Raw genomic sequence first — 57,671 nt, 5'->3', positions numbered from 1 at the left:
ATGCTTCGCGTCGTCGTCCTGGGCGCCGCCGCCGGCGGCGGAGTTCCCCAGTGGAATTGCGGCTGCGAGGGCTGCCGGGCGGCCCGCAAAGGCGGGCCCGAGCTGCACCGGACGCAGGCCTCGGTCGCCTTCAGCGGCGACGGCGAGAGCTGGTTCCTGATCAACGCCTCCCCCGACCTGCGCCAGCAATTGAATGCCACGCCGCAACTGCACCCCAGGGCTGGGGCGCTGCGCCATAGCCCGATTGCGGGCGTGATCCTGACCAACAGCGAAGTGGATGCGGTGGCGGGCCTGCTCTCGATGCGCGAGAGCTCGCCGTTCACGATCTATGCGCATGACAAGGTGCTGGCGATCCTCGCCAGCAACAGCATCTTCAACGTGCTGAACGAGAAGCACGTGCGGCGCCAGCCGATTTCGATCCGCGAGCCGTTCGAGCCGTGCCTCACGCACGGCGCACGTTCCGGACTGGAAGTGCTGCCTTTCGCGGTCTCAGGCAAGTCGGCCTGGTATCTGGAAGGCAAGGCGCATCCCGGCGGGACCAGCGGCGACGGCGATACGCTGGGCCTGAAGATCACCGACAAGGCGACCGGCAAATATTTCTACTTCATCGCGGCCTGTGCCGACGTGACCGACGCGCTCAAGGCCGAGATCGACGGCGCCTCGCTCGTTTTCTTCGACGGCACGGTCTGGCGGGACGACGAGATGATCAGGGCTGGCCTCGGCCACAAGACCGGCAAGAGCATGGGACATGTCGCGATGTCCGGCGACGACGGCGCCATCGCGCGGCTGGCCGATCTCGATATCGACAGGAAGATATTTCTGCATATCAATAACTCGAACCCGGCGCTGCTGCCTGCCTCACCCGAGCGCAAGGCCGCTGAGGCGGCGGGCTGGCAGATACCGGCGGATGGAACGGAGATCGTGCTGTGAATGCGGCATCAATGACTGGAATGACTGCGCTCTCGATCGGCAGGGATATCAGGCTCAACTCGGCCGAGGAGCTCGAGGCGACGCTGCGCCATATCGGGGCGACGCGCTATCACAGCCTGCATCCGTTCCATAAGCTGCTGCATGGCGGCAAGCTGAACAAGGGCCAGGTGCAGGCCTGGGCGCTCAACCGCTACTATTACCAGAGCACGATACCGATCAAGGACGCGGTGGTGATCTCGCGCTTCCGCGACCGCGCCACGCGCCTGGAATGGCGCCACCGCATCGAGGACCATGACGGCGATGTCGGCGCCGAAGGCGGCATCGAGCGCTGGATCAAGCTGACCGAGGGTCTCGGCCTCGACACCGCCTACGTGGAATCCACCGAGGGCATCTTGCCGGCGACGCGCTTCGCGGTGGAGGCCTACGTGCACTATTGCCGCGAGAAGAGCCCGCTGGAGGCGATCGCCTCCTCGCTCACCGAGCTGTTCGCGCCGAGCATCCACGAGGAGCGCATCGCGGGCATGCTGCAGCACTACGATTTCGTCAATCCTGACACCATGAGCTACTTCAAGCGCCGCCTGACGCAGGCGCCGCGCGATGCCAATTTCGCGCTCGACTATGTCAAGACGCACGCCACGACGCCGGAGCAGCGCGCGCAGGTTTGCAACGCGCTTATCTTCAAGACCAACGTGCTGTGGGTGCAGCTCGACGCGCTCCAGCACGCCTATGTCGAGGGCCATATTCCGCCGGGCGCGTTCGTGCCCAAAGCGGGCTGAGAGGAAGATCGATGGCCGGGCCGCGGAACATCAGCGTCAGCGAGGCAAGCCGCCCCGTGCTGCCGCGGCATGCCAAGCTGAAATATGACGAGACCCGAAAGGTCTGGGTGATCCTGGCGCCGGAGCGGGTGCTGGCGCCTGACGAGATCGCGGTCGAGGTGCTGCAGCTCTGCGACGGCAAGCGCAGCGTCGGCGACGTCTCCGATCAGCTCGCGGCGAAATACGCCGCTCCCCGCGAGGCGATCCTGGCCGACGTCATCGTCATGCTGCAGGATCTCGCCGACAAGGGCTTTCTCACCGAGATCAGGGAGAAGACGTCATGAGCGACGTGACCATCCCAGCCAGCGACAGCCTGGCGGTGCTGGAGAAGCAGCGCTCGACCGCGGAGACGTTCGGCATTCCGCTGGCGGTGCTGCTCGAGATCACGCATCGCTGCCCGCTGCAATGTCCCTATTGCTCCAACCCGGTCGAGCTCGACCGCTCGGGCAAGGAGCTGACCACCGAGGAATGGAAGAAGGTCTTGAGCGAGCTCGCCGAGATCGGCGTGCTCCAGGTGCATTTCTCCGGCGGCGAGCCGACCGCGCGGAAAGATCTCGTCGAGCTGGTGAAGCACGCCAGCGAGGTCGGGCTCTACAGCAATCTGATCACCTCGGCCGTGCTGTTGACGCGCGAGCGTTTGCGTGAGCTTGCCGATGCCGGGCTCTGCCATGTGCAGATCTCGTTCCAGGGCATCGAAGAGGGCCTCGCCGACCGCGTCGCCGGCTACAAGGGCGGGCATCGCAAGAAGCTCGAAGTGGCGAAATGGACGCGCGAGCTCGATTTGCCGCTCACCGTGAACGCGGTGATGCATCGGCAGAACCTGCACCAGCTGCCTGACATCATCCAGATGTCGCTCGATCTCGACGCCGACCGGCTCGAGGTCGCCAATGTCCAGTATTACGGCTGGGCGCTGAAGAACCGCGCCGCCTTGATGCCGACAGTGGCGCAGCTGGACGAGTGCACTGAAATCGTCGAGGCGGCGCGCGAGCGGCTGAAGGGTCGGCTGACGATCGACTATGTCGTTCCGGATTATTACGCGCTGCGGCCGAAGAAATGCATGGGCGGCTGGGGCCGGCAGTTCTTCAACATCTCGCCCGCCGGCAAGGTGCTGCCCTGCCACGCCGCCGAGAGCATCACCGGGCTCGAGTTCGAATCCGTCCGCTCCAATCATTCGATCGCCTGGATCTGGCAGAATTCCGAGGCCTTCAACCGCTATCGCGGCACCGGCTGGATGAAGGAGCCGTGCAAGTCTTGCGAGTTCCGCGAGATCGATTTCGGCGGCTGCCGCTGCCAGGCCTTTGCGCTGACCGGGGACGCCGCCAACACCGATCCGGCCTGCGCGCTGTCGCCACTGCACGAGACCATCTTCAAGCAGGCCGAGCGCGAGGCCGAGGGCGAGACCAGCCGCTTCCTCTATCGCAATTTCGCCGGCGGCACCCTGGAATCCGAGAATGGGACCTGACGCCGACGCAGGCTCCGCAGCGAGACGCGCCGATCCGTTTGCGCCGCTGACGTCCGAAATGCTCGACGTCGGCGACGGCCATGAGCTCTACGTCGAGAGCGTCGGCCGCAGCGACGGCATTCCCGCGATCTACCTGCACGGCGGACCCGGCAGCGGCTGCCAGCCGGATCATCGCCGGCTGTTCGATCCTGATCGTTTCTGCGCCGTGCTGTTCGACCAGCGCGGCTGCGGCCGCAGCCGGCCCAAGGGATCGCGCGCCCACAACACCACCGCCGATCTGGTCGCGGACATCGAGACAATCCGCGCGAAGTTCAGCTTTGAGCGCTGGATCGTGGTCGGCGGCTCCTGGGGGGCGACGTTGGCGCTGGCGTATGCAGAGGCGCATCCCGATCGCGTCTCGGGCATTGCCCTGCGCGCGACGTTCCTCGGCACGCGGGCCGAGGTCGAGACCGCGTTCACGGTGCGCCTGCCGCAATTCTACCCCGCCCTCTCCGAGGATTTTCTGAGCGTGCTGCCGCCGGAAGAGCGCGACCGGCCCGTGGACGCCTATTGGCGCCGCATCCTCGACGCCGATCCGGCCGTGCACGGACCTGCGGCGCGGGCCTGGCACGACACCGAGCGCGCCTTGTCCGAGCACAAGGCGGCCAAGAATCGGCTCGACCTTGCCTCACTGAACGTCTGGCGCACGTTGCCGGCGACGCCGTTCATGGAGGCGCATTATTTCATCAACGATTCCTTCATGAGCGAAGGCCAGCTGTTGCGGAACGTGGGCCGGCTCGAAGGCATTCCCGGCATTATCGTGCAGGGCCGCTACGACCTGCTCTGTCCGCCGCAGACCTCTCAGGCGCTGGCGAAAGTCTGGCCGGGTTCCGAGCTTCGCGTCGTGGAAGAAGCCGGACATTCGCTCTATGATGCCGGCGTGAGGGATGCGGTGATGAAGTCGATCGCAGACCTCGCATCGAAGATCGCTCGCTAGGGTCTATCTCCTCATCCTGAGGAGCGCTCGGAGAGCGCGTCTCGAAAGATGGAAGGCCCGGTGCGACAGCGGGGCCTTCATGGTTCGAGACGGCGCTTTCGCGCCTCCTCACCATGAGGGTCTGGAAGCAAGGACAAGAAGAATGCCGCTCGCCGGGAAGGGCATGCTGCTGACGTCGATGAATATCGACGTTTCAGATGAAGCCGATTTCAACCGCTGGTACGATCGCGAGCATCTGGAAGAGCGGGTCGCGATCGACGGATTTCTCGAAGCGCGGCGCTATGTCGCGCATGCCGCCAATCCCAAATACCTCTGCCTGTACTCGACCGCGACGCTCGAGGTGCTCGACAGCCCAGCCTACAAGGCGCGGCTGGCGAACCCGACCGAATGGTCGCGGCAGACCATGGCGCGCTTCAAGGACATGCTCCGCGTGGTCGCGCGGATCACCGTCAGCAACGGCACCGGACGCGGGGCAGCTCTCGGCCTGGTGCGGCTGCGGCCGACGCCGGACAATGCCGCGGCATGGCGTGATGCGCTGCAAGAAAAGCTGACGCCCGAGCGGCGCGACGGCATCGCCTCGATGCACCTGCTCGAAAGCGAGCCGGAATTGTCCGGCGCGACGGCGGACATTCCGGCGGTGCGCAACGAAGGCGCGCGCGACTGGTTCGTCCTGATCGACGGCACGCATGTCGGCGCGGTCTCCGCCGTGATCGCCGAGCGCTTCACCGGCCCGGCAGCGGCGCCCCTCCCGCTCCCGGTCTCGGTCGGCACCTACTGCCTGATGTGGGATCTCGCGAAGAGCGATCTCGCGCGCCGCTGATGCTGCTCGCACGCATCGCAACATGCTGCACCGCACGCGCGCCCTTAATGCTGTGAACGCGTAGCTCCCATGAAGGCGCGCGCGAAACTTTGCCGTTGTACTTGGGAACGGTTCTAATAAGCTAACCCAATGACGTCATTCAGAAACCAGATCGACGCGCGTTAAGCGTTCGCCAAGCTCAGAAGAGGCCGCCGGGTCTTTGAGCCTGCGCGGACAGGGTAGGAATGAAACCGACCGATATTGCGGCCCCCGACTACTTTCACAAAGTGGTCGATTGCCAATGGGCCTGTCCTGCGCACACCCCGGTTCCCGAATACATCCGACTGATCGCCCAAGGCCGCTACAGCGACGCCTACATGATCAATTGGAAGTCGAACGTGTTTCCCGGAATTCTGGGACGCACCTGCGATCGTCCGTGCGAGCCGGCGTGCCGGCGTGGGCGCGTCGAGGAAACCCCTGTCGCGATCTGCCGCCTCAAGCGCGTCGCCGCCGATTTCAAGGACGACATCAGGCAGCGCCTGCCGCGGCCCGCGCCGAACAACGGCAAGCGCGTTGCGCTGGTCGGCGGCGGGCCCGCTTCGCTGACGGTGGCGCGCGATCTGGCGCCGCTCGGCTATCACTGCACCGTGTTCGATGCCGATCCGGAAGCCGGCGGCATGATGCGCACGCAGATCCCGAAATTCCGCCTGCCCAATTCGGTGATCGACGAGGAGACCGGCTACATCCTGGGTCTCGGCGTCGAATTCAAAGGCGGTCACCGCATCGAGAGCATGAAGGCGCTGCTCGCGGAGAAGTACGACGCGATCTTCGTCGGCTCCGGCGCACCGCGCGGCCGCGAGCTCGACATTCCCGGCCGCAAGGACGCAGCGGCCAATATCCATATCGGCATCGAATGGCTGGCCTCGGTCTCGTTCGGCCATACCGACAAGATCGGCAAGCGCGTGGTCGTGCTCGGCGGCGGCAACACCGCGATGGATTGCTGCCGCACCGCGCGCCGGCTCGGCGGCGAGGACGTCAAGGTCGTCGTCCGCTCCGGCTTCGAGGAGATGAAGGCCTCGCCCTGGGAGAAGGAGGATGCGCTCCACGAGGACATTCCGATCCTCAATTTCCTGGTCCCCGTCGCCTTCATCCATGACAACGGCAAGCTCACCGGCATCACCTTCCAGAAGGTGAAGGCCGAGTACGATGCCAAGGGACGCCGCAACCTCGTGCCCTCGGGTGAGCCGGACCAGACCATCGCATGCGACGACGTGCTGGTCGCGGTCGGCCAGGAGAACGCCTTCCCCTGGATCGAGCGGGATTGCGGCATCGAGTTCGACAAATGGCACATGCCCAAGGTCGATCCCAAGACCTTCGTCTCGACCAATCCAAAGGTGTTCTTCGGCGGCGACGCCGCGTTCGGGCCGAAGAACATCATCTGGGCGGTCGCGCACGGCCACGACGCCGCGCTGTCGATCCACAGGATGCTCTCGGGCGAGGACATCACCGAGCGGCCGCTGCCCGACGTGCAGGTCTCGTCGCAGAAAATGGGCATCCACGAATGGAGCTATGACAACGACATCTCCGTCGACAAGCGCTACAAGGTGCCGCATCGCGACAAGGTGATCGCGCTGAAGGACATCCGCGCCGAGGTCGAGCTCGGCTACGACGTCAAGCTCGCGCTCGGCGAAGCGCATCGCTGCCTGAACTGCGACGTGCAGACCGTGTTCTCGACCTCGCTCTGCATCGAGTGCGATGCGTGCGTCGACATCTGCCCGATGGATTGCATCACCTTCACCGCCAATGGTGAGGAAAGCGATCTGCGCCAGCGCTTGAAGGCACCCTCGCTGCATCCCGACCAGGACCTCTACGTCTCCTCCGATCTCAAGACCGGGCGGGTGATGGTGAAGGACGAGGACGTCTGCCTGCATTGCGGGCTGTGCGCCGAGCGCTGTCCCACCGGCGCCTGGGACATGCAGAAATATTACATCGAGATGACCCACGCAGGTTCGACATGTCCGACAAAAAGCCGATCAGCAGCGTAAACGACTTCGTCGTCCGCTTCGCCAACGTCAACGGCTCGGGCTCGGCCAGCGCCAACGAGATGTTCGCGCGCGCGATCCTGCGCCACGGCGTTCCGGTCTCCCCGCGCAACATCTTCCCCTCCAACATCCAGGGCCTGCCGACCTGGTACGAGGTGCGGGTGACGGAAGCCGGCCATCTCGGCGCCCGCGGCGGCGTCGACATGATGGTGGCGATGAACCCGCAGACCTGGGACAAGGACGTCGCCGGCATCGAGCCCGGCGGCTACCTGTTCTACGATTCGACCAAGCCGATGCCGTCGACCAAGTTCCGTGACGACATCACCGTGATCGGCGTCCCCTTAACCGCTATCACCAACTCGACCTACACCGATCCGCGCCAGCGCCAGCTGTTCAAGAACATCATCTATCTGGGCGCGCTCTCGGCCCTGCTCGACATGGACCCGAAGCTGATCGAGCAGCTGATCGGCGAGCAGTACAAGGGCAAGGAGAAGCTGTTGTCCTCCAACGTCCACGCGCTGCATCTCGGCCGCGACTGGGCGCTGCAGAACCTGAAATGCCCGATCGGACTTCGCGTGAAGAAATCCGACAAGGTCGGCGACCGCATCTTCATCGAAGGCAACAGCGCCGCCGCGCTCGGCGCCGTCTACGGCGGCGCCACGGTGTGCGCCTGGTATCCGATCACGCCGTCCTCGTCGGTGGCGGAGGCCTTCACCGCTCATTGCACGAAGTACCGGCACGATCCTGAGACCGGCAAGGCGAAATACGCGATCGTGCAGGGCGAGGACGAGCTGGCCTCGATCGGCATCGTGATCGGCGCGTCCTGGAACGGCGCCCGCGCCTTCACCGCGACCTCAGGTCCCGGCATCTCGCTGATGACCGAGTTCATCGGCCTTTCGTATTTTGCCGAGATCCCGGCCGTGATCATGAACATCCAGCGTGCCGGCCCCTCGACGGGCATGCCGACCCGCACCCAGCAATGCGACATCATCGCCTGCGCCTATGCCTCGCACGGCGACACCAAGCATGTGCTGCTGTTCCCGGAAGACCCGGCCGAGGCGTTCGAGTTCGCGGCCGCCGCCTTCGATCTCGCCGAGCGGCTGCAGACCACGATCTTCCTGATGCTCGACCTCGACATCGGCATGAACCACCGGCTCTGCCGTCCGCTGAAATGGGACGATGCCAGGCAGTATGATCGCGGCAAGGTGATGACCGCGGAGATGCTGGAAGAAGGCCGCGACTTCGGCCGCTATCTCGACGTTGATGGCGACGGCATTCCCTACCGCACCTATCCCGGCACGCATCCGACCAAGGGCTCCTATTTCACCCGCGGCACCTCGCGCGACCGCTATGCGCGCTATTCCGAGGAAGGCTCGGTCTACGCCGACAACATGCAGCGCCTGATGCGCAAGTTCGAGACCGCGCAGGATCTGGTGCCGCGGCCGTTGCAGGCCAATGCGGAACGGCCGACCAAATATGGCGTGATCTATTTCGGCTCGACCTCGCCGGCCATGGACGAGGCGATCGGCCTGTTGGAAGCGCGCGGGCATCAGCTCGACCGGCTGCGCATTCGCGCCTTCCCGTTCCATTCGAGCGTGGCGAGCTTCCTCGCCGAGCACGACTTCGTCTACGTGGTCGAGCAGAACCGCGACAGCCAGCTGCGTCAGCTCATCGTCAACGAGAACGGCATCGATCCCGTGCGCCTCGTGCCGATCGTGCACTACGACGGCACCCCGATCACCGCCCGCTTCATCGCCAAAGCCATCGGCGACCACCAGGATCACCTCAAGGTGACCCCGCTCCGCAAGGCCGTGTCATGACCGTCGCCTTGCTATCTCTTCCGTCATGCCCGCGCTTGTCGCGGGCATCCACGCCTTTCTTCCGTGCCGCCAAGACGTGGATGGCCGGGACAAGCCCGGCCATGACGCTGCGGAAGCTCCAGGTGCTCTCATGACCTACATCGCCAAACCGAAATTCCATCATCCGGGGCTGAAGCCGAACGAGCTCGGCTACACCCGCCGCGATTACGAAGGCAAGATCTCGACGCTGTGCGCCGGCTGCGGCCACGATTCGATCACGGCTTCGATCATCGAGGCGTGCTACGAGCTGTCGATCGAGCCGCACCGGGTGGCGAAGATCTCCGGCATCGGCTGCTCCTCGAAGACGCCGGACTATTTCCTCGGCAATTCGCACGGCTTCAACTCCGTGCATGGCCGCATGCCATCAGTGCTGACCGGCGCCAACCTCGCCAACCGCGACCTGATCTATCTCGGCGTTTCCGGCGACGGCGATTCCGCCTCGATCGGCTTCGGCCAGTTCGCGCATTCGATCCGGCGCGGCGTCAACATGACCTATATCGTCGAGAACAACGGCGTCTACGGCCTGACCAAGGGCCAGTTCTCCGCCACCGCCGATCGTGGCTCCAAGAGCAAGAAAGGCGTCACCAACACCGACAACGCCATCGACCTCGTCGCGATCGCGTTGCAGCTGGGGGCCACCTTCGTGGCACGCAGCTTCTCCGGCGACAAGACCCAGCTGGTGCCGCTGATCGCGGCCGCGATCCGGCACAAGGGCGCGTCCTTCATCGACGTGATCAGCCCCTGCATCGCCTTCAACAACCACGCCGGCTCGACCAAGAGTTTCGATTATGTCCGCGAGCACAATGACGCGGTGAACCGGCTCGACGTGCTGGTCGGCCGCGACCCGATCGCGGTCGATTACGCCCCCGGCACGGTCCAGGTGGTCGAGCAGCACGACGGCAGCAAGATCGCCCTGCGCAAGATCGACGCGGACTACGATCCGCACGACCGGCTGGGAGCCCAGACCTTCCTGGCAAGGCACGCCGCCAGGGGGCAGATCGTCACCGGGCTTCTGTACGTCGACCCCGAGGCGGAAGACCTGCACGAGCACCTCAACACGGTCGAGACGCCGCTCAACACGCTGGAAGCGGACACGCTGTGCCCGGGCTCGGCCGTGCTGGACAAGATCAACGCCAGCCTGCGGTGATCATTTGCTCCGCGCTGAAGCCGACGACCTGACGCGGATCGTAATCTTCTCCGACACGATCGGCGGTGCAAACGGATAGTGCTTGGCATCGCCGAGCACCAGCTGGAGCGTGTGCGTGCCCGGCGCAAGCTCAAGCATGGTTTCGGTCTGCCCTGCGCCGAAATGCAGGTGCGACTTGTCTTGCGGGATCGGCTCATTCGGATCGATGGGGTCTTTGACGTCGACCAGCAGATGATGATGGCCGGCGTTCGGGTAGTCGTCGCCAGCATGCGTCACGCCCATGTTACGCAAGCCGAACCGGACCAAAAACCCACCGCGAACCTTCTGCCCATCATGCGGCGTGATGAAATAGAGCTTGGCGTCCTTGGGCGCGGCCCTGCCCTGCGAACAGGCCGAGCCCGGTAGCAATGCGATCGCGACGACCAGCGCGACACCGGCAATGATCTTCATCAAACTTACTCCAGCACTTACGGACTGAGTGCGACACGGAATCCATGTGTGGGGTAACGGACATTGGTGTCGTAACCATCGCGGTTCGACGGCCGCACATATCTCGAATCGTTTTTCCAGGACCCCGAGCGCAGGACATGAGAGCTGCAGTCGCCGCTGCTCCATGCCGAGCCGTCACCCGGCGCGCCCTGATAGTTCTTGTGCCAGCAGTCCTCGACCCACTGATCGATGCCGCCGCCCATGTCATAAAGCCCGAATGGATTGGGCCTGAAGCTGCCGACCTTGGCCGGCTGCTCGGCCGCAAGATCACCGCAATCCTTGCACCCGGCCAGGCCCGGCTGGAGCTTGTCGCCCCACCAGTATTTGGTCTGCGTTCCGCCGCGCGCCGCATATTCCCATTCGGCTTCGCTCGGAAGGCGGTAAGGCTTCTTCGTCGTCTGCGCGAGCCAGGCGGCATATTGTTGCGCGTCGGCCCAGCTCACATTGCTGACGGGAGCATCGTCCTTGCCGGTGGCCGTGAATCCGCATGCCCTGGCGGCGGCGCATTCGTTCCACTCCTGCACTGTCACCGGATATTTTCCGATCGAGAACGGCTTGATCGCGACCTGGTGGACAGGCCGTTCGGTCGGGTCGTCATTGCTTCCCATCGCGAAGCTTCCGCCGCGAATGGCGACCATCTCGGGTTCGCGAGGCGGCGTCGCCGATGGGCTGGGCGCCGGCGACGGCGACGGCGAGGGAGGGGCAGAAGCCAATGATGGGGAGGGTTGTGGCGTCTGCGTCGCTGCCTCTTGCGGCGACGCGGCCGGGGCAGCGGTGGGCGTGGCGGCCTGCTCGTTGATCCTGCCGGGCTGCGCCAGCAAATACCAGAGCACGCCGGTCGCGATAATCAGCAGCGTGATGGCCAAAAGGAAGATAAGGGTATTTTCGCGCCGGCCTCGCGTGCTGCCGACCGCATCTGCATCCGGCAGCACGCGATACACACGCACCGGATCGGTGATGTTCTTGACTTTGCGGTCTCCGAGCGACTCATAGCCGCACACCACCTTGTGCTTGATCTGCTCGTAGATCGCGCCTGAGATAAAGACCTGACCAGGCTGCGCAATGCCTTCGATACGGCTGGCGATATTGACGCCGTCGCCGTAGATATCGTCCGGCTCTACGATCACGTCGCCGAGATTGACGCCAATCCGGTATTCGAGCCGCGAATGCTTTGGAAGCGAAGCATTGCGGCCGATGAGGTTCTGCTGGATCACGATGCTGCAGCGAACGGCCTCAACAGGGCTATCGAAAATAGCGATGAAGCCATCGCCCGTGGTCTTCACCAGACTTCCATGGTGCTCGATGATGCTGGGCTGGATGATATCGCGCTCGATCCGCTTGACGCGGACATGCGTTCCCTCCTCGTCCGCTTGCATGATGCGGCTGTAGGAAGCGATGTCACCGACAATGATCGCGGCGAGACGGCGAGGCATGGGGCCGTGTGGCGGCGGCTCATCTTGATTGCCGGATCTGAAGTTGCGAATTTCGCCCATGCGGGGGACTCCACAAGCTTACAAGGCAGCCCCAGCTTACGACTGCCAAAGGCGGTCGTCTGTGAACGCTACCACATTGACGAACCGAGACAATGTCGCCGCCATCGCCGACATCGAGTTCCGGAGAAACCAAGGAATGCGCCAGTTGAACCTTCTTGGTCCCATCAAGGACTAAGGCCCGGCGTGAGAGGACGGCCCCGAGTTCGTGCCGGGATAGTCGCAGGGGTGACCGTGCCGAAGGCTTGAACGCCGTGCGCTGGCGCCGCGACTAATGGCAGGCCAGCGCCGCCCTGCCGCGGCGGGCCATTGCCGCCAGGCGCCCGGTGCGATCATGAAGCTTGCTCTTATTGTTCCGCTTGCCCTTGCCGCATTCATCGGCGCCGCCCAGGCCGAGGAAGGCGACGACATCCGCGAGGCCAGCAAGGCTGAAGCCGAGGCCTTCAATGCGCGCATGTATGCGGTCACCCCCGGCGACAAGGCCTATGCCTGCTTCGTCCGCCGCTACGATGCCGACCATCTTGCGCGGCATCCGAAGCAGAAGGTCGCCGCGATGAAGCTGCTGATCTCGGCGGAACTGGACAAGGAGGACAAGGAGCTGCACAACTCCTTCCGGCTCGGCTTCAGGTATCGGCATCGCTCCGGCGACTTCGACTCGAGCGGCTCGTGCAACCACGCTGTGTTCACCAAGAGCGGCAACGAAGTCCGCTTGGGGTGCGGCGTCGACTGCGACGGCGGCGGCATCGGCGTTGCACTCTCGAAGGACGACAGGTCGGCGATCGTGCGGCTCGAGCGCGTCAGGGTCTGGCAGAACAACAAGCCGGACGACGATGCCGAGCGATCGCTCGTCGGCGGCGCCGACGACAGGATTTTCCGGCTCGATCGCACCGATACCAACGAATGCGCATCACTGGTGACCGACCGCAAGGAACTCGCGGCACTGCGCCACAAGTGATACTTTGTCTGGCATCGTCGCTTTCGGGGAGTTCGCCATGAATCGCCGCAACATCTTGTGGAGCGCCGCCTCGGCACTTGGCGCCGCGTTCGGCGCCTCACGTGCGCAAGCTGCTACCGAAGCCGGCCCGGGCAACAAGCTCAAGGTGGTCTATCACCTCAGCGACGCCGAGAAGGTCAATTTCGTGCTCGGCAACATCCAGAACCACATCGACGGGGTCGGCGGCCCCGAACATGTCACGATCGCGCTGGTGATCCACGGACCGGCGCTGAAGGCGTTTCATTCGGCGCAGGCCAATCCCGATATCAGCAGGCGCGTCAGTGATTTCTCCAAGGACGGCGTCGAGCTCGCCGCCTGCGGCAACACGATGAAGGCACAGAACGTCACGCTGGCGGATCTGTTGCCCGGCTTCGTCAACCTGGAGAACGGCGGCGTGGTCCGCATCGCCGAGCTGCAGTCGCAGGGGTACCTGTATTTGCGGCCGTAGGAGTGCGCGCGGCACTGAATCTCCCCGTCATTGCGAGCGCAGCGAAGCAATCCAGAATCTTTCCGCGGAGGGATTCTGGATTGCTTCGTCGCAAGGGGTCCTCGCAATGACTGTGGAGGCTGCGTGCCCCTAGCTTTTCCTCCGTGCGCGCTCTTGACTGACCCATAACCTTACGGTTATGAATAAACCCATAACTTCCTGGTTATGGATCGCCATGTCCCCCGCCCCCGATATCCTGTTCAGGACGCTCGCCGACCCCACGAGGCGGGCGATCTTCGAGCGGCTGTGCCGTGAGGGCGAGCAGACGGTCGGGGCGCTGACGGTGCGATCCGGCGTTTCGCAGCCGGCGGTCTCGAAGCATCTCGGCGCGCTCAAGCAGGCAGGCCTCGTGCGCGACCGCCATGAGGGACGCCAGACCCATTACAGCGCGCAGCCCGGCGCGCTCAATCCGCTGATCGACTGGACCAGCCAGATGTCGTCGTTCTGGCAGCGGCGGCTCGACGCACTCGACGATCTCCTGAAGAGGATGGACCAATGACTGAACCGGCGACCGAAACACGCTCCGTGATCGTCGAGCGCGAATTTGCCTTTCCCGCCGAGCGGCTCTGGCGCGCGCTGACGCAGCCGCACCTGATCGAGGAATGGCTGATGAAGAACGACTTCAAGCCGATCGTCGGCCATCGCTTCAATCTGCGCGGCGAATGGGGCGGCGTGCTGGACTGCGAGGTGCTCACTATCGAGCCGCAGAAGACGCTCGCCTATACCTGGAATTTCTCGCATGAGGACGCCGCCTTCGACCTCAGAAGCGTCGTGACCTTCACGCTGACGCCGACCAGCGCGGGCACGCATCTGCGCGTCGAGCAGGCAGGATTCAGCCCGACGCAGAAGCAGGCCTTCGGCGGCGCGCATGCCGGCTGGAAGCAGTTCTTGGCAAAACTGGACGAGGTGCTGGCGCGAGGAGACTAGTTCGTCCGCCGCGTCTATTTCCTGACATTCGCAAGAGAGGACCCAATGAGCACGCAGATGTGGATTCGGCAAATTCATCGTTGGCTGTCGATGGCGTTCACGCTTGCTGTCATCGCCAACATCGTCGCCATGATCATGCAGCTCCAGGCCGTGTGGATCGGCGTCCTGGCGCTCGTGCCATTGATTCCGCTGCTCGCGACGGGGCTGTATCTGTTCGCGCTGCCCTATCTCAGCCGCAGCAACGCGTGAGGCGAGAGGATGAAGAAGCCCGTGACTGGAAAGAAGACCGGTGCGAAGGAAACGAATGAAGCCTCGCCCTCCAAGCTGATCGACGGCAGGATCAAGGAGCTCGGCGACTGGCGCGGGGACATGCTGAAGCGGATCCGCGCACTGATCAGGGAAGCCGACCCCGAGGTCGCGGAAGCGTGGAAATGGCGCGGCGTTCCCGTGTGGGAGCACGACGGCATCATCTGCACCGGCGAGACCTACAAGGAAGTGGTGAAGCTGACCTTTGCCAAGGGCGCGGCACTCGATGACCCTTCAGGCCTGTTCAATTCCAGCCTCGACGGCAACGTGCGGCGCGCGATCGACATTCGCGAAGGCGAGAAGATCAACGACAAGGCGCTGAAGGCGCTGATCCGCGCGGCGCTGGAGCTGAACATGTCGAAGAAGAAACGGGCGAAGCGACCGGGATAAAGGTGCCCGTTGTGCGGCCACGCCGACGCCTCTCTCCGTTCCCTCCCCCCTTGTGGGGGAGGGTCAGGGAGGGGGGTGCCACACGGGGATTCTGTCTGTCGGCACCGCCTCCCGACGCATCGTCAGCAACCGGCACCTTTTGCTGGGCTACCCCTCTCCCTAGCCCTCCCCCACAAGGGGGGAGGGAACGCACCGTCGTCGGAGCGCTAGTCGAGTTTCACCTCAGAGGAAAATTCCCTCACGCCACCGCGGCGGCGATCGGGCGCGGGCTCACGACGTATTCGCGCAGGACCTTGTCGTTGGCGTCGACCTCGATCAGCGCGACGTCGTAGGTCCAGAGATCGGCGAGATGCTGCAGCACCCGTTTGGCGTCGGTCTCGTTGAGCTGCGAGCCCTTGATGACGTGGTGATGCAGGATCAGGCGGCGGTCGCCTGAGAGATCGACGTCGACCACCTCGATATTGGCGTCGATGTAGCCGACATCATGCTGCCGTGCCAGCTCGCGGCGGACGCGGCGGAAGCCGCGCTCGTCGTGGATGGCGTCGACCCTGATGCCGGCGCGCTCCTCGGGATCGTCGTGCAGGTGGAACATGCGGAAGTGCCGCATCAATTTCGGGCTCAGGAACTGCGCGATGAAGCTCTCATCGCGGTAGTTGGCCCAGACGTCGCGCAGCACGCCCATCACGTCGTTCTTGCCGGCGATGTCGGGGAACCATTCGCGGTCCTCGTCCTCCGGCCTGGTGACGATACGCTCGATGTCCTGCATCACGGCAAAGCCGAGCGCGTAAGGGTTGAAGCCGGAGAAGCGCGGATCGTCGAACTCGGGCTGGAACACCACATTGGTGTGCGAGCCCAGGAATTCGAGGAAATTGCCGTCGGTGATGCGGCCCTGCTGGTGCAGCTGGGTCATGATGCGATAATGGACGTAGGTTGCCGTCCCCTCGTTCATCACCTTGGTCTGGCTCTGCGGATAGAAATACTGCGCGATGTGACGGACGATGCGGAGCAGCTCGCGCTGCCAGGGCGCCAGGCGCGGCGCGCTCTTCTCCAGGAAGTAGAGCAAATTCTCCTGCGGCAGGCCGAGCAGCTTGCGGCGGCGCTCGATGCTGAGCGCAGAGCGGGTCTTGCTCTTGCCGGCCGGCACGGTGCGCCAGAGATCATTGAAGACCTCCTCCTCGTGCTGACGGCGGCGCCCGGCCCGCTTCTCCTCGGCGCGCAGGTCGAGCTTCTTCTTGCCGGGATAGCGGTCGATGCCGTGCGACATCAGCGCGTGCGCGGCGTCCAGGGTACGTTCGACCTCGATGCGGCCGTAACGCTCCTCGCATTGCATGACGTAGTTCTTGGCGAAGTCGAGATAGTCCAGGATGCCGTCGGCGTCGGTCCACTGCTTGAACAGATAATTGTTCTTGAAGAAGTGGTTGTGGCCGAAGGCGGCGTGCGCGATCACCAGGGTCTGCATCGTCGCCGTGTTCTCCTCCATCAGATAGGAGATACAGGGCGAGGAGTTGATCACGATCTCGTAGGCGAGGCCCATCAGGCCCTTGCGATAGGACGCCTCGTGGAAGGCGAAATGCTTTCCGAACGACCAGTGCTTGTAGAACAAGGGCATGCCGACCGACGAATAGGCGTCCAGCATCTGCTCGGCGGTGATCACCTCGATCTGGTTCGGATAGACGTCGAGCCCAAGATCCTTCAGCGCCACCTCCTCGCAGGCATCGGTGATGCGCTGCAAGGTGTGGAAATCCCAATCCGCGCCTTCGAACAATCGTTCCGTCATGGAGCGGCCTTCTCCTGGGAAGTTTCGCGGCGCTGAAACAGATCGTGGAACACCGGAAAGATCTCGCTGCGCTCCGAGACCTTGCGCATCGAGAGCGGTGCACCGCTGTTGCGCAGGCGCTCATAGAGGCTCCAGAGCGAGGAGTCGGAGAGATCGAAGGCGCTGCCGCCGGACTCCCCGACCTCGAGATAGGCAAAGAACTGGCAGACCGGCAGGATCTTGTCGGTCAGCAGCATGCCGGTGAGCTCGCCGTCGGAATAGGAATTGTCGCCGTCGGAGGCTTGCGCGGCATAGATGTTCCAGTCCGACGGGTTGAAGCGCTCGCGCACGATCTCGTGCATCGCCTGCAGGGCGCTGGAAACCAGCGTGCCGCCCGAAGCCGGGCCGTAGAAGAAGGTCTGCTCGTCGACCTCCTCGGCGCGGTCGGTGTGGCGGATGAAGACGATCTCGACGTGCTTGTAGCGGCGCTTCAGGAACACGTAGAGCAGCATGTAGAAGCGCTTGGCGAGATCCTTCATGTGCTCGGACATCGAGCCCGAGACGTCCATCAGGCAGAACATCACCGCCTGCGCCACCGGCCGCGGCACCGTCTCGAAGCGGCGGTAGCGGATGTCGATCGGATCGATGAAGGGAATGCGCTTGGATTTCGCCTTGAGCTTTTCGAGCTGGGCGAGCAGCACCTCACGCTCGTCCTCGTCGGTGCAGGCCGCGATCGCAGCTTCCAGCTCTTCGATCTCGTCCTTGCGGGGACGCTTGAGCGCGATGCGGCGGGCCAGCGCGAGCTTCACCGTCCGGCTCACCGAGATGTTGGCGGGCGAGCCCGACGTGGTGTAGCCGGCACGCTGGATGCCCTCGCTCTCGGTCTGCGCGATCTTGCGCTTGGCGAGATCGGGCAGCTCGAGATCGTCCAGGAACAGATCGACGAACTCGTCGCGGGAGAGCACGAAGCGGAACGCGTCCTCGCTGTCGCCCTCGCCCGGGCCGGAATCCTTGGCGCTGCCCTGGCCGGAGCGCTGCAGATAGTCGCCCTCGACGAACTTCTTGTTGCCGGGCAGCACCATGTCGCGCGTGCCGCCTTCGCGGCGGAAGCGCGGCTCGTGCATGCCGTCGAGGGGGATCGTGACCTCGCCCCCCTCCAGGACGTCCTTGATGTCGCGCTCCTGCGAGGTCTTCTTGACGGCGCCCTGCACCAGGGATTTGGCCCGACGCAAGAACCGCTGGCGGTTCTCAAGACTCTTGCCGCCTGGATTCAGGCGCCTGTCAATAATGTGAATGGGCACTTTACCATTCGCCTCCCATCCGCCTCAACCGGCCTGCTTCACGCGCATGTACCATTCGACGAGCCGGCGAACCTGACGCTCGGTGTAGCCACGCTCCACCATGCGTGCGACGAACTCGCCGTGTTTCTTCTCCGTCTCGCCGTCCTTCTTCGACCCGAAGGAGATGACCGGAAGCAGGTCCTCGACTTGCGAGAATATCCTCTTTTCGATCACGTCGCGAATCTTCTCGTAGGAGGTCCAGGCCGGATTTTTGCCACCATTCTGGGCCCGCGACCGTAACGAGAATTTGACGACCTCGTTGCGGAAGTCCTTGGGGTTGGCGATGCCCGCCGGCTTCTCGATTTTCGTCAGCTCCTGGTTCAAAAGCTCGCGATCGAGCAGCTGGCCGGTGTCGGGATCCTTGAAGTCCTGGTCCTCGATCCAGGCGTCGGCATAGTCGACGTAGCGATCGAACAGGTTCTGGCCGTAATCCGAGTAGGATTCCAGATAGGCCTTCTGGATCTCGTTGCCGATGAACTCGGCATAACGCGGCGCGAGATCCGCCTTGATGAATTCGAGATAGCGCTTCTCGACTTCCTCCGGCAGCTGCTCCCTGCGGATCGCCTGCTCCAGCGCGTACATCAGATGCACCGCGTCGGCTGCAACCTCCTGCGGATCGTGGTTGAAGGTCGCAGCCAGGATCTTGAAGGCGAAGCGGGTGGAAACACCGTCCATGCCCTCGTCGACGCCCGCGGCGTCGCGATATTCCTGGACGCTGCGCGCCTTCGGGTCGGATTCCTTCAGGCTCTCGCCGTCGTAGACCCGCATCTTGCCGAACAGGGTGGAATTCTCGTGCTTGCGCAGGCGCGACATCACCGAGAACCGCGCCAGCGTCTCCAGCGTCGACGGCGCGCAGGGCGCCGCGGCGAGCTCGGAGCCCTGGATCAGCTTCTCGTAGATCTTCTGCTCTTCGGTGACGCGCAGGCAGTACGGCACCTTGATCACGCAGATGCGGTCGATGAAGGCTTCGTTGTTCTTGTTCGCCTTGAAGCTCGCCCACTCGGCCTCGTTGGAATGCGCCAGGATCACGCCGGTGAACGGGATCGCGCCGATATTCTCGGTGCCGATGTAATTGCCCTCCTGCGTCGCGGTCAGCAGCGGGTGCAGCATCTTGATCGGTGCCTTGAACATCTCGACGAACTCGAGCACGCCCTGGTTGGCGCGGTTGAGGCCGCCGGAATAGCTGTAGGCGTCAGGATCGTTCTGGGCGTAGGTCTCGAGCTTGCGGATGTCGACCTTGCCGACCAGCGAGGAGATGTCCTGGTTGTTCTCGTCACCGGGCTCGGTCTTGGCGATGGCGATCTGGCGCAGCCGCGATGGCTGGATCTTCGCGACCCGGAACTGGGAAATGTCGCCGCCGAAGGCTTCCAGCCGCTTGTAGCACCACGGGCTCATCAAGCCGGTGAGACGCCGGCGCGGAATGCCGTATTTCTCTTCCAGCATCGGGCCGAGCTGTTCGGGATCGAACAGGCTGAGCGGGCTCTCGAACACCGGGGAGAGTTCGTCGCCGGCCTTGAGCACGTAGATCGGATGCACTTCCATCAGCGACTTCAGCCGCTCGGCGAGCGAAGACTTGCCGCCGCCGACCGGCCCGAGCAGGTAGAGGATCTGCTTGCGCTCTTCGAGGCCCTGCGCCGCATGACGGAAGAAACCGACGATGCGCTCGATGGTTTCTTCCATGCCGTAGAACCCGGCGAAGGCCGGATAGGTCCGGATCGTGCGGTTCAAAAAAATACGGCCAAGGCGTGGGTCCTTGGCCGTGTCAATCGTCTGAGGTTCACCGATCGCTGCTAGCAGTCGTTCGGCCGCGTTCGCGTATTTCATGGGATCGCTTCGACACGATTCCAGATATTCCGCCATCGACATGTCGTGCTGGCTTCTCGCCTCGAACGACCGAGCGAAAGCGTTGAATAGAGAATCGTTGTACATGATCCCTCTCCGCGTGAGTTCCGCTACAAGCTGAAACGAAAGCAGTTACCGGACCGTTCCTCAGGCCATTTCGAATCAGCGTGAGCACATGACGATCATTGGACACCCGGGTGCCGACACGACGCAACGCACAACGTAGGCACTCATTGAGTTACGAACAGGCACATGCCCGTAATTTGTGCGAATCTTCGTCTATATTGGCTCATTTCCAGAAAATGTCACTTGCTCGCAACATCCGGGCATTACCGGGGTTACGCGTTCATCCGGCGTTGCAGCATAGCGATCCGCCGGCGGCGATCTTGTGACGCTTGTACGGCGAAGCCTTGAGCATCTTGGAAAGCCGCGTTCATCTTCCTGATCGAATCCCGGGGCAGAAATTCACGGCCGATGCCGAGATCGCGGATGCCGACGGGATTGACCACGGCCACCGCGCCGCGCTGGGTGGGGAGCATCCGGATCAGCCCGATCGTCATCAAGGCGAGCGCCACGACGCCGGCATGTCCGGCCATCGTGCCGTATTCGCCAAGACCATCCCACCAGTCGAAGCCGAGGGTCGCACTGAGCACGGTCATGGTAAAGCCCGCCGCGACCAGCAGTCGCAGCATCCTCCTTGGGCTGAGTTCGAGATCGTGCGATCGGTCGACAGAGCCGGCCTGGGCGCCCGGCGGCGGAGTGTTGGCGACAGCGATGCCAAGCTTTCGATCGCCAGGCTTTCGATCGCCAGGACTTCGATCGCCAGGACTTCGTGACGAGCGTGCACGCTCTCCCCCAGCACGGCCATTCGCGACCCCAGCGACTTTTTGCGCGACAACCTCTACTGCCGCCCGGATCGCCATGATCGCGACGGAGTTACACTGGAGGGTATGACGGCTGTACCCTTGATTGGTTCCCTCCCGGGAGCAGGTAAGCTAGAGGATAGCGCGTCAGGACCGGCGCGGAAACCCCTCGCCCGCAGGCTTGGAGATAAATAAGCATCATGAATCCCGTCAAAGAGCTGGAAAAGCACGGACAAGCCGTCTGGCTGGACTTCCTGGCCCGTGGCTTCATCGCCAAGGGCGACCTGAAGCGGCTGATCGACACCGACGGCGTCAAGGGCGTCACCTCCAATCCCTCGATCTTCGAGAAGGCGATCGGCAGCTCGGACGAATACGATGCCCCGATCGGCAAGGCGCTGAAGCGCGGCGACCGGACGGTGGCCGATTTGTTCGAGGCCGTCGCGGTCGAGGACATCCAGAACGCCGCCGACGTGCTCCGCCCGGTCTATGACCGCCTCAAAGGGGGTGACGGCTATGTCAGCCTGGAAGTCTCGCCCTATCTCGCCATGGACACATCGGGCACGGTCGCCGAAGCGCGGCGGCTGTGGAAGGACGTCGGTCGCAAGAACCTGATGGTGAAGGTGCCGGCGACGCCCGAGGGCCTGCCGGCGATCGAGACGCTGATCGGCGACGGCATCAGCATCAACATCACGCTGCTGTTCTCCAGGGCGGTCTACCTCCAGGTGGCCGAAGCCTACATTGCCGGTCTGGAGAAATACGCCGCCGGCGGCGGCGACCCCGCGCATGTCGCGAGCGTGGCGAGCTTCTTCGTCAGCCGCATCGACTCCGTGGTCGACAAGCAGCTCGACGACAAGATCGCCCGCGCCAACGACCCGTCCGAGAAGGAGCGGCTCGCCGCGCTGAAGGGCAAGGTCGCGATCGCCAACGCCAAGGTTGCCTACCAAGACTACAAGCGCCTGTTCTCGGGCCCGCGCTGGGACAAGCTCGCCGCCAAGGGCGCCAAGCCGCAGCGCATGCTGTGGGCCTCGACCGGCACCAAGAACAAGGATTACAGCGACGTCCTCTATGTCGAGGAGCTGATCGGCCCGGACACCATCAACACGGTGCCGCCGGCGACGCTGGACGCGTTCCGCGACCACGGTAAGCCGCGCGACAGCCTGGAGGAGAACGTCGACGAGGCGAGGCGCGTGCTCGAAGAGCTGGAGCGCTCCGGCATCTCGCTCGACGCCATCACCGAGGAGCTGGTCAAGGACGGCGTCAAGCTGTTCGCGGACGCCGCCGACAAGCTCTACGGCGCGGTCGCCCACAAGCGCGCCACCGTGCTCGCGCCGGCGCTTGATCGGCAAGAGCTCTCGCTCGGCGACGGCCTCGGCAAGGCCGTGGCCAGGAGCACGGAGGAATGGCGGGCGTCCGCCAAGATCCGCAGGCTGTGGCAGCGCGACAAGTCGGTGTGGACCGGCGCCGACGAGGACAAATGGCTCGGCTGGCTCGACAGCCCCGCCAAGGCCGACATCGCCGATTACGAGGATTATGCGGGCCGCGTGAAGGGCCAGAAATTCTCCGACGCCGTCGTGCTCGGCATGGGCGGATCGAGCCTCGGCCCCGAGGTGCTGGCCGAGACCTTTGGCAAAAAGCCCGGCTTCCCGAAGCTGCATGTGCTGGATTCGACCGATCCGGCCGAGGTCCGCGCGATGGAGGCGAAGATCGACATCGCCAACACCGTGTTCATCGTCTCGAGCAAGTCCGGCGGCACCACCGAGCCGAACGCGATGAAGGACTATTTTCATCAACAGGTTGCCAAGGCGGTGGGTGCGAAGGTGAAGACCGGCCACCGCTTCATCGCGGTGACCGATCCCGGCTCCTCGCTGGAGAAGGCGGCGAAGAAGCTGAGCTATGCCCGCATCTTCCACGGCGAGCCCTCGATCGGCGGCCGCTATTCGGTGCTGTCGCCGTTCGGCCTGGTGCCGGCGGCAACGGCCGGTATCGACGTCAAGACCTTCGTCAAGCACGCGCTCTCGATGGCCCGCTCCTGCGGACCGGACGTGCCGCCGAGCGAAAACCCGGGCGTGCAGCTCGGTCTCGCCATGGGCCTCGCCGGCCTCGAGGGCCGGGACAAGGTGACGATCCTGGCCTCGAAGAAGATCGCCGATTTCGGCGCCTGGGCCGAGCAGCTCATCGCCGAATCGACCGGCAAGGAAGGCAAGGGCCTGATCCCGATCGAGGGCGAGCCGCTGGGCGATCCCTCGGTCTACGGCAACGACCGCTTCTTCATCGACATCCGCATCGAAGGCGAAGCGGACGCCGCCCACGATTCCAAGCTCGCCGCGATCGAAGCGGCCGGCCATCCCGTGGTGCGCATCGTCATGAAGTCGATCGACCATCTCGGCCAGGAGTTCTTCCGCTTCGAGATGGCAACCGCCGTGGCGGGCTCGATCCTCGGCATCAACCCGTTCGACCAGCCGGACGTGGAAGCGGCCAAGATCAAGACCCGTGAGCTCACCGCCGCGTTCGAGAAGACCGGCGCGCTGCCGGAAGAGCAGCCGGTGATCAGCACCGACGAGGCCGACCTCTACACCGACGAGGCCAACGCGACAGCGCTGCGCGCCGCCGGCGCCAATGGCGACCTCACCTCGTGGCTGAAGGCGCATCTGTCGCGCTCGGGCCATGGCGACTATGTCGCGCTGCTCGGCTACATCGCGCGCGACAAGGCGACGATCGATGCGCTCCAGACGATGCGGCTCGAGGTGCGCGAGAAGCGGCACGTCGCGACCTGCGCCGAGTTCGGGCCGCGCTTCCTGCACTCGACCGGACAGGCCTACAAGGGCGGACCCGACAGCGGCGTGTTCCTCCAGATCACCGCCGACGATGCCAAGGACCTCGAGGTGCCGGGCCAGAAGGCAAGCTTCGGCGTGATCAAGGCGGCCCAGGCGCGGGGCGATTTCGACGTGCTGACCGAACGCGGCCGGCGCGCGCTGCGCGTGCACCTCAAGGGCGGGCTCAAGACGGGCCTCGCAGCGCTCAATGCAGCGCTCAACGATGCGCTGAACTAGGGAATATTGCCAATGCAACTCGGCATGATCGGCCTCGGCCGGATGGGCGGCAACATCGTTCGCCGCCTGATGCGCCAGGGACATTCGACCGTGGTCTACGACAAGGACGCCAAGGCCGTCGCGGGTCTTGCCGCCGACGGCGCAGTCGGCTCCGCCTCGCTCGAGGACTTCATCTCGAAACTCGAGCGGCCGCGCACGGCCTGGGTGATGCTGCCGGCCGGCCACATCACCGAGGCGACGATCGACACGATCGCCGGCGTGATGCAGGAAGGCGACGTCATCATCGACGGCGGCAACACCTTCTGGCAGGACGACGTCCGCCGCGGCAAGGCGCTGAAGGCCCGCGGCATCCACTATGTCGACGTCGGCACCTCGGGCGGCGTCTGGGGCCTCGACCGCGGCTATTGCATGATGATCGGCGGCGAGAAGACCGTGGTGGACCGGCTCGACCCGATCTTCGCCGCGCTTGCGCCCGGCGCCGGCGACATTCCACGCACGGAGGGACGCGAGGGACGCGATCCCCGCATCGAGCAGGGCTACATCCACGCCGGCCCCGTCGGCGCCGGCCATTTCGTCAAGATGATCCACAACGGCATCGAATACGGCCTGATGCAGGCCTATGCCGAAGGGTTCGACATTCTCAAGAACGCCAATATCGAGGCCCTGCCGCCGGATCACCGCTACGATTTCGACCTCGCCGACATCGCGGAAGTGTGGCGGCGCGGCAGCGTGATCCCGTCGTGGCTGCTCGACCTCACCTCGACCGCGCTCGCCGACAGCCCGCAGCTGTTGGAATATTCCGGCTTCGTCGAGGATTCCGGCGAAGGACGCTGGACCGTGAATGCCGCGATCGACGAGGCCGTGCCGGCCGAAGTCCTGACCGCCGCGCTCTACACACGTTTCCGTTCCCGCCAGGAACACACCTTCGCCGAGAAAATTCTCTCCGCGATGCGCGCGGGATTCGGCGGCCACAAGGAGCCGAAGCAGCCGGGCACGAAGCCGAAATAAGACGCAACAAGCGAAGGCTCATCATTCGTGACAAAAGATCCGCAGCCAAAGCGCAAGCCTGAGAATTGCGCCTTCGTCATCTTCGGCGTGACCGGCGACCTCACCCATCGGCTAGTGATGCCGTCGCTCTACAATCTCGCCGCCGAGAACCTGTTGCCGGAAAAGTTCTGCGTCGTCGGCGTCGGCCGCAAGAGCCAGTCGGATGACGAGCTGCGCGACAGCCTGATGAAGGGCTTGCGCGAATTCGCGACGCGGCCGGTCGACGACGACGTCGCAAGACAGCTGCTGCAATGCGTCACCTTCGTCGAGGCCGATCCGAAGGACCCGCCGTCGTTCGACCGCTTGCGCGAGCATCTGGACTCGCTGGAGTGCTCGCAAGGCACCGGCGGCAACCGCCTGTTCTACCTTGCCACCCCACCGGCCGCGTTCGCGCCGACCGCGCGCGAGCTCGGTCGCACCGGTTTGACGAAGGAGAACGGCGCCTGGCGGCGGCTGGTGATCGAAAAGCCGTTCGGCACCGACCTCGCTTCGGCGCGCGCGCTCAACGCCGAGCTCTTGAAGATCATGGATGAGCACCAGATCTACCGGATCGATCATTATCTCGGCAAGGAGACGGTGCAGAACATCCTGGTGCTGCGCTTTGCCAACGGCATGTTCGAGCCGATCTGGAATCGCAATCACATCGACCACATCCAGATCACGGTGGAGGAGAAGCTCGGTGTCGGCCATCGTGGCGGCTTCTACGATGCCACCGGCGCGCTCCGCGACATGGTGCCGAACCATCTGTTCCAGCTGATGTCGCTGGTCGCGATGGAGCCGCCTGCGCGTTTCGATGCGCATTCCGTGCGCTCCGAGAAGGCCGAAGTGCTCACCTCGATTCAGCAGCCGAGCCGGGAGGAAGCCTTAAGAAATTCGGTGCGCGCGCAATATCTCGCGGGGCGGATCGGCGACGAGGAGATCCCGGACTATCGCAAGACCGAGGACGTCAAGCCCGGCAGCACCACCGAAACCTATGTCGCGCTGAAGCTGATGATCGACAATTGGCGCTGGGCCGGCGTGCCGTTCTATCTGCGCACCGGCAAGGCGCTGGCGCACAAGCGCACGGAAGTTGCGATCAAGTTCAAGCAGGCGCCGCTTTCGATGTTCTCGGGCACGACGATCGACCGCCTGTCGCAGAACTTCCTGACCATCGGCATCGCACCGACCGAGACCATCGAGCTGCAGTTCAACGCCAAGATCCCGGGGCCGAGCGTCACCATCGACGGTGTCGAGATGAAGTTTCGCTATGGCGACTATTTCCGGGCCGATCCCTCGACCGGCTATGAGACGTTGATCTACGACTGCATGATCGGCGACAACATCCTGTTCCAGCGCGCCGATGGCATCGAGGCCGGATGGCAGGCGGTGCAGCCGTTCCTGGACGCCTGGAAGAGCGCGGGCACCAACGGCATCGAGACCTATGAAGCCGGCAGCGACGGGCCGAAATGCGCCGACGAGCTGCTGCGGCGCGACGGGCGAAGCTGGCGGAAGTTTTCGTGATGGCCGCGGCGGTCCAGCCGAAGCTGATCGTGGAGGCCGACGCCGAGGCTCTGGCGCGGGCCGCGGCCGAGCGGGTGATGGCACGGATCGCGGCCAATTCCGGCCGCATCGCCATCTGCCTGACCGGCGGCTCCAGCCCGAAGAAGCTCTATCAATTGCTCGGCAGCGAGGCCTGGCGCGGCAGGATCCCGTGGCAGCGCGTGCACTGGTTCATCGGTGACGAGCGCTTCGTCCCCGCGAGCGATCCCCTCAACAACATGGCGGTCGCGCGCGCGACGTTTCTCGACCGCAACGCAGCCTCGAGCCACATTCACCCGATTCCGACCGCGACCGAGACTCCCCAGCAGAGCGCCGAAGCCTATGCGCGCGAGCTGCGAGCCTTCTACGGCTCCGAGAGCCTCGATCCCTCGCGGCCGCTGTTCGACCTGGTCCTGATGGGCGCGGGACCGGACGGCCACACCGCTTCGCTGTTTCCCGGCTTCCCCGAAATCGAGGAGAGCGAACGCTGGGTCGTTGGGGTGCCCAGGGCCAATGTCGCGCCTTTCGTGCCGCGGGTCTCGCTCACCCTGCCCGCTTTGGCGTCCTGCCGCGAAATGCTGTTCGAGATTGCCGGGCACGACAAGCAACCGATCTTGACGCGCCTCCTCAATGGCGAGACTTTGCCGGCGTTGCGCGCGCGCTCGACTGGCGAGACCGTCTGGCTGGTCGATAGCGCCGCGCTTCCGGAGGGCATTCGTGGGCCGCGTTGAAGCACCTTGTGCATTGATCGTGATGGGCGTGTCGGGGTCGGGCAAGAGCACGATCGCCGAAGCGCTCGGCCAGCGGCTCGGCTGGCGCTTCGAGGACGGCGACAGCTTCCATCCCGCCAGCAATGTCGAGAAGATGCGGGCCGGCCACCCGCTCACCGACGAGGATCGCTGGCCCTGGCTCAACGCCATCGCCGACGAGATCGGGCGGGTCTGCGGACGCGGCGAGCACATCATCATCGCCTGCTCGGCGCTGAAGCACGTCTACCGCGACGTGCTGCTGCGCGGGCGCGACGATGTCCGCTTCGTCTTCCTGAAAGGCACAAGGGAGCTGATCGCCGAGCGGCTCGCGCACCGCAAGGGCCACTTCATGCCACCCGGGCTGCTGACGAGCCAATTCGAGACGCTGGAGCCGCCCGAGGCGGGCGAGCACGTCATCACCGTTTCGATCGACGAAACCGTCGAGGCGATCGTGGACGGCATCGTACGGCAACTGAAACTGGGCGGCACGAACCGCTGAGGCGCGAGAAACGTTAGGGCCTGTCATGACGCAAATCTCACTCGTGGTGTCCGACGTCGACGGCACGCTGCTGACCAAGGACAAGACGCTGACGGACCGCGCGAGGGGTGCGGTGCAGCGGTTGCACAAGGCCGGCATCGGCTTCACCATCACGTCCAGCCGTCCCGCGATCGGCATGCGCTTCCTGATCGAGCCGCTGGCGCTCTGGCTTCCGGTCGGTCCTTTCAACGGCTCCTCGATCGTCGATCCGGAGATGCGGCCGATCGAGCAGCATCTCATCCCTGCCGGCGCCGCCGAGCGGTCCTTGCAGATCCTTCGCGAGTTCGGCGCCGACATCTGGCTCTTCACCACCGATAAATGGCTGATCGACAATCCAAGCGGACAATACGTCGCGCATGAGCGGCACACGATCCGCGCCGACCCGACCATCGTGACGGATTTTTCGCCCTACCTCGCAAGCGCCTGCAAGATCGTCGGCGCCAGCGCCGACGCTGCCCGCCTCGCGGCTTGCGAGAAGGCGATGCAGGAGGCGCTCGGCCACGAAGCCAATGCGGTGCGTTCGCAGACCTACTATCTCGACATCACCCCGCCCGGCTTCGACAAGGGCACGTTCGTCGCGGCGATGGCCAAGCGCCTGGGCATTGCGACCGCTGCCGTCGCCACCATCGGCGACATGCAGAACGACCTCGCGATGTTCGCCGTCAGCGGCACCTCGATTGCCATGGGCAACGCCGCCGACAACGTCAAGGACCAGGCCACCCACGTCACTGCCACCAACGAGCAGGACGGTTTTGCCGAGGCGATGGAGATGATCCTGAAGCGGAACGGGGTGGGCTGAACGAACGAGTTGGTGCGCACCTTGAGACTTGAACAGCTAACTTTTCTCGACGATGGCGCGCAGCTGTTCCGGCAGGCGCTGGCGGCCGATCAATTGCACCAGCTTGTCGAGGTTCTGTCTCATTTGCCGCCCGATCACGCCGGGCTGAGGCTGAAAGGCATCGAGGGTCTGGCACCCTTCTTTGCCGCGAGCGGACCAATCGGAAACTGCGCCGCATCGGTGCTCGGAGCTGCCTGTCGTCCCGTCAGAGCCATCCTGTTCGACAAGACCGCCGCCACGAATTGGGCCTTGGGCTGGCACCAGGACCGCACGATCGCCGTTAAGGAACGCATCGCTGTTCTCGGGTTCGAGACCTGGAGCGTCAAGAGTTGCATGCAGCATGTCGAGCCGCCCTTTGTACTGCTGTCGGACATGGTGACGTTGCGGGTTCATATCGATCCAGTCCCGGCCAGCAACGCACCGCTGTTGATTGCGCCCGGATCTCACAAACGTGGACGGATTGCCGAGCAGGACGTCAAGGACGTGGTCCGGAATTGTGGCACGGTCGCGTGCCTGGCCGATGCTGGTGACATCTGGCTTTATGCGACACCCATTCTCCATGCGTCGGAAGCGGCCATCACTCCGATGCACCGGCGCGTGCTCCAGGTGGATTTCACCATCGCCGAGCTCCCGGGCGGCCTAGAATGGCTGGGAGTGTGAGGGCAAGAGTTACTACTTCGACCGCTGCATCGCCGGCTTCTCGCTCTTCAGCCTTGCCGCGGACAGATTGTGCGCGGTGTTGACCAGCGCGATGTGGGTCAGGGCTTGCGGAAAATTGCCGGTCTGGCGGCGGGCCACGGAATCGTATTCCTCCGCCAGGAGCCCGACGTCGTTCGCGATGCCCGCCACGCGGTCGAACAGGCCTTGCGCCTTGTCGAGATCGCCTGACAGCACATGAGCATCGGCCAGCCACAATGTGCAGGCCAGGAACGCGCCTTCGAGCGGCGGTTGCCCGGCGGGCAACTCGTGCGGATCGTGCCGCAGCACGAAGCCGTCGCGCATCAGGCGTGTCTCGACCGCCGCGATGGTGCCGCGGATGCGCGGATCGGACGCCGGCAGGAAACCGACGGCCGGCAACAGCAGAACGCTGGCATCGAGCAGCTTCGAGCCGTAGGACTCGACGAAGGCGTTTTCGTCCGCATCGAAGCCGTTGTTGCAGACGTCGCGATGAATGGACTCGCGCAGGGCCTGCCAGTGCAGCAGCGGTGCCTTGAAGCCGAAGGTCTCGGCGCTCTTGATGCCGCGATCGAAGGCGACCCAGGTCATCACCTTGGAGAAGACATAATGCTTGGGCTGGCCGCGGCGCTCCCAGATGCCGTGATCGGGCCGGTCCCAGACCTCGGCGAGATGGTTGAGCACGGCGCATTCCAGCCCCCATGTCGTCTCATCGTCGAGCTTGAGCTTGGCCATGCGGGACTGGTGGAAGGCGTCGATCAACTCGCCGTAGACGTCGAGCTGGAGCTGCGCATGCGCGGCGTTGCCGATGCGCACCGGCTTTGCGCCCTCGTAGCCGTCGAGCCAGCCGGCCTCCCATTCCAGCAGCCGCCGCTGCCCCCAGATGCCGTACATGATCTGCATGTTCGCCGGCGAGCCGGCGGCGGCGCGCAGCAGCCAATTGTGCCAGGCCAGGGCTTCCTCGGTGTAGCCCGAGTTCATCAGCGCCAGCAGCGTGAAGGTGGCATCGCGCAGCCAGCAGAAGCGGTAATCCCAGTTCCTGGTGCCGCCGAGCTTTTCCGGCAATGACGTGGTCGGCGCCGCGACGATGCCGCCGGTCGGGGCGAAGGTCAGCGCCTTCAGCGTGATCAGCGAGCGCATGATCAGATCGCGATAGTCGCCATCGCGGGTGCAATGGCCGCACCAATCCCGCCAGAACGTCTCGGTCTCCTGAAGCGCGATTTCCGGATCGATCGGCGCGGGCGGCGGCAGATGCGAGGGGCCATAGGTCAGCACGAAGGGTACGGTCTCGCCCGCCCTCACCTCGAAGTCGGAGACCGTGGTCAGATCCTCGCCGCGGGTCTCGACCGGCGTGCGCAGCACCGTCATGTCCTGGCCGGCGATTGCCATCAGGGAATGGTCGATCCGCCGCACCCAGGGAATGTCGGCGCCGAAGCCGAAACGGATGACGAGCTCCATCCGCATCTTCACCGTGCCCTTGACGCCGCGCACCAGCCGCACGACGTCGGATGCCTTGCCGCGCGGCGGCATGAAGTCGATCAGCGCAACGGTGCCGCTCTTCGTCTCAAAACGCGTTTCGAGGATGAGGGTATCGCCGAGATAACGTCGCGATGTCTTGGTGACGTCTCCGCTCGGCGCGATCAGCCAGCAGCCGTTCTTGTGGGTGCCGAGAATGGCGGCAAAGCAGGCGTCGGAATCGAAGGCCGGCCAGCACAGCCAGTCGATCGAGCCGTTGCGCCCGACCAGCGCCGCGGTCTCGCAATCGCCGATCAGCGCATAGTCCTCGATCCTCTGAGACAACGTCGTGCGAGCCTCGAGATGCCCCGGCCGATCAACTCCCGCCGTTCAATGAACGTTCCCGCGTTGCCGCTCGCAAGGCCTTGAGGTTGACTTTCGAGGCGATCTTGTCGAGTGCGACGGGAAGACGCTGGCGCCAGTTCGGATGTTCGTCGATCGTTCCGGGAATGTTGGGCTGGTCGATCACGCCGAGCAGATCCTCCATCGACACCGCGAGCAGCCGCGACGGCGTGCGCGACAGGAAGGCGAGCACCGAATAGAGGTCATTGGCCTTGATGCCGTTCTGGCGCAGGATCTCGTCGAGCCTGCCGAGCGCATCCCAGCGCGCCTGGTCGTTCTCGCCGGGATCGAGCCCGAGCGAGCGCTTCATCTTGAGGTCGCCGAAGGAGCGCCAGCCGGCATAGGTCGACAGGTCATGCGTATTCAGCGTGACCAGCGCATTGGGCCGGTAATGCTCGACGTTGCGGAAGCGGCCGGTCTCGTCGCGCTCGAACATCATGACGAGATAGGACCAGATGCCGAAATCCTGCATCATCTCGCGGAAACCTTCCGGCACGGTGCCGAGATCCTCGCCGATCACGATGCATTTGTGGGCCGCGCTCTCGCGTGCCACGACGCCGAGCAGCGCCTCGAACGGCATCTGCACATAGGCGCCGTTGTCCGGCTTGAAGCCGCGGGGCACGAGGTAGAGCCGCTTCAGGCCGAGCACGTGATCGAGCCTGATCGCGCCGGCATGGCGCATCGAGGCCGCCAGCATGTCGGCGAACGGCACGAAGGATTGCGCCTCGAGGCCGCCGGCGTTGAAGCCCGCAAGGCCCCAGTCCTGGCCGATGGTGTTGAGCACGTCGGGCGGGGCGCCGACGGCGAGATGGCGGGAGATCGCCATCTGCTCGTTCCAGGCATCGAAGCCGTTGGACTGCACGCCGACGGCGACGTCGAGATAGAGCCCGACGCGCATGCCGAGCTGGCTGGCGAGCTCCTTGGCGGCATGCAGCTGGCTGTCCGCCGTCCATTGCACGAATTCGACGAATTCGACCTCGCGCTTGTCGGGTCCATTGCGCAGCCCGGCGCATTTGGCCTCGTCCGGTTGCTGCCATTGCGCCGGCCATTCCCACCACGGCGCGGCGAAGCGATGGCGCAGCACCTCGAAGCAGGCGAAGCGGGACAACAACGGCCCTCGGGCGGCGCGGAAGGCGTCGAACGCCTTGCGGCGCGCTTGGCTCGCGCTCGCCACGAAGCTGTTGAACGCGGCGCGCAGGCCGAGCCATTTCAACGCCGCCATGTCGGCGTAAGGTACGCGATCGCCTTGGCGCAGACGGGCAGCGGTCGCAGCCGCGTCGGGCACGAGGTCCGCCGAGAATTCGGGAATGGCCTCGACGTCGATATAGAGCGGATTGAGGAACAGCCGGCTGTTCGGCGAATACGGACTGCAATCGGACGGATGGTCGTCGAACAGTACGTGCAGCGGATTGAGCCCGACGCCGTCGGCCCCGAGCTGCTTGGCGAGCCGGACCAGATCGGCGAGGTCGGTGAAGTCGCCGATGCCCCAATTGCGGTCCGAACGGACGCCGTAGAGCTGCACGGCGAGCAGCCAGCCGCGGTCGAAATCGCCGCCGAAGGCCCGCTCGGGCGCCACGATCATCGGCACCTCTTCGGTCACGCCTTCGGCATCGGTCAGCGTCAACCGGTGATAACCGAGCGGCAGGCCGGCGGGCCAGGCGATCACGGGCTCGCGTGTCTCGCCTTGGGCTGTTGACTTGCCGTTTGCGGTCAATTTCCATTGCAGCGGCGGCGCGCCGATGGCCGCCAATTCCGTGCGCGGATGTCCGAGCGCGCGAACCACGACCGGCCCGTTGACGAAGCGGTAGACCCGCTTTTCCGGCAGGGCGTCGAGGATGGACTTCAGGGCCACGGGGTCGGTGACCCGCAGCTTTCCGAGCGCATCAATGAATTCGGATTGAACGCCCTTGATCCGGGCTTGTGCTAAAAGATCCATACGGCACGCAGCTTGCAGGCCATTCTGTGGCCGGGGGCATCGATTTTAACGAGGCAGCGGAAGACGTTAGTCTGGGTCAACTCACAAACCACGCCTGCCGTTCCCAGGGGGAACTAATGACACACAAGCGGCTTTCTATATAGGTATCAAGCGTAGGTTCCCGACAAGGGAAACGGGCCCCTGCTTTCTTGTCAATGGCATCACCGTGAACAAGACAATTCAAACTGTCGAAAGTGCCGCAGCCGGCAGCGCTTTCCTCGTCGAGGACGTCTATCCCGCGATCGATTGCGGCCGCTTCGCCGTGAAGCGGATCGCAGGCGATCGCGTCGAGGTGTGGGCCGATGTCTACCGCGATGGCGACGCCGTGATCGGGGCCGCGCTGCTCTGGCGCCCCGAGCAGGACCGGGATTGGCGACGCGAGCCGATGATCCATCACGGCAACGACCGCTGGTCCGGCGCTTTCACACCGGTGGAGCCCGGCCAATATTTCTATGCGATCGAGGCCTGGACCGACGAGTTCGCCACCTGGTCCCACGGCATCGCGCGCAAGCAGCGAACGGGCGCCGATGTCAGCCTCGACGCGCTCGAGGGTGCCAGCCTCCTGACCAAGGCCCACGGCGCGCCGCAGGCCGCGGCGACGATCATCGTCAGACAATGCGAGGATTATCTTCAAACCGGCGATGTCACCTCGCTGCTGGCGACCGAGCTCGGCAATGCCATGGCCGAGAGCCAGTCCCGTCCCGACCTGACCCGCTCGCAGTCCTTCCCGCTTGTCGTCGACCGCGACAGAGCGCGGTTCGGCGCCTGGTATCAGATGATGCCGCGCAGCCAGAGCCCGATCCCCGGCGGGCACGGCACGCTCCGCGATTGCATCGCGCGCGTGCCCGACATCGCGGCGATGGGATTCGACGTGCTCTATTTCACGCCGATCCACCCGATCGGCCGCAGCCGCCGCAAAGGCCGCAACAATGCGCCGGTGGCGAGCGAAGGCGAACCCGGTTCGCCCTACGCGATCGGCGCCGCCGAGGGCGGCCACGACGCGCTGCATCCCGAGCTCGGCACCATCGAGGACTTCCGCGCGCTGGTCGCGACCTGTCTCGAATACGGCCTCGAGCTGGCGCTCGACTTCGCGGTGCAATGCTCGCCGGACCATCCCTGGCTGACGCAGCATCCGGAATGGTTCAAATGGCGGCCGGACCGCTCGGTGCGGACGGCGGATGGCCCCTATTCCGACATCGTGATTCCCGATTTCGCCTCGGTCGACCGCATCGGCCTGTGGAACGCCTTTCGCGACGCCATGCTGTTCTGGATCGACCATGGCGTCACCATCTTCGCCATCGACAATCACGACACCGCGCCGTTCGCGTTCTGGGACTGGCTGATCGGCGACATCCGCCGCCGGCATCCCGAGGTGATCCTGTTCTCCAAGACGTTTGCGCGGCCAAAGCTGATGAAGGGCCTCGCCAAACTCGGCTTTGCGCAGTCCTTCACCTATTTCCCCTGGCGCACGTCGAGGGCGGAGCTGGAGCAATATCTCGGCGAGCTGACGCGCTATCCCGAGCGCGACTTCTATCGTCCGAATCTGTTCGTCAACACGCCCGACCTGCTGCCCTATCATCTCCAGAGCGGAGAAGCCTGGGCGTTCAAGTCGCGCGTTGCGCTGGCGGCCACGTTGTCGGGCAGCTACGGGGTTTACAGCGGGTTCGAGCTGCTCGAACACGAAGCGATCCCAGGCCGCGAGGAATATCTCGATTCCGAGAAGTACCAGATCAAGCAGCGCGACTGGGACCAGGCCGGCAACATCAAGTCCTACATTGCCGACCTCAACCGCATCCGCAACGACAACGCCGCGCTCCAGCAAACGGCGAATTTGCGTTTTCTGGGCGTCGAAGACGGCGAGACCATCGCCTTCGTCAAGGAGGCGGCTGAACCCGCCAACACCATCGTAACCGTGATCGCACTCTCCGGCCGGTTGCGCGAATGCTGGCTGCCGCTCGGCGACGTCACCGTTGACGCCGGCGGGCAGCGTCACCATGTGACGACACTCGAAAACCTCGTCACCGGCGAACGGTCCCGCATCGAATGGGGCGGGATCAGGTTGCGTATCGATCCCGACCGCGATCCGGCGCTCTTGTTCCGCTGCCTGGCGTAAGGGGCACGCCATGAATGTTCTATCTTCCGTCGACACCCAGAAGGCCGAGGCTGCCGAGATCGTGGACGAGCTCTGGTACAAGGACGCCATCATCTATCAGCTGCATGTCAAGGCCTTCGCCGACAGCAACAATGACGGCATCGGCGACTTCGCCGGACTGACCGAGAAGCTGCCCTATCTGCAGGAGCTCGGCGTCACCGCGCTGTGGCTGCTGCCGTTCTACCCCTCTCCGGGCCGCGACGACGGCTACGACATCGCCGACTACGGCGCGGTCAATCCCGATTTCGGGACCATGAAGGACTTCAAGCGCTTCATCCAGGAGGCGCAGAAGCGCGGCTTGCGCGTCATCACCGAGCTCGTGGTCAACCACACCTCGGACCAGCACAAATGGTTCAAGCGCGCGCGCCGCAGCCATCCCGGCTCGAGCGCCCGCAACTGGTATGTCTGGAGCGACACCGACCAGAAATACCAGGGCACGCGCATCATCTTCACCGACACCGAGAAGTCGAACTGGACCTGGGACCACGAGGCCGGCGCGTTCTACTGGCACCGGTTCTTCTCGCACCAGCCGGACCTCAATTTCGACAATCCGCGCGTGGTCAGCGCGCTCATCCAGGTGATGAAGCGCTGGCTGGACGCCGGCGTCGACGGCTTCCGGTTGGATGCCATTCCCTATCTCTGCGAGCGCGAGGGCACCTCGAACGAGAACCTTCCCGAGACGCATGCCATCATCAAGCGCCTGCGTCAGGAGCTCGATTCCTACTCCAAGGGCAAGCTGCTGCTCGCCGAGGCCAATCAATGGCCGGAGGACGTGCAGGAATATTTCGGCCGTGGCGACGAGTGCCACATGGCCTATCACTTCCCCTTGATGCCGCGCATCTACATGGCGATCGCGCAGGAGGACCGCTTCCCGATCACCGATATCCTGCGTCAGACGCCGGACATTCCGGCGAGCTGCCAATGGGCGCTGTTCCTGCGCAACCATGACGAGCTGACGCTGGAGATGGTCACCGACGTCGAGCGCGACTATCTCTGGACCACCTACGCCAACGACCCCCGCGCCCGCATCAATGTCGGCATCCGCCGGCGCCTCGCGCCGCTGATGGACAACGACCGGCGCAAGATCGAGCTGATGAACTCGCTGCTGCTGTCCTTCCCCGGCACGCCGATCATCTATTACGGCGACGAGATCGGGATGGGCGACAACATCTATCTCGGCGACCGCAACGGCGTGCGCACGCCGATGCAGTGGAGCCCGGACCGCAACGGCGGCTTCTCGCGGTGCGACCCGGCACGCCTCTACGCGCCGCTAATCATGGACCCGGTCTACGGCTACGAATCGGTCAACGTGGAGGCGCAGTCGCGCAGCCTGTCGTCGCTGCTCAGCGCCACCAAGCGGCTGATCGCGGTCCGCAAGTCGACGCTCGCCTTCGGCCGCGGCACCATGACCTTCATCCGCCCGGCCAACCGCGCCGTGCTGGCCTATGTCCGGCAATATCGCGACGAGGTGATCCTCTGCGTCGCCAATTTGTCGCGCGCCGCGCAAGCCACCGAGCTCGACCTGTCGCCGTGGAAGGACCGCATCCCGCAGGAGATGCTCGGCCGCACCCGCTTCCCGGCGATCGGCGAGCTGCCCTACATGATCACGCTGGGACCCTATGGCTTCTACTGGTTCCAGCTTCAGGAGCGCGACAAGTCCGAGCCGGTGACGCCGCGCGCGGTGCCGGAATTCGAGACGCTGGTGGTGCCGGTGAATTCGAACTGGGTGTCGCTGGCCCGCGAGCGCGGCGTTTTCGAGCGCGACGTGCTGCCGGGATTTCTGTCGCGCACAAGGTGGTATCACGAGCACAATCCCAAGCAGATCAAGACCGTGCTGACCTCGGCCGTGCCGTTCTGCGACATCGGCGACAACCGGCCCTGGATCGCGTTCTTCGAGACCAATCAAGGAGACGTGGCGACACGCTACGTGATGCCGCTCCAGATCGAGTGGGTGCGCTTCGACCGCGAGCGCTTCAATCCGAAGGCGCTCGCCGCCGTGCGCCAGGGCGCGCGCGAAGGCACGCTGCTCGACGTCGCGACCGACCAGATCTTCATCGGCCTGTTCCTGCGCAATTTGTCGCAGAATTTGGTGGTGGAGGAGAACAATCTGCGGCTCGAGTTCAAGGCGACCAGCCGGTTCGCCGATTACACCATCAAGGAGCCCGAGCGCATCCGCGCGATCGAGCAGTCCAACAGCACGGCTCTGGTCGACAACCAGTACGTCGCCAAGATCTACCGCCGGCTCGAAGGCGGTGTCAGCCCCGAGATCGAGATCGGCCATTATCTCACCGAGGTCGCGCGCTTCGCCAACACGCCGGCGCTGCTCGGCAGCGTCGAGTTGGTCGAGGGCGACCGGCGCAGCGCGCTCGGCGTGCTGCATGCCTATGTCGAGAACCAGGGCGACGGCTGGACCGTGACCACGGGCTATCTCGATCGCTATATCGACGACCAACGCGTCGTCCCGATAGGCGAAGCGCTGCGCGAGACCCAGGAGCAAGCGCTTTATGTGCACTTCGTCGCGCAGATCGGCCGGCGGCTCGGCGAACTGCATGTCGCTCTGGCCGCGGCAGAGCCGGTCGATCTCGCTCCGGAGCCGATCGACTCCGCATACGTAAAGCGGCTCGTATCCGACCTCAAGGCGCGCGCCGAGCGGGTTTTCGAAAGGCTGGCCGAGAGCCGCGAGGGCCTACGGGAGGCGGACCGGCCGCTGGTCGATCGGCTGACGGAGGCGCGTAGGCTCCTCTCCGACCATCTGAGCGGGCTCTTGCCATCCGGGATCGGTGGGTTGAACATCCGTCATCATGGCGACTTCCGGCTCGGGCAAACACTGATCGTGAAGGACGATATCTTCATCATCGACTTCGACGGCGATCCGCGTGTGCCCTTGGCTGCCAAGCGGCGCAAGGCGCCTGCCGCCCGCGATGTCGCTGGCCTGATCCATTCGATTCATGTTTCGGTCAATGCCGCCCTCAATCGCGCACCGACCGGTGCCTCCGAGGAGCACGAGCGGCTCGCGGCCGCGCTCGACGAATGGCGCGAGCGTGCCACCGCAACCTTCCTGTCCGCCTACCGCGAAGCCATGACCGATCAGCGGCTGTGGCCGGAAGAGCCGAGATCCAGCGAGGGATTGCTGCGGTTTTTCCTGCTTGATCAGGCCTTCAATGACGTAGAGTACGAGCTGTCCCACCGGCCTGAGGGGCTCCATGCGCCGCTGACCGGACTGCTTCGCATTCTGTCCAGTACCGAGAGCGAAGCCCATGCCTAAACTTCCTGCCGAGGCCTATGCGATCATCGAGGGCCGCCACTCCGACCCCTTCCACTATCTCGGGCTGCATCCCGAGGGCGGCAAAAGCGTGGTGCGCGCGTTTCTGCCCGAGGCCTCCAACGTCGAGGCGGTCGGCGAACATGGCGAGGTCGCGCCGCTTGACCGCGTGCACGATGCCGGGCTGTTCATCGGCAATCTGCCCAACGGCTCGAAGCACTACCAGTTGCGCGTGAAATTCGGCAACAACGTCGTCGAATTCGAGGACGCTTACCGCTTTCCGCCGATCCTGACCGATTTCGACCTCTACCTGCTCGGCGAGGGCACCCACCAGCGGCTCTATGACAAGCTCGGCGCCCATCCGATGCGGCTCGAGGGCATCGACGGCATCGGCTTCGTCGTGCTGGCGCCGAACGCACGGCGCGTTTCCGTGGTCGGCGATTTCAATTTCTGGGACGGACGGCGCCATCCGATGCGGGTGCGCGGCGCCGGCTATTGGGAATTGTTCATCCCGCACGCCAAGGCCGGCGATCATTACAAGTTCGAGATCATCGGGCCGCATGGCCACCTGCTGCCGCTGAAATCCGATCCGATGGCGTTTGCGAGCGAAGTCCGTCCGAAGACGGCTTCCATCGTGTTCGACGAGGCCCACCTGCCGCGGCCGCGTCCTGCGCCGGACGGTATCAACGCGCTGTCGGCGCCGATGTCGATCTACGAGGTCCATCTCGGCTCGTGGCGGCGCAAGAACGGCGGTGAATGGCTGAGCTATCGCGAACTGGCCGAGCAGCTGCCGGCCTACGCCCGCGACATGGGCTTCACCCATCTCGAATTCCTGCCCGTGAGCGAGCATCCGTTCGACGGCTCGTGGGGTTATCAGCCGACCGGCCTCTATGCGCCGACCAGCCGCTTCGGGACCCCAGAGGATTTCGCCGTCCTGGTCGATGCCTGCCACCGCGAGGGCGTCGGTGTGCTGCTCGACTGGGTGCCGGGTCACTTCCCCGACGATCCGCACGGGCTCGGCAGTTTCGACGGCACCGCGCTCTACGAACACGCCAACCCGCTCCAGGGCCGCCACCTCGACTGGGGCACGCTGATCTACAATTACGGCCGCACCGAAGTGACCAACTTCCTGGTGTCGAACGCGCTGTTCTGGATGGAGCGCTATGCCATCGACGGGCTGCGTGTCGATGCCGTCGCGTCCATGCTCTATCTCGACTACAGCCGGCCGCCCGGCGCGTGGATCCCGAACCAGTATGGCGGCCGGGAAAACATCGAGGCGATCAACTTCCTGCGCCGCTTCAACACCGAGGTCTTCGCCCGCTTCCCGCAGGCGACCACGGCTGCGGAGGAATCCACCGCCTGGCCGCAGGTCTCGCGTCCGGTCGAGTTCGGCGGGCTCGGCTTCGGCTACAAGTGGAACATGGGCTGGATGCACGACACGCTGAACTACATCAGCAAGGATCCGATCCACCGCAAATACCATCACGACGAGATCCTGTTCGGCCTGCACTACGCATTCTCGGAAAACTTCATCCTGCCGCTCTCGCATGACGAGGTCGTGCACGGCAAGCGATCGATCCTCGGCCGCATGCCCGGCGACGAGTGGCAGCGCTTCGCGAATTTGCGCGCCTATTACAGCTTCATGTTCGGCCATCCCGGCAAGAAGCTCCTGTTCATGGGCGCGGAAATCGCGCAGAGCCGCGAATGGAATCACGACCAGTCGCTCGACTGGCACCTGCTCGAATACAAGTACCATTCCGGTACCCAGGCGCTGATCCGGGACCTCAACCGCCTCTATCGCGCGGTGCCGGCGCTGCACCAGATGGACTGCGACCAGGCCGGCTTCGAATGGCTGATCACGGATGACGCCAACCGCAACGTGTTCGCCTGGCTGCGCAAGGGATTTGACGAGCACGCGCGCTGTCTCGTGATCGTCAACTTCTCGCCGAACGTCTATCAGAACTATCGCGTTCGCGTGCCCTTTGCCGGCAAGTGGAAGGAAGTGCTCAACTCGGATTCCGCCCATTATGGCGGCAGCAATGTCGGTAATATCGGCGAAGTCCATGCCGAGGGCGGCGAGCTCCGCCTCACCATTCCGCCGCTCGCCGCGATCTTCCTCGTTCCGGAAAGCTGACACATGCGCCTGACTGCCGGATCGCCTGCACGCCTCGGCGCAAGCTGGGACGGACGCGGCACCAATTTCGCGCTGTTCTCCGCGAACGCACAGAAGGTCGAGCTCTGCCTGTTCGACACGCAAGGCCGCCGCGAGCTCGAGCGCATTGAGCTGCCCGAGAAGACCGAGGACGTCTGGCACGGCTATCTCAACGACGTCTCCCCCGGGCAGCTCTACGGCTATCGCGTGCACGGCCCCTACGAGCCCGAGCACGGCCATCGCTTCAACGCCAACAAGCTGCTGCTCGACCCCTATGCCAAGCGGCTCGCCGGACGCCTGGTCTGGAGCGATGCGCATTTCGCCTATCGCACCGGAAGCCCGCGCGAGGACCTGTCCTTCGACCGGCGCGACAACGCGCGCGGCATGCCCAAGGCCGTCGTGGTCGACGAGACCTTCAACTGGGGCCGCCGCGAGATCCGTCCCAACATCCCCTGGGAAGACACGATCATCTACGAGGCTCACGTCAAGGGTTTGACGCAGAAGCGCGACGACGTGCCGCCGAATTTGCGCGGCACCTATGGCGGCCTGTCCTCGCCGGCGATGATCGAGCATCTGAAGAAGCTCGGCGTCACCACGGTCGAGCTGCTGCCGGTGCACAGCTTCGTCGACGACCGCATCCTGGTGGAGAAGAAGCTGGCCAATTACTGGGGCTACAACACGCTGTCCTTCTTCGCGCCGGAGCCGCGCTACGCCCAGGACAATGCGCTCGATTCCTTCCGCACCACGGTGGCCCGCCTGCACGATGCCGGCATCGAGGTGATGCTCGACGTCGTCTACAATCACACCGCCGAGGGCAATCATCTCGGACCGACGCTGTGCTATCGCGGCATCGACAACGCCTCCTATTACTGGCTGAACCGCGAGAACCCGCGCTATTACGACGACTTCACCGGCTGCGGCTCGTCGGTGAACCTCACTCACCCGCGCGTGCTGCAGATGGTGATGGACTCCTTGCGCTACTGGGTCGAGGTCTGCCATGTCGACGGCTTCCGCTTCGACCTCGCCACCACGCTGGCGCGTGGGCCCAACGGCTTCGATCGCGGCATTTCGTTTTTGACTGCAATTCGCCAGGATCCGGTGCTGGCGACCGTCAAGCTCGTCGCCGAGCCCTGGGACCTCGGCCTCGGCGGCTACCAGGTCGGCGCATTCCCCTCGCAATGGTCGGAATGGAATGATCGCTATCGCAGCGCCATGCGCCGCTACTGGAGCGGTGAAGGCAGCCTGATCGGCGACATCTCCAGCCGGATGACGGCGTCGTCCGACCTGTTCAACCATGACGGACGGCGGCCGCGCGCCAGCATCAACCACATCACCGTGCACGACGGCTTCACCCTCGCCGACCTCTTCAGCTACAACGAGAAGCACAACGAGGCCAACGGCGAGGACAATCGCGACGGCTCCAACGACAACCACAGCAACAATTGCGGTGTGGAGGGACCGACCGACGATCCTCAGATCCTCGGCCTGCGCCGCCAGCTTCGCAAGAACGTGCTGGCCTGCCTGATGCTGGCGCAGGGCGTTCCGCTCATCCTCGCCGGCGACGAGGTCGGCAACTCGCAATCGGGCAACAACAACGCCTATTGCCAGGACAACGAGATCGGCTGGGTCGGCTGGGCCAATCTCGGCAAGGAGGGGGACGACATGGTCGATTTCGTCGCCCATCTCGCCGAGATCCGCCGCCGGTTCTCGCAGCTTCGCAGCCACCGCTGGCTCGATGGCCGCCCCGCCGACGGCGTCTCCTACGGCGCGTTGTGGCTGACGCCTGCCGGCGACGAGATGACGGAGAGCGACTGGAAATTCCCGGAGGGAAGATTCCTCTCCTACGTGATGGGACCGATGGAACCCGGCGGAGCCGCGATCTTTATCGTACTGAACGCCGCCCCCGAAGAGATCGCATTCAAATTGCCGAAGATGACCGAGTACAAGAGCTGGCAGCAGATCCTGAACACGACGGATGCCAAGCTGAACACGATCGACTTCCCGCCCGGAAGCGACAGCAAGGCGCCGCCGCGCTCCGTGCTCGCCTTCGCGGGGGCGCTATGAGGCCATCCTTCGGGGCGAAGCCGACGAAGGACGGCGTGTCGTTCCGCCTGTGGGCGCCTGGCGCGCGCCGTGTCGACCTCCTGCTGGACCGACGACACGCGATGCAGCGCCGGCAGGATGGCTGGTACGTGACCGAGATTGCCGGCCTCGCCACCGGCAGCCCCTACAAGTTCAGGATCGACGACGAGATCGACGTGCCCGATCCGGCTTCGGCTTTCCAGCCCGACGACGTGTTCGGCCCGAGCGAGGTGATCGATCACGACGCCTTTTCCTGGCAGGCGCGCGATTGGCGCGGCCGCCCCTGGGACGAGACGGTTCTGATCGAGACCCATGTCGGCACCTTCACCTCTGAAGGCACTTACCGCGCCATGATCGACAAGCTCGATCATCTCGCCGCAACCGGCATCACCGCGCTGGAACTGATGCCGCTGGCGGATTTCGCAGGACGCCGCGGCTGGGGCTACGACGGCGTGCTGTGGTATGCGCCCGACAGCGCCTATGGCCGCCCCGAAGACCTGAAGACGCTGATCGACGAGGCGCATCTGCGCGGCCTGATGGTGTTCCTCGACGTCGTCTACAATCATTTCGGCCCCGAGGGGAATTATCTCGGCCGCTATGCGCCGGCCTTCTTCACCGATGCGCACACGCCCTGGGGCAGCGCGATCGATTATCGCGTGCCGCAGGTGCGCGCGTTCGCGGTCGAGAATGCGCTGTGCTGGCTCAGCGACTACCGTTTCGACGGCCTGAGGCTGGATGCCGCCAATCACATCATGGCGGTGCCCGGCGAGCAGTCGATGCTGCAGGATCTCAGCGTCGCCGCCGGCGAGCTCGCCAAGGCGACGGGACGCCACATCCACCTCGTGCTGGAGAACGGCGACAATCGCGCCAGCCTGCTCGACGCCGCGCAGGAGCCGCCGAACGGCAAATATCGCGCACAGTGGAACGACGATTATCACCACGTCTGGCACGTGATGCTGACCGGCGAGCTCGCCGGATACTACGCGGATTATCAAACGCCGCGCCTCGATCTGGCGCGAGCGCTGGCGTCAGGCTTCGTCTATCAGGGCGAGGTCTCGGAGTTCTGGGGCAAGAAGCCGCGCGGCGAGCCGAGCGGTCAGCTGCCGCCGGCGACCTTCGTCAACTTCTTGCAAAACCACGACCAGATCGGCAACCGCCCGCTCGGCGACCGGCTCGAAAGCCTGGCATCGCCGCAGCAGATCGAAGCAGCGCTCGCGGTGACCCTGCTCGCGCCGATGGTGCCGATGCTGTTTCAGGGCGAGGAATGGGGCTCGACGGTGCCCTTCCCGTTCTTCTGCGATTTCCAGGGCGGGCTCGCCGACGCCGTCCGCAAGGGGCGCAAGCAGGAATATGCGTGGGCCTACGAGAAATTCGGCGACGAAGTGCCCGACCCGCTCGATCCCGCGACGCTGCAATCGGCGGTGCTCGACTGGACCGGCCGCACGCCGCAGCAGGACGCGCGGCTTGCGCTGGTGCGAGAGCTGCTCACTCTGCGCCGCAAGCAGATCATGCCGCGGCTGAAGGGGGCCAGCTTCGGGGATGCCGAGGCGGCCGACAACGGCCTGCTCACCGCGCATTGGCGCATGGGCGACGGCATGACGCTGCGGCTCCTCGCCAATCTCTCGGGCAACGACATCGCGCGTCCCCAAGCTGCCACGGGCACGCCGATTTGGGGAGAGGCAAGCGGCGACCGGCTGCCGCCCTGGTCAGTGGTCTGGCATCTCGGAGGTTAGCATGCCTCCTGCCATTCCGCTTGCGACCTACCGGCTCCAGCTCACCGCGGATTTCGGCTTCGACAAGGCCGCCGCCGTCGTGCCTTACCTCAAGGCGCTGGGGATCACCCATCTCTATGCCTCGCCGGTGATGAAGGCGCGCAAGGGTTCGACCCACGGCTACGACACTGTCGATCACAGCCAGTTCAATCCGGAGCTCGGCGGTGAGGCCGGCTTCGCGCGACTGAACGAGGCGCTCAAGGCGCACGACCTCGGCCTCATCATCGACTTCGTGCCGAACCATGTCGGCGTGCATTTCGCCGACAATCCGTGGTGGCTCGACGTGCTGGAATGGGGCCAGGCCTCGCCCCACGCCGTTTCCTTCGACATCGACTGGGACCTGCTGCCCTATCGCGCTCGCGGCGGCGTGCTGCTGCCGATCCTCGGCAAGTCCTACGGTGAAGCGCTGGAGGGCGGAGAGATCGAGCTGCGCTACGATCCGGGCCAGGGCAGCCTCTCCGCCTGGTATTTCGAGCATCGCTTGCCGATCGCGCCGGAGCGGTATGGCGAGATGCTGCGCATGATCGTGAAGGACGCGGATGCCGCGGAGACGGAAGCGGGCAAACGCCTGCTCTCGCTCGCGGCGCGCTACACCGGACTGCGCCGTCCCAACCGCAAGGAAGCCCCCGCGTTCAAGGCCGAGCTCAAGGAGATTGCGGGCGCCGCCGAGATCATCGCACGCGGTCTTGCCGCTTATCGTGCCGCCAAGGATCGTCCCGCGCAGACGCTGGCGTTACATCACCTGCTCGAGCGGCAGCACTACAAGCTCGGGCACTGGCGGCTCGCCTCCAGCGACATCAATTATCGCCGCTTCTTCGACGTCAACGGACTCGCCGGTCTGCGCGTCGAGGATCCCGGCACGTTTGCCGCCACGCACCGGCTGGTGAAGCAGCTCATCGCCGACGGCAAGCTGCAGGGCATCCGGCTCGATCACATCGACGGCCTGCGCGACCCCGCGCAATATTGCCAGCGGCTGCGCCGCCTGGTGCGCGACGCGCAGGGCAACACCAAGCCGTTCTACACGGTGATCGAGAAGATCCTGTGCGAGCACGAACGGCTGCCGCACTTCGCCGGCGTCCAGGGTACCACCGGCTATGAATGGATGAACGTCATTTCCCAGGTCCTGGTCGATGAGAAGGGCATGGCGGCGCTGGACGAGACCTGGCGACAGGTCAGCAACCGGCCACCGCGGCTTGCGCCTTATGTGAAGGACGCCAAGCGGCGCGTGCTGGAGACGCTGCTCACCAGTGAATTCACCGTGCTGACGCGCCTGCTCGCGCGGATCGCCAACGGGCATTACTCCACCCGCGATTTCTCCGCCGACAGCCTGCGGCAGGCGCTCGAGCTGTATGTGCTGCATTTCCCGGTGTACCGCACCTATCTGACCAACAGCAGCCCGACGGCCCCCGACCGCAAGCTGATCGACGACACCATCGCGCGCGCCCGCGCGGAATGGTTCGCCGCGGACGAAGGCATCTTCGATTTCCTGCGCGATGCCCTGACCATGGACCTGCTCAAGCCCAGCCGCCCTCCGCACAGCGCCCCGCGGGTGCGCCGCTTCGCGCTGAAGGTGCAGCAATTCACCGGGCCGATGATGGCGAAGTCGCTGGAGGACACCGCGTTCTATCAATTCCACCGCCTGCTCGCACTGAACGAGGTCGGCGGCGATCCCGCCAGCAACGGTCTTACGGTTTCCGCCTTCCACCAGACCATGCAGACCCGCGCCAGGGAATGGCCGCTGGGAATGACGGCAACCGCCACGCATGACACCAAACGCGGCGAGGATGCCCGCGCGCGAATCGCGGCGCTCAGCGAAATTCCGGGCGAGTGGACCAGCGCGGTTTCGCGCTGGAAGGTGTTGAACGCGCCGCACCTCACACTCGAGGGCAATTACCGAGCGCCCTCGGCGACGTTCGAATACATGCTGTATCAGACCCTGCTCGGCGCCTGGCCGCTGGTTGAGACGATCGACGCCGGCTTCGTCGAGCGCATCCAGGCCTATGCGCTGAAGGCGGCGCGCGAGGGCAAGGAAGAGACCAGCTGGCTCAACCCGCATGAAGCCTATGAGAGCGGCATCAAGAGCTTCATCGACAAGATCCTCGACCCCACATTGTCAGGCGAATTCCTGGAGGCGCTGCAAACGCTGGCCCGCCGCGTCGCACTGCTCGGCATGTTGAATTCGCTGAGCCAGCTCACGCTCAAGGCGACGCTGCCCGGCGTGCCCGACTTCTATCAGGGCACCGAGTTCTGGGACCTGTCGCTGGTCGACCCCGACAACCGCCGCCCGGTCGACTTTGGCGCGCGGCAGGCAGGGCTGAACTCGCTGGACGACCCGGACTGGAGCGGCCTCATGACGTGCTGGCCGGACGGCCTGATCAAGCTGGCCTGGACGCGGCGTCTTCTCAAGCTGCGCAATGCGCTCGCCGACGTCTTCGCTCAAGGCGATTACCAGCCGCTGGCGGTGCACGGCGCCGATGCGGACCATGTCGTCGCCTTCGCCCGCCGCCATGGCCGCAGCGCGGCGATCGTCGTGGTCGGGCGTCACTTCGCGCCGCTCACGCAAGCGGGCCGGGGATGGCCCGCGCCGGAGAGCTTTGACGCCACCATCGACCTGGCCGGCTACACCGTGCCCGGCCTTGCCAATGGTGAATTGCCGCTGGCGCAGGCGTTCCGGGATTTTCCCGCCTTCGTCAGCGAAGCCCGCACGGCAAGCGCCATCAGGCCGGCGCGACAGCGCGTGCGCGCCTGAAATTACTTCCCCCCATCCTTGGTCAGCAGCAACTGCCCGCGCTTCTTGATCGTGGCCTGCGCCATCTCGGCAAAGCGCTGCAACAGCCAGGGCAGCACCACCTCGACCCGGACTTGATCGTCGCCGACATCGACCTGCCCCGTCGCAATCTGCCCGAGCGCGCGAATGCGAAACGCCATGCTGTCGCCGGTCCAGCGCTCCTCCTCGACCTGCATGACGGGAATGCTGGCCGCGGCGCGGCCGAGCCCGGTCTTGAGGCGGCGCACCGCCTCCTCGCGGCCGAGACGGTGCGGAATTGAAACGACAAGCGGTGCTGACATGGCCCTCCCCCTACAGTGACTGATCCTCACATAGTCAACGCGGGCCGCCTCCACAAAGGTTCCATGCAAGTTGATCCGCCAGCCGTGTTTCACTGCGGGAACTTTACAACCTGCGGCAAGTTGCCTCCGCACAACGGGACAGGTTGCAAGGACCCTTCAAGGAAGGGCTGGAGGAAATTCGCATGTCTATCGGTACGATCATTCTGATCATTCTCGTGATCGCCCTGCTCGGCGGCTTCAGCGGCATCGGCGGCGGCCCGTTCTACGGCACCGGCTATTACGGCGGCGGCGGCCTCGGGCTCGTCATCGTCATCCTGCTGATCCTGCTGTTGATGGGCCGGATCTAGCGGCATCCACGATGTCGTCGGGTGGGCAAGGCGCTCAGCGCCGTGCCCACCTGTTCATCGTCTCGAAAGAGATCGTGGGCACGCTTCGCTTTGCCCACCCTACGTCTTCCCCGCGAGCTTCTTGATGGCGGCTTTGATCGGTGTCGCCGCGTCGTCATAACCCTGCCACGCCTTCGACCGCGACAGCAGGCCCGGCACGGTCCGCAGCGTATAGCGCTTCGGGTCGAGATCGCCCTTCACCTGCGACCAGGTCAGCGGCATCGATACCGTGGCACCCACTCGCGCCCGCGGCGATAGCGGGGCCACCGCCGTCGACATGCGGTCGTTGCGGAGATAGTCGAGGAAGATCTTTCCCTCGCGCAGCTTCTTCGACATGTTGAGCAGATAGCGCCCGGGATCATCGTCGGCCATCCACTGGCAAACGCCCTGCGCAAAGGCCTTGGCCTCCTTCCAGCTCACCTTGTCGCGGGCGCCGTGAAGCAGCGGTACCACGACATGCAGGCCCTTGCCGCCGGTGGTCTTGCAGAAGCTCTCCATGCCCAGGTCGGCGAGCCGCTGCCGCATCTCCCTGGCCGCCTCGACCACGTCGGTGAACGCGACGTCCGGCGCCGGATCGAGATCGAACACCAGCCGGCCCGGCGTGTCATAGGCATAAGGCGCGCAATTCCAGGGATGCAGCTCGACGCCGCCGATCTGCGCCACGGCCGCGAGTCCCTCGATCCGGTCGATCTGCAGATAAGGCTTGCGGTCGCCGGAGACGCGCGCGAGCTCTAGAAGGTTGGACGTGCCCTGCATGGCGTGGCGCTGGAAGAAGCATTCGCCCTTGATGCCGTCCGGCGCGCGGATCAGCGAGCACGGACGGCCCTTCAGGTGCACGATCATCCACGCGCCGACGGCTTCGAGATAGCGCGCGAGATCGAGCTTGGTGACGGGAGCACCCTCGCCGCCATCAGGCCAGAGCTCCTTGTCCGGCTTGGAGATGACGACGCCCATCACCTCCGCCGTGCCGGCGTCCTTGGATCGCTTGGCAGTCTTTGCAGCTCGCTTCCCGGCTGTAGGTTCGGCAAGCTTCGTATCGACGGGCCTCTCCGCCTCTACCTCCCTGGCCGGCTTGTCCTGCCGCAGCCCCTTGAACGCGGCCTGGCGGATATTGCCGTCGGCGGTGAAGCCGGCGAACTCGATCTCGGCGACGAGCTCCGGCTTCAGCCAGTGCACCTCGCGCGTCTTCTTCGGGGCATTCTTGCCGCCGAACGGGCTTTCCTTGGCCGCCATCGCCTTCAACGACGGCATGATGTGCTTGACCTTGTCCGCGCCGAAACCGGTGCCGACCATGCCGACGAAGGCGAGATGATCGCCGCGCTGCACGCCGGCCATCAGCGAGCGGAATTTGCCGTTCGTGGTCTTGTAGCCGCCGATCACCACTTCGTGGCCGGCGCGACATTTCGACTTGACCCAGCTCTCGGTGCGTCCCGAACGATACGGCGCATCCAGCTTCTTCGACACCACGCCCTCGAGCTCGAGCTTGCAGGCCGATTGCAGCACGGCATCGCCGCCGCTCTCGAAATGCTCGACATAGCGGATCTGGGTCGATTTCCGCTTGCGGGCTTCCAGCAGCTGCTTCAGCTGCGCCTTGCGCTCGCTGAGCGGCAGCCGCCGGCAATCCTGCCCGTCGGCGAACAGCAGGTCGAAGGCAAAGAAGATCAGCTCTTCGGTCTTGCCATCGGACAGCGCAGCCTGGAGCGAGGAGAAATTCGGTGCGCCGTTGTGGTCGAGCGCGACGATCTCGCCGTCGATCATCACGTCCGGCAGCGCGGCCGCCTCCTTGGCGATGGCGCCGAACTTGCCGGTCCAGTCGAGACCCTTGCGCGTCTTCAGCGTCGCTTCGCCGTCCTCGACCCGGAGCTGCACGCGATAGCCATCGAACTTGATCTCGTGGCACCAGCCCTCTCCGGCCGGCGGCCGCTCGACCAAAGTGCAGAGTTGCGGCGCCACGAAGTCCGGCATCTCAGCGACCTTCTTCGCATTGGTCGCCGTCGTGGCCTTCTTCGCCGCCTTGGTCTTGGGGATCTTGCCGGCCTTCAACGCCGCGCGCGGTGCCGGCTTGACCGTGCGCCCCTTCGCGTCCTCGGCACGGTTGGACTGCCAGACGGCATCGGCCTTGGCCCTGGCGCCCTTCGCCAGCATGAACGGCTTTGGCGCGCGACCCTTGCCTTCGGCGATCTGCTCCATCGCCCGGCCGGAGGCGACCGACTTGTCCTCGTCGAGGATGTCGTTGTCCTTGCCCTCGCGGGCATATTCGTCGCGGTGCTTGATCAGCAGCCAGTTGGTGCGCTTTTCGCCCCCGCGGTTGCGCATGCGCACAAGCACCCAGCTGCCCTGCAGCTTGTCGCCATGCAGGGTGAACTTCAGATCGCCCTTCTTGAATCCGGCTTCGGGGTCCTCGGCCTCCCAATAGCCGCGATCCCACAGCATCACCGTGCCGCCGCCATACTGGCCTTCCGGAATCGTGCCTTCGAAATCGCCGTAGTCGAGCGGATGATCCTCCACCTCGACCGCCAGGCGCTTGTCATGCGGATCGAGCGAGGGGCCCTTGGTCACCGCCCAGGACTTGAACACGCCGTCGAATTCGAGCCGGAGGTCGTAGTGCAGCCGGCTCGCATCGTGCTTCTGGATCACGAAGCGCCGCTGCTGCGATGGCGCTACCGCGGTCTTGCCCGACGGCTCGGGTGTCTTTTCGAAATCACGCTTCTGTCGGTAAGTGGAGAGTTTTTGCAGCACGACCGGTCCCGCTTCTCTTTCGGCATTGAGCCTATCACGGCCAAAGTCCCACCCGGAACCAAAACCCTGTGGGAGGGTTGGGGTTCCAAAACGCCTTGAAAACGCTGGAGAATGGAATGGCCCCGCGCGCCTATTGGAAGGGAACGTTGAAGCTGTCGCTGGTCAGCTGCCCGGTCGTGCTCTACCCCGCGACCACGGCGGCGGAGAAGACGCGGTTTCACCTGATCAACCGCGAGACGGGGAACCGGCTCAAGCAGCAGATGATCGATTCCGAGACCGGCGACGTCGTCGAGAGCGACCAGAAAGGCCGCGGCTACGAACTGCGCAAGGGCAAGTACGTCGAGATCGAGCCGGAGGAGCTCGAGGCGGTCCAGATCGAGAGCAACCACACCATCGACATCGAGAGCTTCGTGCCGAGCGAGGAGATCGACCAGCGCTATCTCAACCATCCCTATTACATCGCGCCCGACGGCAAGGCCGCGGTCGACGCCTTCGCGGTGATCCGCGACGCCATGAAGGACCAGGACCGCGTGGCGCTCGCCAAGATCGTGCTCACCAACCGCGAGCATATCATCGCGATCGAGCCGTTCGGCAAAGGCCTGCTCGGCACCACGCTGCGCTTTCCTTACGAGCTGCGCGACGAGGACCAGTTCTTCGACGACATCAAGAGCCCGAAGATCACCAAGGACATGGTCGAGCTCGCCGGCCACATCCTGCGCACCAAGGCGGCGCATTTCGACCCCGGCAAGTTCAAGGACGAATACGAGACCGCGCTGAAGGCGCTGGTGAAGCGCAAGGCCAGCGGCAAGACGATCGAGCTGCCCGAGCCCGAGGAGCGCCCCAGCAACGTCGTCAGTCTGATGGACGCGCTGAAGCAGAGCCTGAAGGGACGCGGCGGCAAGAAGGCGGCAGCGAAATCTCATGCGCGCCGTGCGACCGGGCGACATCGCGCCGCGAAGAAGGCGCACCGGTCGACGGCAAGGCATCGGAAGGTGGGGTAGCTCGTCATTCCGGGGCGATGCGTCAGCATCGAAACCGGAATCCATCATGCCACGCGTGACGGGCGGAGAAATGGATTCCGGGCTCGCGCTGACGCGCGCCCTGGAATGACAGACATCGTAGGGTAGGCAAAGCGAAGCGTGCCCACGTCTTCTCTCTTTGGAATCACTGAAAGATGGTGGGCACGGCGCTTTGCGCCTTTGCCCACCCTACGGGTCCGTGGAACGTCAATCCCCCGCCTTCAGCCGATACCCGATCCCCGTTTCCGTCAGCACGTATTGCGGCCGTTCCGGATCTGCTTCGATCTTCTGGCGGAGTTGGCGGACATAGACGCGCAGATATTGCGCGTCGGTCAGTTCGTCCCAGAGCTCCTTCAGCAGGAACCTGTGCGTGAGCACCTTGCCGGCATGCTGAACCAGCACGCGCAACAGGTCATACTCCTTCGGCGACAGCTTCACCTCGCGGTCGCCGACCTTGACGATGCGGCGGACGAGATCGACCGAGAGATCTCCGGTGCGGAACACCGGGCGTTCGCCCTTGACCTGGAGCTGGTGGCGCAGCGCGGCGCGCAGGCGGGCCAACAGCTCGTCCATGCCGAACGGCTTGGTCAGATAATCGTCGGCGCCGAGATCGAGCGCCTGCACCTTGCCGGCCTCGTCGCCCCGGCTCGACAGCACCACGATCGGCACCCCCTCGTCGCGGGCGCGGATGGTGCGCAGCAGTTCATGCCCCTGAATGTCGGGCAGGCCGAGATCGAGAATGATCAGCGCCGGCGCTTCCTCGAGCTTCTCCAGTGCGACCTTGCCGTTCGACGCCTCCAGGATTTCGTAGCCTTGCGTCGTCAGCCCCATCCGCAGCAATTTGCGGATCGGCGGCTCGTCGTCGATGACCAGGACCTTGATCGGCGCAGCGTTCATGCGGCGGTATCCAATGTGCGGCTCTCTGCCGGAACGGGAAGACGGACGGTAAGGACAGCGCCGCGCCGGTCGCTGCGGTTGGCGGCCGAGATCGTGCCGCGCATCGCTTCGACGAAACCGCGGGAGATGGCGAGGCCGAGCCCGGTGCCGGGACGGACATGATCGCCCTTCTGCACGCGGTAGAACTTGTCGAACACACTGTCGAGTTCGTCGGGCGGAATCCCCGCCCCCTCGTCCACGATCTCGAGCACGACATGATCGCGGTCGCGCCGGCCGCGGATCGAGACCGTCGTGTCGGGCGGCGAATATTTGGCGGCATTGTCGAGCAGGTTGAACAGCACCTGCTCGAACAGCACGGCATCGAGCTGGAGCATCGGCAGATCGGCAGCCAGCACCAGCTCGACCTTGTGGCCGTTGAGGATCTTGGCTGCGCGCCGCAGCGCGCTGCCGACGATCTCGCCGAGATCGTGCAGCGCGGAGTTGGGGACGATGGCGCCGGATTCGAGCTTGGTCATGTCGAGCAGATTGGCGATGAACCGGTTGAGCCGCTCGGATTCGTCGATGACGGTGGCCAGCAGGTCGCGCTTCTCGGTGTCGGACAAGGCCCCGGCAAGATCGCGCATGGTCGAGGCCGCTCCCAGCACCGAGGCAAGCGGCGTCTTCAGATCGTGCGAGATCGAGGTCAGGAGCGCCGAGCGCAGCCGCTCGGATTCGACGGTGCGCTTGACCCGGTCCATATCCTCGACCAGCAGCACGCGCTCGATCGCGAGCGCGCCCTGGTCGACCAGCGCATCGAGCAGACGGCGCTGGTCCGGCGTCAGCAGCGGGCCGGTGCGGTCGTTGTCGATGCCGATGACACCGATCGGGCCGCGCCCGGTCCGCATCGGCAGGAACAGCCGCTTTGCACCCGGCAACGTATCCGAGCCACGACCGGCGGGGCGGTCGTTGCTCCAGGCCCAATTGGCCGCGGCGAGATCGGCCTGGTCGAGGTCATCTTCGGGCGGGTAGCCGGATTTCACCGTGAGCAAGCCTTCTTCCGGCAGCAGAAGCACGACCCGGACCTTCAGCATCAACGCGATCTGGTAAGCCGTCGCCCACAGCACGTCGTCGAGCGTCGCGGTGCCGGCGAGCTTGCGGCTGAAAGCGTAGAGCTGCTCGGTCATCCTGATCCGGCCGATGGCGGCGTCGGCCTGGGTGCGCACGCGCGCGGCGACATTGGAGACGATCATCGCCACCACCATAAACAGCACGAAGGCGGCGACGTTGGTCGGGTCGGTGATCGTGAAGGTGTAGATCGGCGGCAGGAAGAAGAAATTGTAGGACAGCGAGGCGGCGACTGTCGCCAGCAGCGACGGCCATAGGCCATAGCGCACGGCAACCGCGACCACCGCCGTCAGCAGCACGAGATCGACGTTCTCGATGCCGAAACGGGGCTGGATCAACTCGGCAGCGCCGAGGCCGATCAGCACGATCCCGAGCGCCTTCAGATAGGGCAGCGGATCGAACGGCTCCGACCGCGCGGCGGTCTGCACCGCAGTCTTGGGCGCGGCCTCGCCGGGCATCTCGTCGCCGGCGATGACGTGGACGGTAATGTTGCCGGCGCGGCGCACCAGGTCGTGCACGACCGAGCCGCGCGTCATCTCGAACCAGCGCGAGCGCGTCGACTTGCCGATCACGATCTGGGTGACGTTATTGCCTTGCGCGAAATTGACGACGTCATCGGCGATACGGCGGCCGACCGCGGGAATCGTCAGCGCCTCGCCGCCAAGCGATTCCGCCAGTCGTAGCGTATCGGCCAGCCGGTCACGCTCCTGGTCGGACAATTGCAGCGAGCGCCGCGTCTCGATCGAGAGCGCGGTGAACGGCGCATGCAGCCGGTCGGCCAGGCGCTTGGTGTAGCGCACGAGGCCAGCGGCGCGTGGATCCTCGCTGACGCAGACCAGGATGCGCTCGCCCGCAGCCCAGGGACCGGCAATGGCATTGGCCTGCATGTGGGTGAGCAGCTGCTCGTCGACCCGCTCGGCGGTGCGCCGCAGCGCGAGCTCACGCAGCGCGGTGAGATTGCCCGGCGAGAAATAATGCTCCAGCGCCCGCTCGGCCTGCTTGGGCACATAGACCTTGCCCTCCTTCAGGCGCTGGATCAGATCGTCTGGCGTCAGGTCGATCAGCTCGATCGCGTCGGCGCGGTCGAATACCGAATCCGGCACGGTCTCACGGACCCGAACATGGGTGATCTGGGCGACGACGTCGTTCAGGCTCTCGATGTGCTGGATGTTGACGGCGGTGTAGACGTCGATGCCGTGGGACAGCAATTCCTCGACGTCGAGATAGCGCTTGGGATGGCGGCAAAGGGGCGCGTTGGTGTGGGCGAGCTCGTCGACGAGCGCAATCTGCGGCCGGCGCGCGATCACCGCATCGAGATCCATCTCCTCGACAATCTGGCCACGGTACTCCAGCCTCTTGCGCGGGATCACTTCGAGGCCGCGCACCAGCGCCTCGGTCTCGGCGCGGCCATGGGTTTCGACGAACCCAACGACGACATCGATGCCGGCCTTGCGCTTGGCATGGGCGCTTTGCAGCATCTCGTAGGTCTTGCCGACGCCGGGAGCGGCGCCGACGAAGATCTTCAGCTTGCCGCTCGCACTCTCCTCCCGGCGCGCGGCTTCCAGCAGCGCTTCGGGAGAGGGACGTTGTTCGGGATCGCGGCGCTCTCGGACCATCTCGGCAATATAATCATCTGCGCGCCGCGAGCCTAGACTGCTACTTCGCGGCCATGCGATCGAGCGCGAGATTCAGCGCTAGAACGTTAACCCTGGGTTCGCCGAGCAGGCCGAGCAGACGGCCTTCGGTGTTGGCGGTCACGAGTTGCTTGACCTGATCCTCAGGCAGATTCCGCGCCTTTGCCACGCGCGGCACCTGGAATTGCGCCGCTTCCGGCGAGATATCAGGGTCGAGGCCGCTGGCCGAGGTCGTCACCAGGTCGACCGGCACGGCCGCGTTCGGATTCTCGCCCCTGAGCTTGTCCACATCTTCCTTGAGCCGGTCGGCCAGCGCCTTGCTGGTCGGGCCGAGGTTGGAGCCGCCCGAATTGGCGGCGTTGTAGGGGGACGACACCGTCTTGGTCGAATCATTCGGGTCCGGCGCAAGCGTCGCCGAGAGACGGCCATGGAAGTACTTGTCGTCCTTGAATTCCTGCCCGATCAGGGCGGAGCCGATCACGTTGCCGTCCTTCTCGATAAGGCTGCCCTGCGCCTGCACGGGAAACAACGTGCCGGCAATGGCGGTCATCGCGAGCGGATAGGCAAGGCCGGTGATGGCGGTGAGCGCCAGCAAGAGGACGATGGCGGGGCGGATTTCTCTAAGCATCTGAAGTTTTCCTTTCTTTCGTCATTGCGAGCGAAGCGAAGCAATCCAGGGGCGTTCTTGGGAGGCAGTCCGGATTGCTTCGTCGCTTCGCACCTCGCAATGACGGCGTTATGCCAAGTGCAAGGCAGTCACGACGAGATCGATCGCCTTGATGCCGATGAAGGGAATGACGATGCCGCCGAGCCCGTAGACCAAGAGGTTGCGCCGGAGCAACGCACCGGCACCGACCGCGCGATAGGCGACGCCCTTCAGCGCGAGCGGGATCAGCGCGATGATGATCAGCGCGTTGAAGATGATCGCCGACAGGATGGCGCTCTGCGGGCTCGACAGGTTCATGACGTTGAGCACGTTGAGCTGCGGGTAGAACGCCAGGAACATCGCCGGAATGATCGCAAAGTACTTGGCGACGTCGTTGGCGATCGAGAACGTGGTCAGCGCGCCGCGCGTCATCAACAGCTGCTTGCCGATCTCGACCACCTCGATCAGCTTGGTCGGGTTGGAGTCGAGGTCGACCATGTTGCCGGCCTCGCGGGCGGCCTGGGTGCCGGTATTCATGGCGACACCGACGTCGGCCTGGGCGAGCGCCGGCGCGTCGTTGGTGCCGTCGCCGCACATGGCGACCAGCTTGCCCTTGGCCTGCTCGTCGCGGATCAGCTTGAGCTTGTCCTCCGGGGTGGCCTGCGCCAGGAAGTCGTCGACGCCGGCCTCCGCCGCGATCGCGGCCGCCGTCATCGGATTGTCGCCGGTGATCATGATGGTGCGGATGCCCATGCGACGCAGTTCTGCGAAGCGCTCGCGAATGCCGCCCTTGACGATGTCCTTGAGCTGGACGATTCCGAGCAGCTTGCCGTCCCTGGCGACAGCCAGCGGCGTGCCGCCCGACTTCGACACGTCATCGGCAATGGCCTGGATCTCGCGGCCGAGCTCGGAAAGCGCGGCAGGCTGCAACGCCCGCGCGGCGTTGCCGGAAGCGACCGCGGTCGGCGCGCCGCCGCCGACATAGTTCAGCATGGCATCAACCGCACCCTTGCGCACCGACGAGCCGCCGGCATCAACGCCGCTCATACGGGTCTGCGCGGTGAATGGGATGAAAGTAGCACCCAATTCGGCCATGTCGCGGCCGCGGATACCGTACTTCTCCTTGGCCAGCACGACGATGGAGCGGCCTTCCGGGGTCTCGTCGGCGAGCGAGGCGAGCTGGGCGGCGTCGGCCAACTCCTGCTCGGTCACACCGCGCACCGGACGGAAGGCAGTGGCCTGCCGGTTGCCGAGCGTGATGGTGCCGGTCTTGTCGAGCAACAGCGTGTCGACGTCGCCGGCGGCCTCGACGGCGCGGCCGGACATCGCCAGCACGTTGAAGCGCACCAGGCGGTCCATGCCGGCGATGCCGATCGCCGAGAGCAGCGCCCCGATCGTGGTCGGGATCAACGTCACGAACAACGCGACCAGCACGACCACCGAGATCGAGCCGCCGGCATAGGCCGCGTAGCTCGGGATGGTCATGGTAGCGAACACGAAGATGATGGTGAGGCCGGCGAGCAGAATGTTGAGCGCAATCTCGTTCGGCGTCTTCTGCCGCTCGGCGCCCTCGACCAGCTTGATCATGCGATCGAT

44 protein-coding genes (1 of these 44 only partly in view) are annotated in these 57,671 nt (G+C 64.8%); 30 read left to right on the top strand and 14 right to left on the bottom strand.

Annotation, left to right across the window (positions count from 1 at the left end):
• From pqqB to D6B98_RS01315, 9 genes are all read left to right on the top strand, one after another.
• On the top strand, positions 1-930 hold the full coding sequence (pqqB, locus tag D6B98_RS01355) for a pyrroloquinoline quinone biosynthesis protein PqqB (protein WP_126255157.1): 930 nt from the start codon (positions 1-3) through the stop codon (positions 928-930).
• Between the two features lie 20 nt (positions 931-950).
• Positions 951-1,706, top strand: coding sequence for a pyrroloquinoline-quinone synthase PqqC (gene pqqC, locus D6B98_RS01350; protein WP_430644559.1), 756 nt, complete (start codon positions 951-953; stop codon positions 1,704-1,706).
• Positions 1,707-1,717: 11 nt separating this feature from the next.
• Positions 1,718-2,029 carry a pyrroloquinoline quinone biosynthesis peptide chaperone PqqD gene (gene pqqD / locus D6B98_RS01345; protein ID WP_126255155.1) on the top strand — a complete coding sequence of 104 codons (312 nt, stop codon included), beginning with the start codon at positions 1,718-1,720 and terminating at the stop codon, positions 2,027-2,029.
• The gene (gene pqqE / locus D6B98_RS01340; protein ID WP_126255154.1) at positions 2,026-3,207 is read left to right on the top strand and encodes a pyrroloquinoline quinone biosynthesis protein PqqE; all 1,182 of its coding nucleotides are present in this window, start codon (positions 2,026-2,028) and stop codon (positions 3,205-3,207) included. Before pqqD ends, pqqE begins: the two co-directional genes overlap by 4 nt.
• A complete protein-coding gene (pip, locus tag D6B98_RS01335) occupies positions 3,197-4,183 on the top strand; it encodes a prolyl aminopeptidase (protein ID WP_126255153.1) in 987 nt (328 codons plus the stop codon). Before pqqE ends, pip begins: the two co-directional genes overlap by 11 nt.
• Positions 4,184-4,325: 142 nt before the next feature.
• Entirely contained in the window at positions 4,326-5,003 is a 678-nt protein-coding gene (locus tag D6B98_RS01330) for a DUF4286 family protein (RefSeq protein ID WP_126255152.1), read from the top strand.
• A gap of 224 nt (positions 5,004-5,227) precedes the next feature.
• Positions 5,228-7,027, top strand: coding sequence for an FAD-dependent oxidoreductase (locus tag D6B98_RS01325; protein WP_126255151.1), 1,800 nt, complete (start codon positions 5,228-5,230; stop codon positions 7,025-7,027).
• A complete protein-coding gene (locus D6B98_RS01320) occupies positions 6,997-8,844 on the top strand; it encodes a 2-oxoacid:acceptor oxidoreductase subunit alpha (protein ID WP_164718314.1) in 1,848 nt (615 codons plus the stop codon). The genes D6B98_RS01325 and D6B98_RS01320 overlap by 31 nt, the downstream gene beginning before the upstream one ends.
• A 130-nt stretch (positions 8,845-8,974) precedes the next feature.
• Positions 8,975-10,030, top strand: a complete 1,056-nt coding sequence (locus D6B98_RS01315) for a 2-oxoacid:ferredoxin oxidoreductase subunit beta (RefSeq protein ID WP_126255149.1) — start codon at positions 8,975-8,977, stop codon at positions 10,028-10,030.
• Here D6B98_RS01315 and D6B98_RS01310 read toward each other — a convergent pair whose 3' ends face one another.
• The gene (locus D6B98_RS01310; RefSeq protein ID WP_126255148.1) at positions 10,031-10,480 is read right to left on the bottom strand and encodes a DUF4399 domain-containing protein; all 450 of its coding nucleotides are present in this window, start codon (positions 10,478-10,480) and stop codon (positions 10,031-10,033) included.
• A gap of 17 nt (positions 10,481-10,497) precedes the next feature.
• Complete coding sequence (locus D6B98_RS01305) at positions 10,498-12,012, bottom strand: SUMF1/EgtB/PvdO family nonheme iron enzyme (protein ID WP_126255147.1); 1,515 nt, start codon at positions 12,010-12,012, stop codon at positions 10,498-10,500.
• Positions 12,013-12,343: 331 nt separating this feature from the next.
• On the opposite strand from D6B98_RS01305, the gene D6B98_RS01300 reads away from it, so the two are divergent.
• The 6 genes from D6B98_RS01300 to D6B98_RS01275 all read left to right on the top strand — a co-directional run bounded on the left by D6B98_RS01300 (position 12,344) and on the right by D6B98_RS01275 (position 15,113).
• The gene (locus D6B98_RS01300; protein ID WP_126255146.1) at positions 12,344-12,964 is read left to right on the top strand and encodes a hypothetical protein; all 621 of its coding nucleotides are present in this window, start codon (positions 12,344-12,346) and stop codon (positions 12,962-12,964) included.
• A 37-nt stretch (positions 12,965-13,001) separates the two neighbouring features.
• Positions 13,002-13,451: a DsrE family protein gene (locus D6B98_RS01295; protein ID WP_126255145.1), complete on the top strand. Its 450-nt coding sequence runs from the start codon at positions 13,002-13,004 to the stop codon at positions 13,449-13,451.
• 214 nt (positions 13,452-13,665) lie between these two features.
• Positions 13,666-13,989 carry an ArsR/SmtB family transcription factor gene (locus D6B98_RS01290; RefSeq protein ID WP_126255144.1) on the top strand — a complete coding sequence of 108 codons (324 nt, stop codon included), beginning with the start codon at positions 13,666-13,668 and terminating at the stop codon, positions 13,987-13,989.
• Positions 13,986-14,417 carry an SRPBCC family protein gene (locus tag D6B98_RS01285; protein WP_126255143.1) on the top strand — a complete coding sequence of 144 codons (432 nt, stop codon included), beginning with the start codon at positions 13,986-13,988 and terminating at the stop codon, positions 14,415-14,417. Before D6B98_RS01290 ends, D6B98_RS01285 begins: the two co-directional genes overlap by 4 nt.
• A gap of 45 nt (positions 14,418-14,462) precedes the next feature.
• On the top strand, positions 14,463-14,666 hold the full coding sequence (locus D6B98_RS01280) for a hypothetical protein (protein ID WP_164718313.1): 204 nt from the start codon (positions 14,463-14,465) through the stop codon (positions 14,664-14,666).
• Between the two features lie 9 nt (positions 14,667-14,675).
• Positions 14,676-15,113: a DUF1801 domain-containing protein gene (locus D6B98_RS01275; protein ID WP_126255142.1), complete on the top strand. Its 438-nt coding sequence runs from the start codon at positions 14,676-14,678 to the stop codon at positions 15,111-15,113.
• Between the two features lie 238 nt (positions 15,114-15,351).
• On the opposite strand, the gene D6B98_RS01270 is transcribed toward D6B98_RS01275, so the two are convergent.
• From D6B98_RS01270 to D6B98_RS01255, 4 genes are all read right to left on the bottom strand, one after another.
• Positions 15,352-16,890, bottom strand: a complete 1,539-nt coding sequence (locus D6B98_RS01270) for a SpoVR family protein (protein ID WP_126255141.1) — start codon at positions 16,888-16,890, stop codon at positions 15,352-15,354.
• Positions 16,887-18,164 carry a YeaH/YhbH family protein gene (locus D6B98_RS01265; protein WP_205680452.1) on the bottom strand — a complete coding sequence of 426 codons (1,278 nt, stop codon included), beginning with the start codon at positions 18,162-18,164 and terminating at the stop codon, positions 16,887-16,889. The genes D6B98_RS01270 and D6B98_RS01265 overlap by 4 nt, the downstream gene beginning before the upstream one ends.
• 30 nt (positions 18,165-18,194) lie before the next feature.
• On the bottom strand, positions 18,195-20,138 hold the full coding sequence (locus D6B98_RS01260) for a PrkA family serine protein kinase (RefSeq protein WP_126255139.1): 1,944 nt from the start codon (positions 20,136-20,138) through the stop codon (positions 18,195-18,197).
• A 251-nt stretch (positions 20,139-20,389) separates the two neighbouring features.
• Positions 20,390-20,743 (bottom strand): hypothetical protein, encoded by a 354-nt coding sequence (locus D6B98_RS01255; RefSeq protein ID WP_126255138.1) that lies wholly within the window; start codon positions 20,741-20,743, stop codon positions 20,390-20,392.
• Between the two features lie 371 nt (positions 20,744-21,114).
• On the opposite strand from D6B98_RS01255, the gene D6B98_RS01250 reads away from it, so the two are divergent.
• From D6B98_RS01250 to D6B98_RS01220, 7 genes are read left to right on the top strand one after another with little or no spacing between them, the layout of a single operon-like run.
• Positions 21,115-23,964 (top strand): bifunctional transaldolase/phosoglucose isomerase, encoded by a 2,850-nt coding sequence (locus tag D6B98_RS01250; protein ID WP_126255137.1) that lies wholly within the window; start codon positions 21,115-21,117, stop codon positions 23,962-23,964.
• 12 nt (positions 23,965-23,976) lie between these two features.
• Entirely contained in the window at positions 23,977-24,972 is a 996-nt protein-coding gene (gene gnd, locus D6B98_RS01245) for a phosphogluconate dehydrogenase (NAD(+)-dependent, decarboxylating) (RefSeq protein ID WP_126255136.1), read from the top strand.
• Between the two features lie 27 nt (positions 24,973-24,999).
• Positions 25,000-26,511, top strand: a complete 1,512-nt coding sequence (gene zwf, locus D6B98_RS01240) for a glucose-6-phosphate dehydrogenase (protein ID WP_126255135.1) — start codon at positions 25,000-25,002, stop codon at positions 26,509-26,511.
• Positions 26,511-27,260 (top strand): 6-phosphogluconolactonase, encoded by a 750-nt coding sequence (gene pgl, locus D6B98_RS01235; RefSeq protein ID WP_164718312.1) that lies wholly within the window; start codon positions 26,511-26,513, stop codon positions 27,258-27,260. Before zwf ends, pgl begins: the two co-directional genes overlap by 1 nt.
• A complete protein-coding gene (locus D6B98_RS01230) occupies positions 27,247-27,777 on the top strand; it encodes a gluconokinase (RefSeq protein WP_126255133.1) in 531 nt (176 codons plus the stop codon). Before pgl ends, D6B98_RS01230 begins: the two co-directional genes overlap by 14 nt.
• A gap of 25 nt (positions 27,778-27,802) precedes the next feature.
• Positions 27,803-28,615 carry an HAD family hydrolase gene (locus D6B98_RS01225; RefSeq protein WP_126255132.1) on the top strand — a complete coding sequence of 271 codons (813 nt, stop codon included), beginning with the start codon at positions 27,803-27,805 and terminating at the stop codon, positions 28,613-28,615.
• Positions 28,616-28,627: 12 nt separating this feature from the next.
• On the top strand, positions 28,628-29,314 hold the full coding sequence (locus D6B98_RS01220; RefSeq protein ID WP_502699876.1) for a phytanoyl-CoA dioxygenase family protein: 687 nt from the start codon (positions 28,628-28,630) through the stop codon (positions 29,312-29,314).
• Positions 29,315-29,326: 12 nt separating this feature from the next.
• On the opposite strand, the gene D6B98_RS01215 is transcribed toward D6B98_RS01220, so the two are convergent.
• Both D6B98_RS01215 and malQ read right to left on the bottom strand, forming a co-directional pair.
• Complete coding sequence (locus D6B98_RS01215; protein WP_126255130.1) at positions 29,327-31,129, bottom strand: glycoside hydrolase family 15 protein; 1,803 nt, start codon at positions 31,127-31,129, stop codon at positions 29,327-29,329.
• 31 nt (positions 31,130-31,160) lie between these two features.
• Positions 31,161-33,122 (bottom strand): 4-alpha-glucanotransferase, encoded by a 1,962-nt coding sequence (gene malQ / locus D6B98_RS01210; RefSeq protein WP_126255129.1) that lies wholly within the window; start codon positions 33,120-33,122, stop codon positions 31,161-31,163.
• Positions 33,123-33,327: 205 nt separating this feature from the next.
• On the opposite strand from malQ, the gene D6B98_RS01205 reads away from it, so the two are divergent.
• Genes D6B98_RS01205 through treY form a run of 6 tightly spaced genes read left to right on the top strand, consistent with a single transcriptional unit; the run spans position 33,328 to position 47,330 of the window.
• Entirely contained in the window at positions 33,328-35,274 is a 1,947-nt protein-coding gene (locus tag D6B98_RS01205; protein ID WP_126255128.1) for a maltotransferase domain-containing protein, read from the top strand.
• A 10-nt stretch (positions 35,275-35,284) separates the two neighbouring features.
• A complete protein-coding gene (treS, locus tag D6B98_RS01200) occupies positions 35,285-38,578 on the top strand; it encodes a maltose alpha-D-glucosyltransferase (protein WP_126255127.1) in 3,294 nt (1,097 codons plus the stop codon).
• Complete coding sequence (glgB, locus tag D6B98_RS01195; protein WP_126255126.1) at positions 38,571-40,709, top strand: 1,4-alpha-glucan branching protein GlgB; 2,139 nt, start codon at positions 38,571-38,573, stop codon at positions 40,707-40,709. The genes treS and glgB overlap by 8 nt, the downstream gene beginning before the upstream one ends.
• A 3-nt stretch (positions 40,710-40,712) precedes the next feature.
• Positions 40,713-42,791: a glycogen debranching protein GlgX gene (gene glgX / locus D6B98_RS01190; RefSeq protein WP_126255125.1), complete on the top strand. Its 2,079-nt coding sequence runs from the start codon at positions 40,713-40,715 to the stop codon at positions 42,789-42,791.
• Positions 42,788-44,542, top strand: coding sequence for a malto-oligosyltrehalose trehalohydrolase (treZ, locus tag D6B98_RS01185; RefSeq protein WP_126255124.1), 1,755 nt, complete (start codon positions 42,788-42,790; stop codon positions 44,540-44,542). Before glgX ends, treZ begins: the two co-directional genes overlap by 4 nt.
• 1 nt (position 44,543) lies before the next feature.
• Positions 44,544-47,330: a malto-oligosyltrehalose synthase gene (gene treY, locus D6B98_RS01180; protein ID WP_126255123.1), complete on the top strand. Its 2,787-nt coding sequence runs from the start codon at positions 44,544-44,546 to the stop codon at positions 47,328-47,330.
• A gap of 2 nt (positions 47,331-47,332) precedes the next feature.
• Here treY and D6B98_RS01175 read toward each other — a convergent pair whose 3' ends face one another.
• On the bottom strand, positions 47,333-47,650 hold the full coding sequence (locus D6B98_RS01175) for a polyhydroxyalkanoic acid system family protein (RefSeq protein ID WP_126255122.1): 318 nt from the start codon (positions 47,648-47,650) through the stop codon (positions 47,333-47,335).
• A gap of 182 nt (positions 47,651-47,832) precedes the next feature.
• Between D6B98_RS01175 and D6B98_RS01170 the strand changes: the two genes are divergently transcribed.
• Positions 47,833-47,997, top strand: a complete 165-nt coding sequence (locus D6B98_RS01170; RefSeq protein WP_018318514.1) for a DUF3309 family protein — start codon at positions 47,833-47,835, stop codon at positions 47,995-47,997.
• Between the two features lie 99 nt (positions 47,998-48,096).
• On the opposite strand, the gene ligD is transcribed toward D6B98_RS01170, so the two are convergent.
• Entirely contained in the window at positions 48,097-50,775 is a 2,679-nt protein-coding gene (gene ligD / locus D6B98_RS01165) for a DNA ligase D (RefSeq protein ID WP_126255121.1), read from the bottom strand.
• Between the two features lie 116 nt (positions 50,776-50,891).
• Between ligD and ku the strand changes: the two genes are divergently transcribed.
• Positions 50,892-51,776 carry a non-homologous end joining protein Ku gene (gene ku, locus D6B98_RS01160; RefSeq protein ID WP_126255120.1) on the top strand — a complete coding sequence of 295 codons (885 nt, stop codon included), beginning with the start codon at positions 50,892-50,894 and terminating at the stop codon, positions 51,774-51,776.
• 225 nt (positions 51,777-52,001) lie between these two features.
• Here the strand turns inward: ku and D6B98_RS01155 are convergent, their stop codons facing one another.
• The 4 genes from D6B98_RS01155 to kdpB form a co-directional block, all read right to left on the bottom strand.
• Complete coding sequence (locus D6B98_RS01155; protein WP_126255119.1) at positions 52,002-52,691, bottom strand: response regulator; 690 nt, start codon at positions 52,689-52,691, stop codon at positions 52,002-52,004.
• Complete coding sequence (locus tag D6B98_RS01150; protein ID WP_126255118.1) at positions 52,688-55,411, bottom strand: DUF4118 domain-containing protein; 2,724 nt, start codon at positions 55,409-55,411, stop codon at positions 52,688-52,690. Before D6B98_RS01150 ends, D6B98_RS01155 begins: the two co-directional genes overlap by 4 nt.
• Positions 55,412-55,451: 40 nt before the next feature.
• Complete coding sequence (locus tag D6B98_RS01145; RefSeq protein ID WP_126255117.1) at positions 55,452-56,057, bottom strand: K(+)-transporting ATPase subunit C; 606 nt, start codon at positions 56,055-56,057, stop codon at positions 55,452-55,454.
• A 108-nt stretch (positions 56,058-56,165) separates the two neighbouring features.
• Positions 56,166-57,671, bottom strand: partial view of a potassium-transporting ATPase subunit KdpB gene (kdpB, locus tag D6B98_RS01140; RefSeq protein WP_126255116.1) — the 3' portion only. It continues 612 nt past the right edge of the window; 1,506 of the gene's 2,118 nt are visible here — the last part of the coding sequence; its start codon lies off the right edge, out of view; it ends in the stop codon at positions 56,166-56,168.

Source organism: Bradyrhizobium sp. LVM 105 (assembly GCF_003957705.1).
Taxonomy (GTDB): domain Bacteria; phylum Pseudomonadota; class Alphaproteobacteria; order Rhizobiales; family Xanthobacteraceae; genus Bradyrhizobium; species Bradyrhizobium frederickii.
Note: the sequence above shows the minus strand (reverse complement) of the source record. Positions and strands in the feature narration are given on the sequence as shown.

Coding starts and splice junctions, on each gene's coding strand:
- pqqB (WP_126255157.1), top strand. CDS start 1: ATGCTTCGCGTCGTCGTCCTGGGCGCCGCCGCCGGCGGCGGAGTTCCC.
- pqqC (WP_430644559.1), top strand. CDS start 951: ATGACTGCGCTCTCGATCGGCAGGGATATCAGGCTCAACTCGGCCGAG.
- pqqD (WP_126255155.1), top strand. CDS start 1,718: ATGGCCGGGCCGCGGAACATCAGCGTCAGCGAGGCAAGCCGCCCCGTG.
- pqqE (WP_126255154.1), top strand. CDS start 2,026: ATGAGCGACGTGACCATCCCAGCCAGCGACAGCCTGGCGGTGCTGGAG.
- pip (WP_126255153.1), top strand. CDS start 3,197: ATGGGACCTGACGCCGACGCAGGCTCCGCAGCGAGACGCGCCGATCCG.
- D6B98_RS01330 (WP_126255152.1), top strand. CDS start 4,326: ATGCCGCTCGCCGGGAAGGGCATGCTGCTGACGTCGATGAATATCGAC.
- D6B98_RS01325 (WP_126255151.1), top strand. CDS start 5,228: ATGAAACCGACCGATATTGCGGCCCCCGACTACTTTCACAAAGTGGTC.
- D6B98_RS01320 (WP_164718314.1), top strand. CDS start 6,997: ATGTCCGACAAAAAGCCGATCAGCAGCGTAAACGACTTCGTCGTCCGC.
- D6B98_RS01315 (WP_126255149.1), top strand. CDS start 8,975: ATGACCTACATCGCCAAACCGAAATTCCATCATCCGGGGCTGAAGCCG.
- D6B98_RS01310 (WP_126255148.1), bottom strand. CDS start 10,480: ATGAAGATCATTGCCGGTGTCGCGCTGGTCGTCGCGATCGCATTGCTA.
- D6B98_RS01305 (WP_126255147.1), bottom strand. CDS start 12,012: ATGGGCGAAATTCGCAACTTCAGATCCGGCAATCAAGATGAGCCGCCG.
- D6B98_RS01300 (WP_126255146.1), top strand. CDS start 12,344: ATGAAGCTTGCTCTTATTGTTCCGCTTGCCCTTGCCGCATTCATCGGC.
- D6B98_RS01295 (WP_126255145.1), top strand. CDS start 13,002: ATGAATCGCCGCAACATCTTGTGGAGCGCCGCCTCGGCACTTGGCGCC.
- D6B98_RS01290 (WP_126255144.1), top strand. CDS start 13,666: ATGTCCCCCGCCCCCGATATCCTGTTCAGGACGCTCGCCGACCCCACG.
- D6B98_RS01285 (WP_126255143.1), top strand. CDS start 13,986: ATGACTGAACCGGCGACCGAAACACGCTCCGTGATCGTCGAGCGCGAA.
- D6B98_RS01280 (WP_164718313.1), top strand. CDS start 14,463: ATGAGCACGCAGATGTGGATTCGGCAAATTCATCGTTGGCTGTCGATG.
- D6B98_RS01275 (WP_126255142.1), top strand. CDS start 14,676: ATGAAGAAGCCCGTGACTGGAAAGAAGACCGGTGCGAAGGAAACGAAT.
- D6B98_RS01270 (WP_126255141.1), bottom strand. CDS start 16,890: ATGACGGAACGATTGTTCGAAGGCGCGGATTGGGATTTCCACACCTTG.
- D6B98_RS01260 (WP_126255139.1), bottom strand. CDS start 20,138: ATGTACAACGATTCTCTATTCAACGCTTTCGCTCGGTCGTTCGAGGCG.
- D6B98_RS01255 (WP_126255138.1), bottom strand. CDS start 20,743: ATGCTGCGACTGCTGGTCGCGGCGGGCTTTACCATGACCGTGCTCAGT.
- D6B98_RS01250 (WP_126255137.1), top strand. CDS start 21,115: ATGAATCCCGTCAAAGAGCTGGAAAAGCACGGACAAGCCGTCTGGCTG.
- gnd (WP_126255136.1), top strand. CDS start 23,977: ATGCAACTCGGCATGATCGGCCTCGGCCGGATGGGCGGCAACATCGTT.
- pgl (WP_164718312.1), top strand. CDS start 26,511: ATGGCCGCGGCGGTCCAGCCGAAGCTGATCGTGGAGGCCGACGCCGAG.
- D6B98_RS01225 (WP_126255132.1), top strand. CDS start 27,803: ATGACGCAAATCTCACTCGTGGTGTCCGACGTCGACGGCACGCTGCTG.
- malQ (WP_126255129.1), bottom strand. CDS start 33,122: ATGGATCTTTTAGCACAAGCCCGGATCAAGGGCGTTCAATCCGAATTC.
- treS (WP_126255127.1), top strand. CDS start 35,285: ATGAATGTTCTATCTTCCGTCGACACCCAGAAGGCCGAGGCTGCCGAG.
- glgB (WP_126255126.1), top strand. CDS start 38,571: ATGCCTAAACTTCCTGCCGAGGCCTATGCGATCATCGAGGGCCGCCAC.
- glgX (WP_126255125.1), top strand. CDS start 40,713: ATGCGCCTGACTGCCGGATCGCCTGCACGCCTCGGCGCAAGCTGGGAC.
- treZ (WP_126255124.1), top strand. CDS start 42,788: ATGAGGCCATCCTTCGGGGCGAAGCCGACGAAGGACGGCGTGTCGTTC.
- treY (WP_126255123.1), top strand. CDS start 44,544: ATGCCTCCTGCCATTCCGCTTGCGACCTACCGGCTCCAGCTCACCGCG.
- D6B98_RS01175 (WP_126255122.1), bottom strand. CDS start 47,650: ATGTCAGCACCGCTTGTCGTTTCAATTCCGCACCGTCTCGGCCGCGAG.
- D6B98_RS01170 (WP_018318514.1), top strand. CDS start 47,833: ATGTCTATCGGTACGATCATTCTGATCATTCTCGTGATCGCCCTGCTC.
- ku (WP_126255120.1), top strand. CDS start 50,892: ATGGCCCCGCGCGCCTATTGGAAGGGAACGTTGAAGCTGTCGCTGGTC.
- D6B98_RS01155 (WP_126255119.1), bottom strand. CDS start 52,691: ATGAACGCTGCGCCGATCAAGGTCCTGGTCATCGACGACGAGCCGCCG.
- D6B98_RS01150 (WP_126255118.1), bottom strand. CDS start 55,411: ATGGTCCGAGAGCGCCGCGATCCCGAACAACGTCCCTCTCCCGAAGCG.
- D6B98_RS01145 (WP_126255117.1), bottom strand. CDS start 56,057: ATGCTTAGAGAAATCCGCCCCGCCATCGTCCTCTTGCTGGCGCTCACC.